Origin of the sequence: Microbacterium sp. MYb62 (genome assembly GCF_002979475.1) — a bacterium.
GTDB lineage: Bacteria > Actinomycetota > Actinomycetes > Actinomycetales > Microbacteriaceae > Microbacterium.
Window position 1 is genome coordinate 1 of record NZ_PCOY01000014.1, and the last position, 57004, is coordinate 57004.

Consider the following 57004-nt stretch of genomic DNA (forward strand, 5'->3'; position numbering starts at 1 on the left):
GGGGCGGTCTGGGGAGGGGCAGTACGGCGGCGTCAGCCGGAAGGCGGAGAAAGTAGGACGGCGGCGTCAGAGCGGGAGGACGATCGCGGCGATCAGGCCGCCGCCCTTGCGTGCGCGGAGGCGCACCTCACCCGCGTGGGTCTTCGCGACGCTCTGCACGATCGCGAGGCCCAGGCCGGTGCCGTCGGGGCCGGCCGACGTGCGACTCGCATCGCCGCGATAGAACGGCTCGGTGAGCAGCTCCAGGGTCGCGGGGGCGATCGGGGTCCCGGTGTTCTCGACCTCGACGATCGCGCGCCCGCGCTCGCGTCGACAGCGCACCCAGAGCTCGCCCTCCGGCACGTTGTGGCGGATGCCATTCTCGAGCAGGTTGCGCACCGCCCTAGACAGCAGGACCGTGTCGCCCTGCACGGTGAGTTCGCGGAGGTTCGTGTGCACCGCGATCTCCTGGGCGTCGAGGTCGTCGATCTCCTCCTGGATGAGTCCGCTCAGCTCGACGGGTTCGACCTCTTCCAGGCCGGTGCGGGCGCGAGCGAGGGCGAGCAGCGCCGTGATGAGACGTTCGCTCTGCTCCGTGGCGCGCAGGGCGCGCCGCATGTTGGCCTGCAGATCCGCCGGCACAGCACCCTGTTCGAGCGGGATCTCCAGGGCCGTGCGGGTGGTCGTCAGCGGGGTGCGCAGCTCGTGCGAGGCGTTCGCCACGAAGCGATCCTGCGCGGTGAACGCCGACTGCAGTCGGTCGAGCATCCCGTCGATCGTGTCGCCCAGCTCCTTGATCTCGTCGTCCGGACCCGGAAGATCGAGGCGGCGCCCGAGGTCGCGCTCCGAGATGTCGCGCGCCGCGGCCGTGACCTCTCCGATGCGGTCGAGTGAACGGCGCGCCAGCCAGAACGCGATCGCGCCGGCGACGCCGGTGAAGCCCACGAGCACGACGATCGACCACAGCAGCAGCCCGCCGCCGACTTCATCGGCGAGGAACGTCGACTGCTGCAGCACCGCACCCTCGACCGCATCCAGCGACGTCGTGTCCGTGGGGAGGCTGAACCAGATCTCGCTGATGTCGGCGGTCTCGGCGAAGTAGGTGCACCCGGTGCTCGTGGTCCCGTACAGGAGGCCGGGCTCTTCGGTGATGGGTGCGACATCCGTGATGTCGGGCGCGCTCGTCCCCCCGGCGATCTGGGTGTCCCAGAGCGCGGGCAGGCAACTCGCGGCGGTCGTGTCGATCGCGGAGGCGAACAGCTGCTGCACCACCAGGTACTGCACGGTGAGCAGCGCGGCACCCGCCGCGATGAACACCCCGGCGATGATGATCACCAGCCGGGTTCGGAAGCTCATGCGTCTCATGTCGTCCCCACTCGATAGCCGTGACCCGCCGCGGACTGGATGACCTCCGGCGACCCGAGTTTGCGGCGCAGCGTATGCACCACGATCTTGACCACGCCGCGAGTGCGCTCCAGCGGCTCGTCCCACACCTCGTCGAGCAGGTCGTCCGCGCTGACGTACCCGCCTTCCGCGGCGAGCAGCGTCTCGAGCACCCCGAACTCCTTGAGGGTGAGCCGGATCGGGGTGCCGTCACGCTCCACGATGCGCCGCACGATGTCCAGACGCACGCCCGCGTGCTCCAGGACCGCACTCGCCCGCGCCGAACCTCCACGACGGCCCAGGGCGCGGATGCGCGCTAGCAGCTCCACGTAGGCGAACGGTTTGGCGAGGTAGTCGTCGGCGCCCAGGTCGAGCCCTTCGACCCGGTCGTTGAGGGTCCCGGCAGCGGTGAGCATGAGGATGCGCGCCGGGTATTCCTGGGCGACGAGCGTGCGGCACACCGCGTCGCCGCTCAGCACCGGAAGGTCGCGATCGAGCACGATCACGTCCACATCGGCGGATGCGGCCGCGGACAGGGCATGGGCGCCGTCGCGCGCCACATCCACGAGGTATCCCTCGCGGCGCAGGCCGTCGGCCAGCGTGTCGGCCAGGTCGGCCTCGTCCTCCACCAGAAGCAGTCGCATGGCACCTCCCGTCTCCGAGGGTGCGCTCACCGCGGTTAGTTTCCGGTTAGGCGCCGTCATACCCACAGCAAACCATCGCATCCGTAGAACTGACTGCACGTCGTGGATGAGCTGCGACCGCGAGAAAGGGAAAGTCATGTTCGACTCGAAAGCACGCCGTTCACTGGCGGCGATGCCCGCTGTCGTGGCGCTCTTCGCGCTCGCCGCGTGCAGCGCCCCCTCCGGGGACGACAAGGCGAAGGACGGCGCGAACGATGCCGCCGCGGCGAGGTTCGTGACCTGTCTGACCGATGAGGGGCAGACGGCGAAGATCGTCGAAGACGGCCAGGTGGGTCTCCTGATGCCCGATGCGCCGGCGGACGGAGGGATCGGCACGCTGAGCGACAGTTCGGCGTCGCTCGGCGAGGGAGAGGAGATGCCGTTCTCGATGTTCATCACGGATGAGGACGGCACCTGGCTCGCATCGACAGCGGCCTCCGGCTACCCGGAGGAGGGTGGACAGCGAGCCGCGTGGGAGAAGTGCGAGGAGGATGTCCCCGAATTCACGCAGCCGGAGCCCGACATCTCGGACAGCGAAGGGTCGCAGACGCAGATGATCTCGCCCGAGGAGCTGGCCGAGTCGGGACTCGCGTTCGCCGCGTGTGCCCGGAAGAACGGCTTCACGGACTTCGCCGACCCCGATGCAGACGGCATGCTCGTGCTGCCCGTCGCGATCACCGAGGATGAGGCGCGAACCCTCCTCGACGCGTGCGCGGAGTCCGTCGGTGAAGGCATGCCGCCGATGTTCACCGCGGAGAGCATCGAAGCCGCCGACTTCGACTGGTACTCCGTGATGAGCGAGTACTTCGAGGGCGGCATGATGGCGGCGACCACCGTGCCGTCCGGGGGTGAAGAATGAGCCGCCGGCTGACCAAGGTGCTGCTGCCGGTCGGGGTGCTGCTCGTGGCCGCGGCGGTGACGTTGGCGGTGCTGCAGCCGTGGAGCTCGGTCGCCGAGACGCCGGACGACGGCGAGAAGCCGGTCACGGTGAAAGCCGAGCTCACCACGCTCACCTCCGACCTGCGGCTCAACGGCAACCTGAGCTACGGGGCATCCATCGCACTCCCCGGTCGCGGGGGAACCATCACGCGCCTGCCGACCGCCGGCGATGTGATCGGCGTGGGGCAGGCGCTCTACGAAGTCGACGGGAAGTCGGTGATCGCGATGCGCGGCGACCGACCCTTCTGGCGCGACCTGGGCATCGGCGTCGAGAACGGCCCCGATGTGCGTCAGCTGGAGCAGGCACTCGCCGACCTCGGGTTCGGCAAGAACATGACGGTGGACGACGAGTTCACGGCGGTCACCGAGACCAACGTCAAGGCGTGGCAGAAGTCGCTCGGTGTCACGAAGGACGGTGTCGTGAAACTGGGCGACGTCGTCGCGATCACGGCGGCGTCCGTGCGCGTCGAGTCGGTCAAGGCGCAGCTGGGCGACCCCGCAGGGGCGAGCCCGCTGACCTACACGAGCACCACTCTCCGTGTGGTCGCCAAGCTCACGGATGCCCAGGCGCGTGAGATCCTGCCGGGGACCCGCGTGACCGTCATCCTTCCGGACGGCACTGAGACGCCGGCGACGGTGACCGCGGTCGACCCCGGCGGTCAGCCGACCGACAAGGAGGGCGAGACCACTCCGGCCACGGCGAACGTCGAGTTCGACGACCCGGCCGTCGCCGAGGGCATCGGACTGCGCGCCGTGAAGGTCGTGTTCGCGACCTCGGAGGTCAAGGATGCGCTCGTCGTGCCGGTCACCGCCCTCGTGGCGACGACCGACGGCGGGTATGCGGTCGATGTGGTGCGCAAGGGCGGCGAGATCGAACGCGTGTCGGTGGAGGTCGGCCTGATCGCCGACACCAAGGTGCAGGTGGTCGGCGGAGACCTCGCCGCGGGCGACGAAGTGGTGGTGGCGCAATGACCCCCGACACGGTCGTCGAGCTCGTCGACGTGGTCAAGGAGTACCCCGGCAACCCGCCGCTGCAGGTGCTGCACGGCATGAGTCTCGCGATCGAGAGCGGCGAACTGGTCGCGGTCGTCGGCGCATCCGGATCGGGCAAGAGCACGATGCTCTCGATCATGGGCACGCTCGACGACCCCACCAGCGGCACCGTGCTGATCGACGGGACGGATGCCGCGGCACTCGCCGAACGGGAGCGGGCGGTTCTGCGCGCTCGCCGCATCGGGTTCGTGTTCCAGCAGTTCTTCCTGCTGCCGGCCCTGAGCGCGATCGACAACGTCGCGCTCGGGTTGCTCTATTCGGGCGTACCGGCGGCGGAGCGCACCGTGCGTGCCGCGGCAGCCCTGGAACGGGTGGGCCTGGGCTCCCGGATGAAGCATCGGCCGGGCCAGCTCTCGGGCGGCGAGCAGCAGCGGGTGGCGATCGCGCGGGCGATCGTCGGGAATCCGTCGGTGCTGTTCGCCGATGAGCCGACCGGAGCGCTCGACTCGACGACGGGCGAGCGCATCCTGGAACTGCTCACCTCGATCGCCGATTCGGGGACGGCGGTCGTGATCATCACGCACGACGCCCACATCGCCGAGCGCACCCAGCGACAGGTCAGCATCCACGACGGCCGGATCGTGAGCGACACCGGTCAGCGCGAGCGCGAGGAGGTCGCCGCATGAGGCGCCGGGGAGAGCGGATGCCGCGGCTCAGTGCCGCCGACAGCATCCGCACGGCTCTCATCGGCCCGCGGAGTCGCAAGATGCGCACGGCCCTGTCGGCGCTCGGTGTCGCTGTCGGCATCGCGGCGCTCACGTCCATCACCGGCATCGCCGCGTCGAACCAGGCCGAGCTGCTGGCGAAACTCGATGCTCTCGGGGCGAACATGGTCGTCGTGGAACCCGGCTACGGGCCCGACAACAAGCCGGTCGCCCTTCCGGAGACGGCGGCCGCGATGATCGAGCGGATCACGGGGGTCGAGCAGGTCGGCGTGCTGGAGAAGGTGCCGGAGGGAACCGGTGTGTACCGCAACGACCTCATGCCGAAGAGTCAGGGCAACGGGCTGACCGCGTTCGCGGCGAGTCCGGACTTCCTGTCGTCGGTCGAGGGATCGGTGGCGAAGGGGTCATGGTTCGACGAGGCCGATCGTTCGCTCCCGGTGACCGTGCTCGGGGCAGCTGCGGCGGCGCGGATGGGCATCACGGAGCCGGGGGTGCGCGTGTGGATCGGAGAGCAGTGGTACACGGTGATCGGGATCCTCGACTCGGCCGGTCTCGCCGAGTCGATCGACGCGAGTGCGTTCCTCGGCGATCGCTGGGCAGCCGAGCACGTATCGGCGAAGGGTGATGACACCATCGCGTCGATCTACGTGCGCATGGCCGACGGCGGCACGGGCGAGAAGGTCCGCGACGCGATCGCTCGTGCGGCGAACCCCTCGTCGCCGTATGTGCAGGTCACCGCGCTCGGCGAGCTCGCCGGGGCACGGGACACCGCCGACGACTCGCTGTCCGGCCTTGCGGTCGGGCTCGCGGCGATCGCTCTGCTGGTCGGAGGGATCGGCATCGCCAACACGATGGTGGTGGCGGTGCTGGAGCGTCGTGGCGAGATCGGGCTCAGGAGGGCCCTCGGTGCCCGTTCGGGGCAGATCGCGGGGCAGTTCGTGGCGGAGGCGATCGTGCTCGGCGGCCTGGGGGGCATCGCCGGCGTGATCTGCGGGGCGCTCGGGGTCGTCGCATACGCGTCGATCCAGGGGCAGGCGGTGACGATCCCCCTGGTGGTGCTCGTCGGCGGGCCCTTCGTGGCGCTGGTGGTCGGCGTGATCGCAGGGCTGTATCCCGCGGTCAGTGCCGCGCGGCTCTCCCCGACGGCGGCCCTCCGGACGGTCTGACGGCCGGGGGTGCTCCGTCTGCACGACCCGTCCGTTCGTTCGCCGACACGCCAGATGTCGGACGCATTCCCTGAGTGCGTCCGACATCTGGCGTGTCGGCCTGCATCACGGCGGGGCATGGCGACCGTGAGAGGGCGAACCCCTGCGGTGCGGACGAGCCCGGGCGTAGCCTGTGGCCGTGGACGGGTTCGCGGTGGTCGACTTCGGGTTCGCGCGCGAGGTGCTGCAGCGGGGCATCGCGGCGCTGTACCTCGTCGCGTTCGTGTCGAGCCTGAACCAGTTCCGACCTCTTCTCGGCGAACACGGGCTGCTTCCCGCCCCGGCCCTCCTCGAGTGGGTCGGGCAGAAGGCGGAGCGGCGGCGGATGCTGCATCCGACCCTGTTCTCGCGCGTCCGCTACACCGACCGCCGGCTCGTCGCGCTGTGTGTGGTCGGCATCGTGGTCGCGGCGCTTCTCGTCATCGGCATCCCGCAGTGGGGTCCGCCGTGGATGCCGATGCTCTGCTTCCTCGTGCTGTGGCTCGGATACATGTCGATCGTCAGCATCGGGCAGACCTTCTACTCGTTCGGCTGGGAGATGCTGCTGCTCGAATCGGGATTCCTCGCCGCATTCCTCGGGTCGAACGATCAGCCTCCGCCGACGATGGTGATCGTGCTGTTCTGGTGGCTGGTGTTCCGGTTGGAGTTCGGCGCGGGGATGATCAAGATCCGCGGCGGGCGCGAGTGGCGCGACCTGACGGCGATGACCTCCCACCACGAGACGCAGCCGATGCCGGGTCCGCTGAGCCGGCAGGCGCATCTGCTGCCGCGCTGGTTCCACCGGGGCGAGGTGGTGGGCAATCATTTCGCACAGCTCGTGGTGCCGTTCTTCCTCTTCGCGCCGCTGCTGTCGCTGTGGGTGGCGGGGCCGGTGCCGCAGATCGTCGGCGCGGTGGCGGCATCCATCGTGATCCTGACGCAGGCGTGGCTCGTGGTGACGGGGAACTTCGCGTGGTTGAACGGGGCGACGATGGTGATCGCGTTCTCGGCGATCGGATTGTCGGGGGTGGGGTCGCCCGAGGACGTGCCGCCGACCGACGCGCCCTGGATCCTCTTCGGCATCCCCCTGTACTGGGTGGTGGTCACCTCGGCCGTCGGTCTGCTCTACGTCGTGGTGAGCGTGCCGGCGATGCGCAATCTCTTCGCGCGGCGCCAGCTCATGAACGCGAGCTTCAACCGCTGGCAGCTCGCCAACGCGTACGGCGCCTTCGGCACGGTCACGAAGGAGCGCATCGAGATCGTCGTCGAAGGCTCGGCTGACGAGGAGGGCGCGGAGTGGCGCGAATACGAGTTCAAGGGCAAACCCGGAGACGTGCGCCGGATGCCGCGGCAGTTCGCTCCGTACCACCTGCGCCTCGACTGGCTGATGTGGTTCCTGCCGCTCGGGCACTCGTTCGACGACTGGTTCACGGCGTTCCTGGTGCGGCTGCTCGAAGCGGATGCTCCGACACTGCGGATGCTGCGCGCCGACCCGTTCGAGGGCCAGCAGCCCCGGTGGGTGCGCGCCGTGTCGTACCGCTACCGCTTCGCCACACGTGCGGAGAAGCGCGCCGACGGTGTGGTGTGGGTGCGGACCCGCCGCCGCGTGGTGCTCGGCCCGTTCGGGCTGCGGTGAGGCGGGTGCTTTCGGGAGGAGTCCTCCCCTTCGGGAGGAGCCTCGCGGCGAAAGCCTCCGCCCCGCGCGGAGAAGTCCGCCCGACGTGACCACGCACGCGGCAGTGTCAGGCCTCGGCGGTCACCAGAGGGTCGGGCTGCTGGCGGGAGACGACCCCGGCCGACTCGACCTCGAACCCGTTGCGGACCCAGTATTCGTACCCGCCGAGCAGCTCGCGCACATCGAGGCCGGCGGCGAGCAGCACGCGCGCGGTCGACGTCGCGCCGTTGCACCCCGGGCCCCAGCCGTAGACGATGAGCGTGCGGTCGCGGGGGAGCGTCTCGAGTCCGGATGCGACCTCGGTCTTGGGTAGATGCCGTGCACCGGCGATGTGGCCGTGCTGCCAGGACTCCAGGCGCCGCGTGTCGACCAGCACCGCCTCGCTCGCTGCCACGGCATCGTGCGCGGCGACCGCGTCGATCTCGTAGTCCAGGCGCGCGTCGACGTACGCGAGCCGCGCACCGAGACGGCTCATGGCCGAGGTGCGCCGAGGATCGCGGCGAGCTGCGGCAGCTGAGCGGGATCCTCGAGTGCCGAGCCGACGGCGACCACGTGGGCGCCGGCGTCGAGGTATTCGCCCGCGTTGGCCGCGTTCATGCCACCCGTGGTCACGAATCGCGCCTGGGGGAAGGGACCGTTCATCGCCGTGAGCCACTGCGGACCGAGCACCGAGGCGGGGAAGGCCTTGAGCCAGGTGAGTCCTGCCGTCAGGGCGGACTGCACCTCGCTCGCCGTGGCGACGCCGGGGAGGCTGAGCAGCCCGGCCTCCTGCGAGGCACGCACGACGTCGAGGTCGAGCCCGGGGCTGACCGTGAACGAGGCGCCGGCGGAGACCGCCTGGGTGACATGCTCGACCGACACGACGGTGCCGGCGCCGACGACCTTGCCGCGCTCGCGTCCGGCGGCGGCGACCACGCGCAGCGCCTCGACGTCGGCCGCGGTCTGGATGGGGAGTTCGACGACGTCGATCCCGAGGTCCCACGCGGTGGTCGACACCGCGAGACTCCGCTCCGCCCCCATGCCGCGCAGGATCGCCATCAGGCGCGTGCCGCCGAAGAGCTCGTCGAAGCCGGAGTTGTCCATCGTGATCCCTGTTCCCGTCATCGTTCTTCCGTCATCGTGTTCTGGTCATCGTGTTCTGGCCTCGTCGAGGTACGAATAGGCGGTCACCCGTGAGATGCCGAGCCGCTTCGCGATGGCCTCCACGGACTTGCGCATCTGCGTGGCTCCGCGCTGATCCAGCCGCTCCAGCACCGTGATCTTGTCGTCGCGCGACATGCTCGCAAGCGGCCGCCCGATCTCGCCGATGGCCTCGGTGATCATGGAATCCATCACCGACACGAGGTCGGCTCCGAAGTGCTCTTTCGGAGCGTCCGCGGGCACGGGCGAGGGCAGGAGCGCGTCGAGTGTCTTGCGGGCGAGCAGCAGGGGGCTGAGGTCGACGTTCACGCACAGCGACGCGATGATGTCGCCCGCGCCATTGTGGAAGTAGACCGAGGAGCAGCGGAGTTCCCGCCCGTCGCTGGTGTACCCGGTGTATCCGAAGGCGTCGTGGTTCCCCCGCCTGTCCTTCAGCACGTCCAGGCCGAGCGAGGTCGACGGTCCGCCGACGGCTCGCCCGGTGACGTGCCCGTTCTCGATGGCCATGATCGTGTGGCCGAGGTCGACGTCGGTGCCGTCGAGGTTGTGGAGCACGACCTCGACGGTGGGCCCCGCCGCCGTGGCGAGGGCGCGCAGCACCGGTCGATAGAGGCGGAGGATCTCTTCGGCACTCTCGTACGTCTCCCGCGCGAGGTCGTCGGCCAGGGCTGCGACCGCGTTCTCTGGTGTCGTCGATGTCGGCATTCTGTGACTCCCATCCGGGGGCAACGATACAGGCGTACAAAAAATACGGGGGATAGACAGATTGTCTATTTCGCTGTTAGTTTATCCACGCCCCGACGATCCGTCGAGGCCGACCGCAACGGATGCGGGCGCGCATCAACCGAGCAAGGAGCCCCGGATGGCCACTGTCGCCTCATCTGGTCTGACCCCGAAGCAGCGCAAGACGATCGCCGGTGGTGCGATCGGAACGCTCATCGAGTACTACGACTACTACCTGTACGGTCTCGCCGCAGCGGCGGTGTTCCCTGCGGTCTTCTTCTCCTCGAACGATCCCGTCATCGCGCAGTTGTCGTCGTTCGCGACGTTCGCCGTCGGGTTCTTCCTCCGTCCGGTCGGAGGGATCATCTGGGGCATCGTCGGAGACCGCAAGGGCCGCAAGGTCGTGCTGATGAGCACGGTCATCGGCATGGGACTCGCGACCACCGGCATCGGGCTCATCCCCTCCGACCAGATGATCGGGGTCGCCGCGCCGCTCCTGCTGCTGTTCTTTAGGCTCTGCCAGGGCTTCTTCGTCGGCGGTGAGATGGGCGGCGCGGCCACGATGGTCGTCGAAGCCGCCCCGACCGGCAAGCGCGGGCTCTACGGCGCGTTCCTCATCAGCGGCGCGGGCATCGCCAACGTGGTGTCGGGCGGCCTGATGGCGGGACTGGGGCTCACTCCCGAGTCCTGGTTCCTGCAGTGGGGCTGGCGCATCCCGTTCGTGTTCTCGATCGTGCTCGCGATCGCCGCGATCGTGCTCCGTCGGCAGCTCGAGGAGTCCGACGCCTTCACTGAGACCCAGACGCTGCTCCTGGCCACCACGGGCAAGAAGCCCAACCCACTCGTCGAGGCGTTCCGGCACCCGAAGAATGCGATCATGGGCATCCTGATCGGGCTGCCCCAGTCGATCGCCGGCTATGTCGTGCTCACCTACGGTCTCGCGTACATGCTGGCGGACAAGAACATCCCCGCGTGGATCGGCTTCGCCGGCACCATGCTCGTGGGGCTGCTGCAGATCGTCGTCGCCCCGCTGTGGGGAGCGATCTCCGACCGCATCGGGCGTCGAACGGTCTACATCATCGGCTGCCTCGGTTTCGCGGCCATGGTCTACCCGGCTTTCATGATGTTCGACACCGGCAACATGTGGCTGATCTGGCTCGGTCAGATCCTCGGATTCGTCGTGTTCGGCGTCGCGATGCAGGCGACGCTCTCGACGATGCTCGTGGAGATGTTCGACCCGGAGGCGCGCACCACCGGCGTCAACATCGGCTACCAGTTCTCCAACACCCTCGGTGGCGGCCTCGCTCCGCTCATCTGCACGGCGCTGGTGGCGGCCGCGGGAGGCGCCTTCTGGCCGGTCGTCATCTACGCGGCCGTCATCTCGGTGATCGGTGTGATCGCCACGCTGGTCGCGTCGATCCAACCCGATGTCGAAGGCGCCGGGCGTTTGCATGAGCTGCGCACGAATGCTCCGGTCGAGACGGGTGCCTCACGATGACGCAGATGGATGCCGAACTCCTCACCGCACGCGACAAGGGCCTGCCCATGCGCGCGGCGGGTCTGACCGCGGAGCAATTCCTCGCCTCGGAACCACGGCTCGACGGGTTCTGGACTCCGCTGATCATGCTCGATGACGCGGCGATGACGGCGAACGTCGCCACGATGGCGCAGTGGTGCGCCGAGCGAGGTCTCGACCTCATGCCGCACGGCAAGACCACCATGGCGCCCGCGCTGTGGAAGCGGCAGACGGAGGCCGGAGCGCTCGGCATCACGTTCGCGACCATGGGGCAGGTGCGCACCGCCCGCGATCTGGGCGTCGACTCGGTGATGCTCGCGAACGCCGCCGTCGATCGGCCTGCGCTCGCCTGGCTGGCGCAGGAGCTGGCGGATCCGGATTTCCGGTTCGTGAGCTGGGCCGACTCGATCGCGACGGTCGAGGCGATGGAGGAGGCTCTGCTCTCCACCGGGACTCCGCGTCCGGTCGATGTCTGCGTCGAGCTCGGCGGCGCGGGCGGTCGCACCGGTGCGCGGTCGATCGAGAAGGCCGTGCGCGTGGCTGAGCGCATCGCCGCATCGTCGGTGCTGCGCCTCGCCGGGGTGGCCGGATACGAGGGGAGCCTCGCGCACGATCGCTCCGCCGCAGCTCTCGCCGCCGTCCGCGCGTACCTGGAGTCGCAACTCGAACTGCACACCGCGATCGCACCGCTCTACGACGGGGGCGAACTCTTCGTGACCGCCGGGGGCAGCGCGTACTTCGACGTCGTCGCCGATGTCTGGGGAACGGCCGTGCGGGATGGCCGCACGCGTTTCGTCCTCCGCTCCGGCGCCTACATCGTGCACGACGACGGGTTCTACCGCGGCATCTCGCCTTTCGACGAGGGCGCCGCGCACCCGGAGGCCACCCCGCGTTTCGTGAACGCGATGCATGGGATCGCTCGCGTCGTGTCGGCGCCGGAGCCCGGACTGGCGCTCGTCGACGCCGGGAAGAGGGATCTGCCCTACGACGAAGGCCTCCCGATCCCGCGCTCCTGGTCCACCGGAGTCGCGGGCCCCTGGCAGCCGCTGCTCGGCGAGGTCTCGGCGATGAACGATCAGCACTCCTATCTGCGGTCGGAGCAGCCTCTCGCGATCGGCACGGTGGTGCGTCTCGGACTGTCGCATCCGTGCACCGCCTTCGACAAGTGGCGCGTGCTGCCGGTCGTCGAATCCGCCGACTCCGACGTGGTCATCGCCCTCGTCCGCACCTACTTCTGAGGGTGCCGTGAAGAACCGGGTAGTGCTGCGCGGCGGTTCCGTCGTCGATGCGACGGGGCTCGTGCGCGCCGACGTCGCGATCAAGGACGGGCTCGTCGCGGAGGTGGGCCATGTCGACGCCCGTCCCGGCGACGAGGTGCTCGACGTCTCCGACCGCCTGGTGCTTCCCGGTTTCATCGACGCGCACTCCCACACCGACGGCCTGCTGGGCGACCCGGATGTCGCGCTGACACTGCTGAGGCAGGGCGTCACCACCGTCATCGCCGGCCAGGATGGTGTGTCGTACGCGCCGGGCAACGGCGAGTACGCCTCCGAGTACTTCGCCGCCATCAACGGGACGCACCCCACCTATCGGGGCGGAGGTGTGGACGCCTATCTGGCATCCGTCGACGGAATCTCGGCCGTGAACGCGGGCTATCTCGTGCCGGCGGGCACCGTGCGCTTCGAGGTGTGCGGCCGGAAGGGCGGCCCCGCATCCGACGAGGAGCGCCGGCGCATGCAGGAGCTCGTCGCGCAGGGGATGGCCGACGGCGCCCTCGGCCTCTCGACCGGCCTGGACTACACGCCTGGCATCTTCCAGGACGCCGCCGAGATCGCCGCCCTCTGCGAGCCGGTCGCGGAAGCCGGAGGCGTGTACGTGACGCACATGCGCGGAGGGTACGAGGCGAACACCGCCGCCGGCACCGGGGAGATCGCTGAGATCGCCCGCCTGACCGCCCGAGGTGCGGGGGCGGCGCTGCCCGTCCACATCTCGCACTTCCACGCCGACGCCGACATCGTGCTGGATCAGCTCGATGCGCTGGATGCCGCCGGCGTGGATGCGACCTTCGACGCCTACCCCTACACCCGCGGCTGCACGCTGCTGGGCATGCCGCTGCTCCCAGCAGAGGTATCGGCGCTGCCCGAGGCGGAGGCGGTCGCGGTGATCGCGGATCCGTCACGCCGTGCCGAGCTGCGCGAGCTCTGCACCCTGCGGGCGGAACGCAGCGCCAGCCTCGGCCCGGAGTGGGCGGACATGATCACGCTCGCTCACCTCGCCGCGCCCGAGTGGGCGTGGGCGCACGGGCTCACGCTGCGCGAGGCGGCCGCCCGCGCCGGCGTCGCCCCGGTCGACTTCGCACTCGACGCGCTCGCCGCCTCCCGCCTGGAGTGCAGCGCGGTGATGGCGGTGCGCAGCCCTCGCTCGGGCGCGGTGCTCGCCCGCATCTTCGGTCATCCCGGGCACATGGGCGGCTCCGACGGCATCTTCATCGGCGCCCATCCGCATCCACGTGCCGCCGGCTCGTTCTCGCTGTTCCTCCGCGAATACGTGCGCGAGCGGGCGACCTGGACCTGGTCGGATGCAGTGCGCCACCTGTCGACGCTGCCCGCCCGGCGCTTCGGCCTCGGACGCCGCGGCGCCGTCATGGCCGGGGCGGTCGCCGACCTCGTGATCGTCGACCCGGCGACGGTCGCCGATACCGCCACCTACGAGAACCCGCGCGGGCGCGGTGTGGGCATCGACGACGTGTTCGTCGGCGGCATCCGCGTTCTCGCCGACGGCCGCCTGACCGGTGCCCTGCCGGGCCGCGGGCTCCGCCGCTCACCCCAGACCTGAATCGTCAACGAAAGGAAAGAAAGATGCCGAAGACCGGATTCTACGCAGACGGGGCGCCAACCCCCGCCGGCCCCTACAGCCACGGCGTGGTCGCGAACGGATTCCTGTACACGGCGGGTTTCGGCCCGCAGGACGCGGCGAACGACCATGCCGTTCCCGAGAGTGTCGGCGATCAGACCCGGCAGGTGCTCCGGAACATCCAGAAGGTGCTCGCGGTGCATGGGCTGACCACCGACGACGTCGTGAAGTCGACCGTGCACCTGCAGGATCTCGCCGACTTCGCCGAGTTCAACGAGGCCTATGAGGAGTTCTTCACCGCGCCGTACCCCGTGCGCACGACCGTGGGCTCTCAGCTGGCGAACATCCTGGTCGAGATCGACGTCGTCGCGGCGCTGCCGCAGGCCTGAGCTCGCCCATCCTTCGAATCGCGCAGATGGTTCCGAAAGCCGCACGAAGAGGACCATTTGCGCGATTCGGGTGGAGCGGTTCGGCCGACCGCCCGCCGAGCGCGGCGAAACGCCCCGGCCGGGTCGAATGACCCGGTCGGAGCGTCCCGTCTCGCTGGGCGAAGATCAGCTGACCTTCTTCCGGTAGGAGATGATCGCGAACACGTAGGCGACCACGAGGATGCCGACGCACCAGGCGAGAGCGACCCAGATGTCGTTGTCGACGGGCTTCTCGGCGAACAGCGCCTGGATGGTGTTGACGATCGAGGTGACCGGCTGGTTGTCGGCGAACCACTGCACCGGAGCCGGCATGGTGTCGGTCGGCACGAACGCCGAGCTGATGAACGGCAGGAAGATCAGCGGGTACGAGAACGCGCTCGCGCCGTCGACCGTCTTGGCGTTCAGGCCCGCGATGATCGCCAGCCAGGTGAGTGCCAGGGTGAACAGCATCAGGATGCCGATGACTCCGAGCCAGGCCCAGAAGCTCGCCCCGGTGCGGAAGCCCATCAGGAAGCCGACGCCGAAGATGATCGCCAGGGTGATGGCGTTCGCCGTCAGTGACGTGAGCACGTGGGCCCACAGCACGCTCGATCGGGCGATCGGCATGGAGTGGAACCGCTCGAAGATGCCGCTCTGCATGTCGGTGAACAGCCGGAACGCCGTGTAGGCGATGCCGGATGCGATCGCGATGAGCAGGATGCCGGGGAGCAGGTAGTTCACGTAGTTGTCGGTGCCGGTGCTCTGCTGGAGTGCACCACCGAAGACGTACACGAACAGGAGCATCAGCGCGATCGGGGTGACCGCCGTGGTGATGATCGTGTCGGGGCTGCGGAAGATGTGCCGCATGGAGCGGCCGGTGAGTGTCGCCGTGTCGGCGGCGAAGTGCGTGGTCATGCTGCGTCCTCCTTCTTTTCCGAGGCCCGGGGGCCGATGAGGGTGAGGAAGATCTCCTCGAGGGTGGGCTGCTTCTCGACGTACTCGACCTTCGCGGCCGGAAGCAGCTTCTTCAGGTCGGCGAGCGTGCCGTTGGCGATGATGCGGCCCTCGTGCAGGATCGCGATGCGGTCGGCCAGCTGCTCCGCCTCGTCGAGGTATTGAGTGGTCAGGAGCACGGTGGTGCCGGTGTTCGCGAGTTCCTTGACCACGTCCCACACCTCGATGCGGGCTTCGGGGTCAAGGCCAGTGGTCGGCTCGTCCAGGTAGATGACCTCGGGGTGTCCGACCAGGCTCATCGCGATGTCGAGCCGGCGACGCATGCCGCCGGAGTACGTGCCGACCTTGCGGCCACCGGCATCCGTCAGGCGGAAGGTCGCCAGCAGGTCGTCGGCGATCTTTCCGGCGTCTGGCAGGTGCCGCAGCTTCGCGACCAGCACGAGGTTCTCGCGTCCGGTGAGGATCTCGTCGACCGCGGCGAACTGCCCGGTGAGGCTGATCAGCTCGCGCACGCCGACCGGGTTCGCGGCGACATCCACACCCTGCACGGTCGCCGTGCCGGCGTCTGCCCTCAGCAGGGTGGAGAGGATGCGCACCATGGTGGTCTTGCCGGCGCCGTTCGAGCCGAGGAGGGCGAAGATGCTGCCCTTCTCGACCTCGAAGTCGACGCCGCGCAGCACGTGCAGATCTTTGTAGGACTTCTCGATGCCGCGCACCGAGATGGCGGGGTTCGTCATGACTCGTTCTCCTTCTTCTTCGCGTCGTCGAACGCCTTGATGAGGCGCGCGCGCTCCTTGTCGATCCACTGCCGTCCGCCGTACGCCGCTGCGTAGTTCTCGGCGAACTCGACGGGGTCGTCGCCGACGATCGCGCTGACCGGCGTGCCGTCGATGGCGGCGCGCTCCCACAGATCAGCGATGTCGAGGAACATCTGCACGATGGTGTCGCCGTCGGTGACGCCGCCGTAGTACATGTTGTAGCGCTGCTGCGCCTTCGCGACCTCGCGGTACGGCTCGGGCAGGGCGTTGATGCGGGCCTGGGCCTGCTTGTACTGCTTCTTCTCCTCGAGCGATCCGGTGATTGCTTCGATCCACTTTGCGGCCATGGTCAGTTCTCCTTGTTGTCCGTGTTGCGTGTGCTGTCGGTGTTGGTCTTGTTCAGCTGTGCGATGTGCTGCGCGAGGAAGTCCCAGGTCTTCCAGAACTCCTCGAGCTCCTGCCGGCCCTGCGCGTTGAGGGTGTACACCTTGCGGGGCGGCCCCTTCTCGCTCGGGACCTTCTCGACGTCGACGAGGTTCTTCTGCTCGATGCGCACGAGGAGTGCGTAGATCGTGCCCTCGGCGATGTCGGTGAACCCGTGGTCGCGGATGCGTGTGGTGATCTCGTACCCGTATGCCGGCTGCTCGGCGAGGAGGGCCAGAACGATGCCCTCCAGAGTGCCCTTGAGCATCTCGGTCATCTGCTTGCCCATCAGGTCCTCCTTTCGTTTCGGTTGGTACTCAGTGTTGCTGGGTACCGGTACAAAGTAACACTGAGTACCGGTACTTAGCAACACCGAATACCAAACTTTTTCCAGAAGGGTGCGAGACCCCTTGCGCGCACCTGAACCCACCGCCGCATGCGCCCGCCCGATGGGCCTCGGCGCGACCGAGGGGTCTCGCGGAAGAAGGGACTTCCCGGCGCGCGGGAATGACCGCCGACGGAGCGGCAGTGCGGGAGCGCGCTGTTACGGGAACATCCGGCGGAGCAGCGACAGGTCTTCGTTGCTCAAGGCCTGGGTGATGACGGCGGCCGTCTCCGGAGGCATGTCCTTCTCCAGACGCTGCCACAGCCACCGCGCGGCACCCAGGTCTGCGGTGGTGACGGCGGTCGAGAACGCCGCCACGCCGTCGTAGTAGGGGATGGTGGAGGAGCCGGGCTCAGCGTTGTACGGCGAGTACGGGTCGACGAACGGGATCGTCGGGTCCGGACGAAGGTAGAGGATGTCACCCGGGCTGATCGTCTCGGCACCGCGGACGTGGTTGAAGCTGCCGACGGTGACGTAGTCGACGCAGAAGCGCTCGCCGATGGCGATGAGGCTGTCACCGGGTGCGACTTCGTAGGAGAAGATCTCCCCCTCCGCATCGCGGGTCACGACACCGTTCGCCAACGCCGAGGCTCCCATCTCGACGAGATCGCCCCGGAGTGCCGCATGCATCACGGAGCCGTCATCGCTCCCGATCTCGATCCGCGCACTGCTGGTGCAGTCGCCAGGGCCGGAAGCGGGAACGATCGTGCGCTCCGCTGCATCGTCGTGCCCGGCAGCCGGAGGAGTCGCCTGCTCCGTGGGGGCGGACACCCGCGGCAGCGCGTCGATCATCGCCGGGGCAGCGAGTGCGACCACGCCGGCGACGACGACGGCGGCGACGGCGGCAGTGGTGATCTTTGCGGAGCGTTTCATCCAGGTCAGCTTGGCAGCATCCGGCGCCGCAGCACCAGTGCGGATGCCGGTCAGCTGCGCAGGTACGCGAGCACGGCGAGCACGCGCCGGTGCCCGCTGTCGCTGGAGGCGAGGCCGAGCTTGGCGAAGATGTTGCCGATGTGCTTGCTCACCGCGGTCTCGGTCACGAAGAGCCGCCCGGCGATGGTGCCGTTGTCGAGGCCTTCGGCCATCAGCCCGAGTACCTCGCGCTCGCGGGGCGTGAGGGTCTGCACCGGGTCGTCGGCACGACGGCGGCTCATCAGCTGCGAGATGACCTCGGGGTCCATCACCGTGCCGCCGGCGGCCACGCGGTGCAGGGCGTCGACGAACGAAGCGACCTTGCCGACGCGCTCCTTGAGCAGGTAGCCGAGTCCGTCGGCTCCGGCCGCCAGCAGCTCACCGGCATAGCGGTCCTCCACGTACGCCGACAGCACGAGCACGGGGAACCCGGGGCGGCGGGCACGCGCCTCGGCTGCGGCCTTGAGCCCTTCGCTCGTGAAGGTGGGCGGCATCCGCACATCGACGACCGCGGCATCGGCCTCGTCGAGCCGCGCGAGGAAACCCTCGGCGTTGTCGACGGCCGCCACCACGTCGAATCCCTCACTGCGCAGCAGCAGGGCCAGCCCTTCCCGAAGCAGGGTGTCGTCTTCGGCGATCACGATCCGCATGGCAGCTCCGCTCTCAGGATGGTGGGTCCGCCGACCGGGCTCGTCAGCTTCAGCACACCCTCGAAGACCTCGATGCGGCGGCGTATGCCGGCGACACCGCCGCCGGGGCGCTCGATCGCTCCACCCACGCCGTCGTCCTCGACCGTGATGAGGAGCACTTCGCCCTCGCGCGCGACCCGCACCGCGGCGCGCGTCGCCTCGCTGTACTTGCTGACGTTCGTCAGGGCCTCCGCCACGACGAAGTAGCCGGCCGACTCGACGGCCGCCGGCACCCGCCCGATCTCGCTCGCCTCGATCGTGCAGGGCACGCCGCTGCGCCCGGCCAGCGATGCCAGCGCCCCTTCCAGCCCGAGCTCGTCGAGGATCGGCGGATAGATGTCGTGCACCGTGCGGCGAAGCCCGGCGAGGGCATCGGTCGCGGCATCCTGCGCTCGCCGCAGCGGTTCGAGCACATCGCCGCCGGTCTCCTGGGCGCGCTCCGCGATCCCGAGCATCATCACGACGTTCACCAGGCGGTTCTGCGCGCCGTCGTGCAGGTCGCGCTCGATGCGGCGCAGCTCGGCCGCGTGGGCGTCGAGCGCGGCGGCACGGCTGAGGGTCAGGGCATCGACGCGTGCGGCCAGGCGTGATTTCTCGGGGGTGGCGAGCAGCTTCGCCGACACGAACGACACCAGGCGCGCGACGGCGGGGATGAGGAACACCGACAGGATCGCGTATCCGAGTGCGACCAGCGGCTGGGTCGCCGCGAGTTCCCACGATGTGACCGGATAGGGCGAGCCCACCGGGTCATCGGCCGGAACGAACTGCCAGTAGTAGGTGACCGCCAGCGTGTTGACCGCGGCGAGGGGGAGCGAGATCGTCAACAGGGAGACGAACAGCACGGGAAGACCCTGCACCGCCAGCCACAGCACGTCGCGGCCGGTGGCGCGCGAGAGCGCGAAGCGCCGGCGGGCGTCGATGGTCGAGGCCGACGGGAGCACCTGGCCGATCGGCGCCAGCACCTCACCCCGGTACGCGCCGACCCGGCGACGATTCACATCCGTCCACCGGTGCAGGCCCTGCACGACCTCGGGCATCAGCAGCACGCCGCCGGTGAGGATCATGAAGGGGAGCAGGACGATTCCCAGGCAGAGGAACACCACGGAGGCGATCGAGACTCCGGCCTCGACGGCCAGGTATCCCCACGCGCGCAGCCAGCGACGCCACCATCCGTCCTTCACTCTCACAGTCTGCCCGAGCGGTCGCGACGGCACGGTATAGCCAGCACCACCATCGATGCGGCAGGAGGCGGGATGGGAGGCCGAACGGCCCGTCCCTAGCGTCGAATCATGACCTCCACACCACTCGCCCCGGCCGTCGACGCACGGCCCTCCGAAGCGCTGCGGCTGCAGTCCGTCGTCAAGACCTACGGCTCCGGTGCCAGCCGCGTCACCGCTCTGCGGGGCGTGGATCTCGCCATCGCGAAGGGCACCTTCACCGCGATCATGGGCCCCTCCGGGTCGGGCAAGAGCACCCTGCTGCACAGTGCCGCTGGACTCGACCGGCCGAGCAGCGGGACCGTGCGCCTGGGCGGGACCGAGATCTCGAAGATGAAGGCGCGACAGCTCACAGCCTTCCGTCGCGACCATGTGGGCTTCGTGTTCCAGGCCTACAATCTGCTGCCGGCGCTGAACGTGGAGGACAACATCACTCTGCCGCTGCGTCTCGGCGGTCGACGGCTCGAGACGCAGTGGCTCGACTTCCTGTTGGACGCCGTGGGTCTCACCGAGTACCGTCACCGGCGCCCGTCCGAGCTCTCCGGCGGTCAGCAGCAGCGGGTGGCGATCGCGCGCGCTCTCGTCACCCGGCCGCACGTCGTGTTCGGCGACGAGCCGACCGGTGCCCTCGACTCGCGATCGGGCAAGCAGGTGCTCGACCTGCTCGCGCACACGGCGCGGGAGCTGAATCAGACGGTCGTGGTGGTGACGCACGACCCCGTGGTCGCCTCGCACGCCGATCGGGTGATCTTCCTCGCCGACGGGGCCTTCGCGGGATACCTCGACGGCGCCGACCCCGCACAGATCAACGACCGTATGAGCGCATTGGGGGAGTGGTGATGTCGGGGCCGCTCGGCCTGGGCCGAATCGTCGGGGCGGATCTCCGCCACCACCGCGGCAGCTTCGTCGGCGTGGCGGTCGCGGTGTTCGTCGCGAGCGCGCTGGTGACGGGCCTCGGAGTGCTCGTCGAATCCGGCATGCGCGGAGGGCTGGCGCCCGAGCGCTACGCCGCGGCCGATGTGGTCGTGGGTGCGCCGCAGCAGGTGGATGTGCCGGAGGACCTTCCGGTTCCGCTGCGGGAGAGGGTGCCGCTGCCTGCCACCGCTGTCCGCGACATCGCCGCCCTCCCCGGAGTCGACCGCGTCGTCGTCGACGTCACGGTTCCCCTCGCCCTGCACACGACGGATGCGGATGCCGGTGCCGACGCGGATGCCGGTGCCGTCGGTGCGGCCATGGTGGAGGCGCATCCCTGGGAGGCCACCGCGCTGACCGGGTTCGCGCTGCGTGACGGGAGGGATCCCGCGGCAACCGACGAAGTCGTCGTCACCGCAGGCAGCGGTCACGCCGTGGGCGACACGGTCGTCCTGGCGCACGGCGGCATCCCGTCGGAGTACCACGTGGTCGGTGAGGTCGCGGCGCCGGTGGCGCCGGAGCGAGCCACGCACGTGTTCCTCAGCGCGCAGCGCATCGAGCAGCTCGATCCGCGCGATGGCGCCGCGCAGGCTCTCGGAGTGTTCGCCTCCGGGGCGGACCCCGAGCAGACGGCGACCGCGATCCGCGAGGCCTTCCCGACCCTGACCGCCCGCACCGGCGACGCCCGCGGCGACGTCGAGTTCCTCGACTCGGGTGCGGCACGGTCCACGCTCGTGGCCATCGGCAGTGCGTTCGTCGGCACCTGCATCCTCGTGGCGATGTTCATCGTTTCCGGCACCCTGTCGTTGTCGGTGCAGTCGCGCCGTCGCGACTACGCGCTGCTGCGGGCCGTCGGGGCGAGTCCGTCCCAGGTGCATTCCCTCGTCGCCCGCGAGGTGCTGTGGGTCGCGGCGGTCGCGGTGCTGCTCGGCATCGTTCCCGGATACCTGTTGTCGACCGTGCTGCAGTCGGCCTTCGTCGCCGGGGGAGTGATCCCCGGCGACTTCGCCCTGGCCGTCGGGCCCCTCCCCGCGGTCGGAGCGGTGCTGCTCGTCCTCGCCTCCGCCTGGGGTGCGGCGCGCATCGCGGCCGCGCGGGTCGCCAAGCTCGACCCGATCGAGGCGCTGCGCGAGTCGGCGACGGGCACTCCGGCGATCGGTCTGCCGCGCATCATCACCGGCATCGTCCTCGCCGCCGCGGGGATCTCCGTCTCGACCGTGCCGCTCGTGGTGCGCGGGCAGATCGCCGCCGGTGCGGCGGCCGGAGCGGCGATGCTGCTGATCATCGCCCTCGCCGTCCTCGGCCCCTGGCTGGTGTCGCTGAGCGTCCGACTGCTCGGCGCGGTGCTGCGTCGGCTGTCTGCGGCGGGCTTCCTCGCCTCGGCGAACGGCGCGGCGAACAGCCGGCGCCTGGCATCGGCGATCCTGCCGATCGCTCTCGGGATCGGTCTGGGGCTCGTGCAGATCGGGGCGCCGTCGATCATCGCGGCGGAGGCGGCGACGCAGGCTCAGGCCGGCGTCATCGCCGAGCTGCGGGTGACGGCGCCGACCGGCCTCGCCACGGAAGCGCTCGACGCGATCCGCTCGACGCCGGGTGTGACCGAGGCTTCGGGGGTCGCGCTGAGCGCGGCCGTGCTCGATTCGCACGACCTCGAGGGCAAGATCGAGCGCACGGAGCATGTGCTCCAGGGCATCGATCCCGGCGCCGTCGCGCAGAGTCTCGACCTGCGTGTGCGCGAGGGCACGCTCGCAGACCTCGACGGTGTCAACACGGTCGCGGTGAGCACGGACGCCGCGCAGAGTCTCGGGGTGGGCATCGGCGGCACGGTCGTCGGGCGCCTCGGCGACGGCTCGCCTCTCGAGGCCACGGTGGTCGCGGTGTACGAGCGCGGTCTCGGCTTCGGCGACCTCACCATGGCCGCCGATGCGGTCAGGGCCCACACCACGGCCGGTCTCGACGCCTTCGCGCTCGTGGCGGTCGAGGAGGGCATGACGAACGAGGTCCGTGCGGCGTTGAGCGAACGCGGCCTGCTCGTGGGCGACGGATCCGGGCAGGAGGCCGCCGGCGCGGGTGCGCAGTCGCAGCAGGGGTGGGTGAACCTCGTCGCGCTGCTGGTGATCCTCGGCTACATCGCGATCGCCGTGGTGAACACGCTCGTGATGGCGACAGGCGAGCGCTCGCGCGAACTGGCGCTGCTGCAGCTGATCGGCTCGTCGCGCGGGCAGGTCCGGTCCATGATGCGGATCGAGGCCGCGCTCGTCGCGGTGATCGCCATGGTGTTCGGCGTCGTCGTGGCCATCCCTCCGCTCATCGGCGTCAGCATGGGCATCTCGGGACAGCCGCTTCCTGCGCTGCCGGTGGTCGGCTCGCTGGCGATCGTGGGGGCGATGGGTGCGCTGGCCCTGGTGGCGATGTGGGTCGGGACGACCGCGACGATGCGCACGCGTCCGATCGACGAGATCGGCTCGCGCCAGTAGGGCGATCGGGAAGGGGCGCACCGGAGCATCGGCGCGCCCCTTCTCGCAGGGGGTCAGGAGACTGGGGTCCCTGGGGTCGGGAGTCAGGGGGCCATGGGGTCATAGGTCAGGGGGGTATGGGGTGAAAAGTCGGGGTGATTTCTCCCCGATCGGCAGGATCGCGTCTCGGGGCCCGGGCAGGCTGGCGATGGCCCGGACCGAGTTCACCATGCCCGAATGGTGCTCGGCGGTCGCCTGAGGGGGCGGGGCTTCCGCGCGCGAATGCGCAGCGGTGAAGCGATGAATGGGGAGATAGTCATGGCGATTCGTGTTGCCCGCGAGGACCACACAGCCGATGGCCTTCCGCCGGAGCGGCGCAGCCGCTGGCGGGGGCGCGTGAGGAAGCTGATCGGGGGATCGGTCACCACGGCGCTCGTCGCCTCCTCGATGATCTTCGTCGGCGGCACGCTGACGGCGGCTCCGGCGGCAGCGGCGGAGCCGTTCCTCTGCACGCCGGGGGCGGTCTACGTGCAGAGCGCCACAGAGGTGCGCGAATTCTCCGTGACGGAGCAGGGCGGCACGCTCGGCACCACCACCATCGGCGTGAACCACTCCAACAACGGCCTCGGCATCTCCTCCAGCGGGCGATACGCCTACACGGTCACCAACGCCGCCGGCGCCAAGGTGCTGGCCAAGCACGATCGCTTCACCGATGCGACGACCCGCACGTCGTTCGACCTGCAATCCTCCGTGCTCCGCGGCGCCGTGCACCCCGACACGGGCGTCTACTACTTCGCCAGCGGCACGGCCAACGGTGGCATCAACCTGTACGCGTGGGACGAGAGCGTCACGCCGCAGAACTACGTGCAGGTCGGCACGCTCCGCCCGACGGCCGGCAGCAGCGCCTTCGGTGCCAACGGCGACATGGCCTTCAGTGCCTCGGGTCAGCTCGTCCTGGTCGCGGACCGGTTCATCTATTCCGCAGACCTGCCGACCACCCTGCAGCCGAGCGCGGCGACGATCGACGCCAAGCAGGTGCACGACATGGGCGCCGGGGTCGAGGGCAACGGCATCGCCTTCGGAAACCTCGGGCACATCTTCGTGTCGGTCGGCGGCGCCGATCCGCGGATCATCGAGGTCGATCTGCCGCGCGGGCAGACGGTCAACTCGACGAAGATCCCCGGCTTCGCGCCCACCGACATGTCGAGCTGCACGTTCCCGAACACGCTCACCCTGAAGAAGGACCTCCCCGAGGGCCGTCACGCCGCCACGGACCAGTTCGCACTGCGTGTCGAGTCACCCGCCGGCTACCAGGTCGCGCAGACCGACGCCACCACGCGGGGAGAGCGCACCGGGCTGCAGCCCGACTACGCCGGACCGGTGTTCACCAACCAGGGCGACACTTTCCAGCTGTCCGAGGCGGTGTCCGGCACGTCGGATCGCACGCGGTACGACGAATCGCTGGTCTGCGTGCAGATGAATCCCAACGGGACCACCACTCCGGTGGCCGTGACCGCCTCAGGAGAGGTGACACAGCCCGCAGGCCCGCATGGCACCGACGTCACGTGCACCTTCACGAACGTCCGCCTCGTACCCGGGCTCGCTCTGCGCAAGACCTCCGATCCCGCCGACGGCGTCGCCGTGCAGGCCGGCCAGCGCCTCACGTACACGATCGAGGCCGAGAACACCGGAAACACGATCCTCGACCCCGTCCGCGTGACCGACGACCTGTCCGGCGTGCTCGCTTTCGCCGAATATCAGGGAGACATCGCGACGAAGATCGACGGATCCCCCGTCACCTCCGGCGCCGCGACCGTCACGGGCGACGAACTCGTCTGGACCGGTGCGCTCGAGCCCGGTCAGGTACTCACCGTGACCTACTCGGTGATCGTCGACGACGGCGTCGAGGGTGAGCGGATCGCCAACAGCGTCACCGCCTCGGGCACCCCGCCCGGCACCCTCGCTCCGCCCGTTCCCCCGACCGTGACCACCGAGCACCCCGTCGCAGGCTTCACCGTCGCCAAGACCTCCACCCCCGCCGCGGGAACGGTCGTGGAGCCGGGCCAGACCATCGAGTACACGGTGACCGGGACCAACACGGGCGCCACCACGCTGAACCCCGCGTCGATCGCCGACGACCTGTCCGGTGTGCTCGCGCACGCCGCCTACAACTCCGATATCTCGACCTCGGTCGACGGCACGACCCTCACCACGGGCGCCGCGACCATCACCGGCGACGACCTCGCCTGGACCGGCGCACTCACACCCGGGCAGGCCGTGACGATCACGTATTCCGTGACCGTGGATGCGGAGGCCTCCGGGGAGATCCTGAAGAACTCCGTCACCGGTACCGCGACCCCGACCACCCCGAAGCCCGGGGACCCCGAGGGGCCGGAGGTGCCGGGCGAGCCGATCGTCCCGCCGACGGTCACCACCGAGCACCCGGTCATCGGTTCGGGCTTCACGATCAGCAAGTCCGCCGACCCGGCATCCGGCACGGCCGTCTCCGCCGGAGACACCGTCACCTACACGATCACCGGCACCAACACCGGCGACACCGACCTCGATCCGGCTCGGATCGTCGACGACCTGTCCGGTGTGCTCGACAGCGCCGACTACAACGACGACGTCACCGCCGACCGTGGCTCCGCCACCGTCTCCGGCAGCACGCTGACCTGGACGGGCGATGTGCCCCGCGGCGGGTCCGTCACCATCCGGTACACCGTGACGGTCGACGCCGGCGTCGAGCAGGCGCTACTGCACAACGTCGCCACCGGTACGGCCACGCCGCGCATCCCGGTGGACCCGGCCGATCCCGGTGGGCGCACGACCCCCGGAACGCCGATCGTCCCGCCCGCGGTGGAGACGAACCACCCGGTCGTGGACAGCGGCTTCGAGGTCTCGAAGTCCGCCGATCCCGCTTCCGGCACAGCCGTGCGCGCGGGCGACACCATCGCCTACACGATCTCGGGCGTCAACACCGGCAACACGACGCTCGACCCGGCGACGATCGTCGACGACCTGTCGGCCGTGCTCGCGCACGGGCGGCTCGGCGGCGTCGTGACCGCCTCGACCGGCGTGGTCTCCCTCACCGGCACCACGTTGACCTGGACGGGTGCGCTCGCTCCCGGCGCCCGCGTCGACATCACCTACACGGTGACGGTCGACGAGAACGCGACCGGCGTGCTGCTGCGCAACACCGCGACGGGAGAGGGTACGCCTCTCATCCCGGTCGACCCGACCGACCCGGACAGCCCGACGACTCCCGGCACCCCGCTGACGCCGCCGCCGTCCACGACGGAGCACCCGGTCGCCACCCCCGGCTTCACGGTGACGAAGTCGGCGGACCCGGAGTCGGGAACGCGCGTCGATCCCGGCAGCGTGATCACCTACACCGTGACCGGCACGAACACGGGTGACACCGTGCTCGACCCGGCCGCGATCGCGGACGACCTGCGCGCAGCGCTGGCCCACGCGTCGTACAACGACGACGTGTCGGCCACGCGCGGCGATGTCAGCGTCGCCGGCGGCGCGCTCGAATGGAGCGGGAAGCTGCTCCCGGGGCAGGACGTCGTCATCACCTACTCGGTGACCGTCGATGCGACGGCCGGCGGTGAGACGATCTCCAACACCGCGACCGGCTCGGCGACCCCGCTGATCCCGACGGACCCGAGCGACCCCGGCAGCCCGACCACGCCGGGCACGCCCATCACCCCGCCGCCGTCGACCACCGAGCACCCGGTCAACGAGCCCGGCTTCACGTTCGCCAAGTCGGTCGACCCGGCAGCGGGCACGGCCGTGGATCCCGGTGATGTGCTCACCTACACCCTGACGGCCGTCAACACCGGTCAGACCGTGCTCGACCCGGTCGTGATCGCGGACGACCTGTCCGGCGTGCTGCCGTACGCGTCGTACAACGACGATGCCGCCGCGGTGATCGCCGGGCTACCGGCCGGTGCGGTGGTGCTCGACGGCGCGAAGCTCAGCTGGGCCGGTGCACTCGCGGTCGGTCAGACCGTCACCGTCACGTACTCCGTGACGGTCGGGGCGGATGGCGCGGGTTCCGTGATCGAGAACAGCGCGAGCGCGACCGCGACCCCGCCCGGCGGCTCGATCATCACCCCGCCGCCCGGCACCACGACGAACGCCGTCAACCTGCCCGGATTCTCGGTGTCGAAGAGCGCCGACCCGGCGGCCGGTGAAGCGGTCGACCCCGGCAGCGTCATCACCTACACCGTGACCGGCGTGAACACCGGCGAGACGGCCCTCGATCCGGTCGTGATCTCGGACGATCTCTCCGGAGTCCTCGCGCACGCCGACTACAACGACGACGCGACCGCCACGGTCGGCACCACGGCGGCGACCGCCCCCGTGGTCACGGGCGACCGGCTGTCCTGGACGGGAAGACTCCAGGTCGGTGAGACCGTCACGGTCACCTATTCCGTGACCGTGCAGGCGGATGCCGGAGGCACGGTCCTCGAGAACTCGGCTTCGGGCTCGGCGACCCCGCCCGGCGGCGTGCCGCCGATCGAGACGCCTCCTGCCACGACCGAGCATCCTGTCAACGAGCCCGGCTTCGAACTCCGCAAGTCGGCCGATCCCGCCTCCGGGACCCGGATCGATCCCGGCAGCGTCATCACCTACACGGTGACCGGCGTGAACACGGGTGAGACGGCTCTCGCACCGGTGAGCATCAGCGACGATATGTCGGGGGTCCTCGCCCACGCCGCCTACAACGGCGACGCCACGGCGACCGTGATCGACGGCTCCGCTCCGGCGCCGCTCGTGGAGGGCGACGAACTCACCTGGGCCGGCGCACTCGCCGTGGGTCAGCGCGTCACGATCACCTACTCGGTGACAGTGGACGGCGACGCGGGCGGCGCGATGATCGCGAACACGGTGGCGGGCACCGCCACCCCGCCCGGTGGTGCGGTGGTCACGCCGCCTCCGGTGACGACCGAGCATCCGGTCGGCACCCCGGGCTTCACGTTCGCCAAGACGTCGGATCCCGGATCGGGGAGTTCGGTCGCCACCGGAAGCATCGTCACCTACACGCTCACCGGCACGAACACGGGCGAGACGGGTCTGGACGAGGTCGTCATCACGGATGATCTGACCGGAGTGCTGCGGCACGCCGACCTCAGGGCCGGTGCGACCGCCGTGGTCGCGGACCGCGCGGCGGCTGCGCCCGTGGTGGACGGGAACCAGCTGCGCTGGTCCGGAAGCCTCGCTGAGGGCGAGAGTGTCAGGATCACCTACTCGGTGACCGTGCACGCCGACGCGGCGGGCGCGACCCTGCGGAACGTCGCCGTGGCCGCGGCCACGCCTCCGGGCGGCGAGACGATCACTCCGCCGCCGAGCGCGACCGAGAACCCGGTGCTGACGCCGCTCGCTCTCACCGGCGGACTGCTGGCGCCGTGGGTGCTGGCCCTCGCGATCGCTCTGCTGCTCGGCGGTGCCGTGCTGCTGATCGTGCGTCGACGCCGGTCGCAGGCCTAGCGGTCTCGACGAAGGCCTCGTCCGTCGTGTGCGACGGACGAGGCCTTCTGCGTCTCACCGGCGCGACTGCTCACCGGGACGGTGCCTCACTCGGGCAGCAGTCCGTGGCGTGCCGCCTGCTCCATCGCCTCGGTGCGGTTGCGGGCGCTGAGCTTGCGGTAGAGGCTGCGGAGCTGGGTCTTGAGCGTGTTCTGCGACACGCTGAGCTCGGCGGCGATGGTCGGCAGAGGCGCTCCCGATGTCAGAGCCTGCAACACGACCTGCTCCCGGGATGACAACCGGGGTCGCGAGGCGAAGGACGGCAGCGCCGATCGCAGGGGGAGCGCCGCACGACCGGTCGGGTCGAGGTCGTCCCGCACGACGCCGAAGTCCTCGGCGCTCAGGAGTGCGAGCGGAGTCGTGAGCTCCCGGTCGATGAGCTGCAGGCCCAGCGTCTCCGTCGACGGCTGCGCCGCCGCAGGCGACACCTGGTGCAGGGCGGCGCTGTTCACCGCGGCGGCTTCGGCGCGTTCTCTGGCGGTCGCTGGTTGCAGGCGGGTGTGTGCCAGAAGGCGGACCACGTCGGCGGCTCTGCCGTCGACGAGGGCCAGGCGTGCCCGCTCGAGAAGAGTGCCGAAGCGATCGGGAGCCGCATCCCGTTGCACCGCGCTCCTCGCCGCGCTCAGGTCGCCGAGGGCGAGGTGCAGGAGTGCCCGCGGCCGGAAGAGCGCCTGACGCACATGGGTGGCGCCCGCCTCCTTGCCGCGGAGGCGCGCGAACGACTCGAGGCGCTCGAGCCCCGCAGCGGGTTCGCCGTCATGCAGGGCGACCCAGGCCTCCACGGTGGCCATCGTCGTCCAGTGCTCGCTCGTCGCCCGGTAGGGCTCGAAGAGGCGGACATGCCGCTTCGCCTCCGCCAGGTCACCTTCCTCGACCGCGAGCATGGCCTCCGCCACTCGGTAGAAGGATCCGCGATAGCTGTCGAGGAGCGCCGGGTCCCAGTCGCCGTCGCGGATGAGGGCGACATAGCGCCTGGCCTCGGGCAGGTCCCCGTGCAGGGCGTGGACTCCGCCGAGAAGGCAGAGGCCATGGAAGGCGTTCGCGTTCCCGTGCACCGCCGCGAGTGCCGTGGCCTGCTCCCAGAGGTGCACGGCCTCCTCGTGCTGTCCGGCGGCGTAGAGCGAGATGCCGAGGTGCGTGCACAGGAGGGGCATGTCTCCGGCGTACTGCTGCCACTGCGACTCGGGGATCTCGGCGAACAGCGCCACGGCGCGGGCAGCCACCTGCCCGGCGCGCTCCGGTCGCCCGATGACCCGCAGCGACGCGCTCTCGGCGGCCCAGATGAAGATCCGCTCCGTCGCCGAGAGGGTGGTCCGACGCGCGTTCGCGGCCGAGATCGCCATCCGCAGCAGCTGGAGCCCGCGCGCGCGTCGAAGCCGACTGGGTTTGAGGCACATGCCCAGCAGCATGGCGACGAGGGGCTCCTGCTTGAACCTGGCCACCGGGATGTCGCCGAGCAGCTCGACGACCGCGTGCCGATCACGGTGGAGCAGGTGGTTCCATCCCGACATCGTGACGTGTGTCGCCAGGCGCAGGTCGTCGTCCTCCACGGCGAGGCGCAGTCCCTCGAACGGGATGCCTCGGCGTACCGCTCCTTCCGCCGCGATCCGTCGCAGGGCGGAGACCTCGTCGGCGAAGGTCCGGCGGAGTTCGCGGCGCAGCATTCCTCGTGCCAGCGGCGCGAGCGCGAACGAGCTGCGTCCGTCGGTCGCCCAGCGCCCGAAGCCGAACATCTCGGCCTGGTCGAGGGTGTCCGCGATGTCGGGATCATCGGTGAGCGCCACGGCGAGTGGAAGGTCGACGGTGTCGGTGATGCTGATCCGCAGCAGCCCGTGCAGAGCTTGCGGGTCGAAGGCGCATTCGGCGAGCCGCGCTCGCAGGTAATCCTCGATCGCGGTGGTGGCGGCGTCGAGCGCCGAGGGGTCCACATCGGTGCCGCGGATCGCCAGGGCGCGGATGAGGGCAGGGAACCCGCCGGTCGCCTCCCGGACGACGGCGGCCGTCTCCGCGTCGGCGCCGAGCGCGCGGCGCACCTCGTCGGTGTCGAACATGAGGTCTTCGGGAGCCAGGATCGTCGTGTCGATCACGAGGTCGAGGCCCTCGCTGTCGAAGGGGCTGGGGCGGTTCGTGGCGACGATCAGACGGGCTCGCGGGGCGGTCGCGACGGCGCGACACAGGGCGAAGACACCTTCGCGGTCGACGGCGGCCGCGTCGTCGAGCACCACGACCAGCGCGCCCTCTGCGCTGCGTAGACGTGAGGTCGCGGCATCCCAGCCTTCGTTCCTGTCGGCGGGGTGCGGATGATCCCCCCGAGGCAGTGCCTGCAGCAGTGCATGGGCGAGAGCCTCACTCGTCGCGATGGCGGGCGTCACGGTGACCCACACGACTCGGGAAGCGGTCGTGGAGGCCCACTCGACGAGAGCCGTCGTCTTGCCCGAGCCGGAGGCCGAGCGCAGCAGCGTCAGGGGGATGTCGGTATCGAGTGCGGCGTTCAGCCGGGGTCGTCCTATGGCGTGCGCCGACACCCGCGGTATGTGTCCGTCCCCTTGCGCGCCAAAAGCCGACACCGTACCTCCCCAGGTCCCCACCCCTACGATATTCCGAAATCTCGCGGCCACAAGCCGCGACCGGCGAGCCGGGAAAGATGGGACGGAAGGGAGGGGGAGAAGTGCGGTGGATGTCGACGGGCGGTGCGCGTGCAGAGCAGTGCTCCTCCGATCCTCGAGAAGGAGACGGTGACGGAGGCGGAGTCAGGCGGGGGCGAAGGAACGGCCGGGCGACGTCTGCCCTGGGTGGGTCAGCGTGACCCCGTCCGCGGCCCGTGCTCGTCGTCTTCCCGCGTGACCGGGATCGCGATCGTGTGGGCGGTGCTCGCGGCCGCCGCAGCGAGATCCACCGCGGTCGGTGCGGCGATGCGGTGGCGTCCCATGAGCAGCGAGAGTGCGATCCCGAGGGCACACCAGATGCCCATCGAGATCGACGACCACGACAGGGCGGCCGCCAGCGCATCCGCGTCCGGCGCGCCGGCGGCCACGCGCTTCGCGTCGACCGAGGAATACACCGAGGCGACGATCGCCGTCATCACTGCCGCTCCGACGTAGCGGGCCATGTTCGAGATGCCCGAAGCGGCGCCGATCTGGTTGGCCGGGACGCTCGACGTGGAGATCGAGGATGCCGGTCCGTTCTGGAGGCTCATGCCCGCCGCGACGCCGACGAGTGGAAGCACGAAGAGCCCGTAGACCCACGAGGCGTTCACAGCTGCCAGCAGGGCGAAGGACGCGGTCATGATGATGAATCCGAGGGCGATGGTGACGCGCGCGCCGATGCGGGCCACGACTGGGGATCAGTGGGGCGAGCACGACCGCGGCGGCCGCGACCGGCAGAGTGGCGAGGCCGGCCTGCAGAGGCGAGAGGCCGAGAGCCACCGGGTCCTGGAAGTAGAGGCTGACCACGTACATGATCGCGTTGATCGTGCCCGAGCCGAGGAGGATCGCGATGGTCGCGCCGACGAGCACCGGATTGCGGAGCAGCTGCAGGTCGAGGAGCGGTGCCTTCACGCGCTGCTCCACGAGGACGAACGCCACGACAGCGGCGGCCGACAGGGCGAAGCATCCGATCGTCGCGAACGACGCCCAGCCCCAGGTCGAGCCGTTCGTGAGCGCGAAGATCACGGGAGCGAGGATCACGGCGATCAGCACGGTCCCGGCGAAGTCGATCGAGCGGGTGCGCGCCGGGTCTCTCGACTCCTTCACCGAGGCGAGCGTGAGGGGGATGCAGGCGGCGGCGATCGCGGCGTCGATCCAGAACAGGCCCTGCCACCCGGTCGTGGAGGCCAGCACGCCGCCGACGAGCGGACCCACGGCCGCGCCGATCGCCGAGGCTGCGCCCCACAGCGTGACGGCACGCAACTGGGCGGTCTTCGTATGGGCGGCGGCGATCAGACTCATCCCACAGGCGAGGATCGTGGCGCCGGAGGCCCCCTGGATGCAGCGTCCGGCGATGACCATCAGGCCGTCCTGTGCGAGCGCGATCATCACACACGAGGCGATGAACAGCGCCAGCCCGATGAGGAACAGCCGACGTCGGCCGAACACGTCTCCCAGTGCGCCCGAGGTCACGATCGTGGCCGCGCCGATCAGCGAGTACCCCGTCACCGCCCACTGCAGGGTGTCGACCGACATCCCGGTGTCGGCGGAGATCGCCGGAAGCAGGATGGTCACTGCCGACGTGTTCGCGTTGACGACGAGCGTCGAGATGCAGGTGACGAGCAGCACTCCGACGGCGAGGCGGGCACTCCCCTCTTTCGCCGTCGGAGTGCTCATGCCGCGCCCAGGCGACTCAGCAGGAGGGTCTGCACCGCGATCATCCGCGCGATCTCAGCCGGGTCCACCGACTCGTCGGCCGCGTGGATGTTCGCCTTCGCGGTGTCCTCCGCCCCCCAGAGGATGATCGCGGCCGAGGGCGCGACCTTCTGGATCGAGGCGACCAGAGGGATCGACCCGCCGGAGCCGATCGCCTCGACGTCGCCGCCGTATACGTCGGCGAGGGCCTGCTCGGCGGCGGTGACCACCGGGGCGTCCATGTCGACGGCGAACGAGTGGCCCGTCTTCACTTTCGTGACTTCGACGACGCAGTTCCACGGCGGGTCGGCGCGCAGGAAGTCACGCAGCGCGTCGAACTGCGCGTCGCCGTCGGCACCGGGGACGGTGCGCAGCGAGAGCTTCGCGGTGACCTCGGGCAGCAGCACGTTCGACGCCTCCGCGGTGTTCGGGATGTCGAGACCGAGGACCGTGACAGAAGGCTTCGCCCACAGACGGTCGGCGAGCGAGCCGGTGCCGAGGTAGTCGACGCCGTCGAGGATCGAAGAGGCGGCGTGATAGACGTCGGCGTCCATCGCCGCCCCCGGCCAGGCACCGCTGTCGATGCCGGGGATGTTCGTGTCGCCATCGTCGTCATGCAGCCGGTCCAGGAGGCGGATCATCGCCGTCATCGCATCGGGTGCGGCGCCTCCGAAGAGTCCGGAGTGCACCGCATTGCCGAGTGTGCGCACTGTGACGGTGCAGGCCACGTCACCGCGGAGGGCGGTCGTGAGGGTCGGACGTCCGACCGCCTGCGGACCCATGTCGGCGATCACCGCGACATCGCACGCGAACAGTTCGGGGTTGGCCTCGACGAACTCCTCCAGGTGCGAGATCGTCTCCTCCTCGCCTTCGATGAGGATCTTCACGCGGCACGGAGGATCGCCGGCGAGCAGCTTCAGGGTTCCGAAGTGGATCGCGAGACCGGACTTGTCGTCGGCCGAGCCACGGCCGTAGATCCGACCGTCCTGGCCGGTGGTCGGCACGAACGGGTCGGTGCTCCACTTCTGCTCCGGGGGCGCCGGCTGCACGTCGTAGTGCGCGTAGAGCAGGACCGTCGGAGTGCCTTCGGGGCCGGGGAGATCCGCGTACACGCACGGGTAGCCGCCCGGTACGTCGAGCAGCCGCGCGTCGGTGGCCCCGGCCTCGGTGAACAGGTCGACGACGGCCTGACCCATCGCATGCACCGGCTCGGGGTCGAAGCCCGGGAAAGCGATCGACGGGATGCGTACCAGGGCGGCGTGACGCTTCAGCACGGTGGGCATGATCTCGGCCGTCGCGGCGACGGCCTCCGCTGAATCTCTCATCGGATTCCTCTCTGCAGGTTCGCGGATGCGCGTGGTCTCCTCGACGCGCTCCGGGTCTTCGATGTGCTCACGGTCTTCGATGTCCTCAGGGGACGAGCAGCTGGATCACCAGACCCGCGGCCACGGTCCCCACCCAGGCGACGAGCATCGGGATCGTGAACGAGTGCCAGACGGGGATCTGCGACAGCTTGGTCGACCCTGTCAGATCGGTCTCGACCACCGCGATCTGAGAGCCGTTCGCGGGGAACAGCCAGACGCCGACGAGCGACGGCCACATCGCGGTGATGACGCCGGGTCCGAGGCCGGCGGCGAGGGCGATCGGGATGATCGTGTTCGTCGTGGCCGACTGGCTCGTGGTGAGGCCGGCGACGAGGAAGAGCACCACGGCGAGGAACAGCGGCGCCACATCGATGAACCCGCCGAGGGGCTCGATGATGGTCTTCTGGTTGGCGGAGATGAAGGTATCGGCCATCCAGGCGATGCCGAAGAGTGCGATGGCGGCGACGAAACCCGACTTCAGCAGCGACTGCTCCACGATCGCCGCGGGCTTGACCCGTCGGACGAGGATGATCACGAGTGCGGCCGTGAACATCAGCATCTCGATCACCGGCGACATGCCGATCGGCTCCATCGCGCCGTCCTCGCCGGTCGGGAACGACGGTCGCAGCACGGGGAAGAGCCCCATGAGCACCACCATGAACGTCGCGCTCAGGAAGATCCACGCGGCCGTCGCGCCACCCTTCGGAACGACGTGCTCGATGGCCGCGGGGCCCCCGGGCGGTGGAGCGGAGCCCGATGCGGAGCCCGATGTGTCAGAGGTCGTCGAGGCGCCCGAGTCTCCGGAGCTCGCGGCTGCTGTGGAACGGACGGCGATCCCCCGCGACGCCGCCTCGCCGGCGAGGGCGGCGGGGATCTCGACCCGGCCCTCTTCGACGCGCTTCAGGAACTCCGGGTCGTCCAGCAGCTCCTTGCCGAGGCGCTGCTGCACGAACGACGTCAGCAGGCAGGCGACGATCGCGGACGGCACCGTGATCGCGAGGATCTTCACGAGCGAGAAGCCACTCGGCTCGAGCAGCACGAGGTATGCCGCCATCGCCGCAGACACCGGGCTGGCGGTGATGCCCAGCGCGGAGGTGACGGTGGATGCTGCGAGGGCACGCTCCGGTCGCTGGCCGTTGCGATATGCGGTCTCGTAGATCACCGGGATCAGCGCGAAGTAGATGTTGCCCGTGCCGGCGAGGACGGTGAAAAGGAAGGAGACGAGCGGGGCGACGTACGTCAGCCGACGCGGATTGCGCTGGATGATCTTCGACGCGATGGCGACGAGATAGTCGATGCCGCCGGCCGCCTGCATCGCCGCCGAGGCGGTGATCACCGCGATGATGATGAAGAACGCATCCACGGGGGGCGATCCGGGCGGCAGGCGGAACGCGAACACGAGGACCAGGGTGCCGGCGACGCCCCAGAGTCCGAGACCCACGCCGCCGGTCCGCACACCCAGCACGATCGCTCCGATGACCACACACGCCTGAGCTATGACGAACAGCGCTTCCACCGCGACCTCCATGGGTATCGCCCACCGCTATCGGTGGTGCTGAGCATAGTGAGCAGGGTGCTCCGGCGGCAGTCCCAAAATCTCGCGCTGCGTGCGGGTTTCTCCATGGGAAGCATCGTCGCGGAGAGCCCCCGCCACGTCTCAGGGGGCGGCGGTGTCAGGCTGGATTCCGCGTGAACGGGTCGTCAGACGCCTGTTCGAGGGTCAGCCACTCCTCGTCGCGCACGTAGCCGAGCGGGTCGTTCGCCCGGATGATCGCCGCGTTCTCCGTTGATCCGCCAGTGCGGAACTGTGTGAACCCCTCGTCCCAGAGTGTGAGGTCGAGGTCGCCTTGACGGCGGCGCCGAGGCCGAACGCGCGCCACGAGCCGTGTACGACCGTGAAGTCGGTCTCCGCCTTCGGGCGGTCGCCGTCGAGGAAAGTCATCGCGACGAGAAGGCCGACGGCTCGAATGCCCCGAATGCACGTCGACGGTCAGTCGGTTCGGCCGTGCTCCGGACGAGGGGGGCGTGCTGCGTCGCGACGGAACCCGGGTAGTCCTGGATCGTTGTGCTGTCCAGCGTCAAGACCGCTTCGACGTCATCGGTCCCGAGCTCGCGCACCGATGCGCGGCCGTCGATCCGCCGCACGAGCCGAGTGAGACGGTTGCGGTCGATGAGAGCCGCGTCCAGTCGTGCCCCGAACGATCGAGCGATCACTCGCCAGCCGCGCGCCGAGAGCAGGTCACGCCGGGCGGATCCTGCCGGCAGCACGATCGTCGCCCTCATCGCCCCAGTCGGCCCCGTGCCCGGAAGCAGCTCTCCGTTCTGTGATGAACGGAGGGAGAGTGCGAGCGGAGGCCGGCGTGGGGCCCGCGCCGATTCCGACGCGGACCCCACGTCGACGATCACGCGCGGCGGCGGAGACCGATCAGCAGCAGCGTGCCGAGGGCGAGAAGCCCCGCACCACTCAGCGCCCAGAGTGGGGAGGCCTCAGCGCCCGTGCTGGCCAGCGACGTGCTGCCGCCCTTCTTCGGCTTCGTCGGCACATCCGGGGTCGGAGGGATCTCGGTGCTCGCGCACGACCGCGTCGCGTCATCGGCGCAGGGGTACTCGACCGTGGCCGGCGGGGTGCCCGGCGGCGGTGTCACGATGACACGGTTGGTGACGGTCCCCGCCGAGGCCGTCGCGTCGATGGTTGCGGTGATGTGCAGATCGACGCTGCTTCCCGCGGTGAGCGATGGGATGGTCCACGACACGACATCGTCGAGGCCGATTCCGCCGTTGTCCGCCGAGACGAACGTGACGCCATCGGGGAGAGCGTCGGTGACCGCGACGTTCGCGGCATCCGCGCCGCCGGTGTTCGCGACGCGGACCGTGTAGGTCAGGGTGTCGCCGATCGCCGCGGTGACACGATCGACCGTCTTCCCGAAGGTGATCGTCGGGGTCCCGGGGATCTCCGTGATCGCGCAGGAGCGGGTCGGGTCATCTTCGCAGGGGTGGTCGACCGCGGGCGGCGGGGTGCCGGGCGGAACCTCACCCGGGGGGTACTCGGTGCTCATCCGGTTGACGATGGTGTGGGGCTGCACGCCGGGATCGACCGTGACCTGGAACGTCATCGTGGCGGTCGCGCCGCGGGCGAGGGACGGGATCGTCCAGTCGATCGTCCCCGGTGCGGGGCCTGCGTAGGTTCCGGTGGGGACGCCGTCGAGGCGCGCGGTGCCGTCGACATAGGTCGCTCCAGCTCCCAGTGCGTCGTGCACGGGGACGTCGGTCAGATCCACGAGCCCCACGTTCTGCACGGTCAGGGTATAGGTGAGCACGCCGCCCGACATGGACTGGGCCTGGTCGACGACCTTGCCGAAGCGCAGCGCGGGCAGCGGTTGGATCGCACCGCACTGGGCAGCATCTCCGTTGCCGATCGGCCCGATGTTCGACACCAGGGTCGCGGCCAGCGGTTCGCCGCCGTCGACGGCGGCCGTGCGATTGATCGCGTACACGTCGCCGGTGCCTATCCGGACGGCGTAGATGTTGGCGTTGGCATCGGCGTACATGCCGATGTACTGCGCGACGGGCAGATTCGCGACCACGCCGTAGCCGGTCACCACGCCGGACCTGTTGATCGCGACCAGGTGACTGCCAGGAGCGTCGGTGACGCTCCAGAAGGAGTCGGTACCAGGGATGTAGGTGAAGTCGCTCTCGCCGACGTCCTGCTGCGGGTCGATCATCGAGACGACGACACCGGTCGGTCGGGTGGTGGCGGTGCCGGGAGTGATGGCGATCTCGTACAGCGGACCCGTGTGCGTGCCGCCGTCGGAGGTGCGTGCCGCGACCCAGTAGTGGCCGTCTTCGTCGAAGTCGCCGATGGGGTAGCTCGGTGCGTTGAGGAACGGGAGCGAGCCGAGGTTGTTGTTCGCCGGTGTCGGTGCCACCACCCCGGGCCCGGACAGCTCGACCTGCTCGTAGGTGCCGTCGGCGGCGATCCGCCAGATCGTCCCGTTCGTAGCGGCCGGCGCGGGGCCGGCGCCCGGTCCACCCGTCTCCATGCGATAGGTGCCGTAGAGGTGACCGTCCTCGGGGTTGTAGCCGGCGGAGTTGAAGGCGTACCCGTTGGCGGTCGGCGTGTTCGGGCTCTGCGCGCCGGCTGCGAGATCGAGGGAGATGATGCCTCGATCCGCGGGAGCCTGCTCCTTCATGAGGAGGGCCCGGCCGTTGCAGGCCGAGCCGTCGGCGTTCAGGAAAGGCGCGCCCTCACTGGCGGATGCCGGTGCGGGGAACAGTACTGCGGCCACCGCGAGGAGCAGAGCGGCGGCTGTCGTGGCGGTGGCGCCTCGGGCGGAAGTGCGTCGGGCGGAGGTGCGTGAGCGGTTGTCTCGCGCTGACGAGATCCTCGTGGGTGGTGCGGCTTCTTGTGGCATGCGGAGTCCCTTCGTCGGACGTGTCGGATCGGATGCGTGCGAACTTCGATGCGGCGGTACCGGAGACGAGGTTCGTATGGCAGAAGCTGCATGTCCTGACCATCGACTTCGTTCTTACGTGTAACACACTACTCATGTGGATGCGAATCCGGGCAAGTCGTGCAGATCCACGCGGGTGGTACCGTGTCGCCATGATCGTGAGCCTCGACGGAGCGCCCGTCCCTCTCCGGTGGCTCCGATGATGCTCACGGATGCGGTGGCGCGAGGTGTGGCGAGCGGCTCGGTGACACTCGCCTTCCGCCGCTGGAGCCGTGCGCGCGTCCGGCCGGGGGACCGTTTCCTCTCCTCGGCCGGCATCATCGAGATCGTCTCGATCGCCGAGACGGCGGCGGCGCGCATCACCGAAGACGATGCGCGCGCGGCCGGTGTGCGGACGACGGCGTCCCTGCTGTCGACGTTCCGCGGACAGGCCACGGATCCCGTCTTCCGCATCGGACTCGCCTGGGTCGGCCCGGATCCCCGGATCGCGCTCGCCGAAGACGCCGAACTCGCCGATGCCGATCGTGAGGAGATCGATGCCCGCTTGGCCGGACTGGATCGCTCGAGCGCCGTAGGCGCGTGGACCCGCGGCGCGCTGGAATCGATACGCGATCACCCGGGCGTCCCCGCGGAAGCACTCCGCGGGGACCTGCCCAAAGACGTCTTCAAGCGCAGCATCCGAAAGCTGAAGGAGCTCGGACTCACCCGGAGCCTGACGATCGGCTACGAGCTGTCCCCGCGCGGACACGCGTATCTGCGCGGTCCGGGCGCTGCGGGCGATGCGGGCTGAGCCCGCGATCAGTCGATCTGATTGACCCGGATGAGGTTCCCGGCCGGGTCGCGGAACGCGCAGTCGCGCACGCCGTAATCCTGATCCGTGGGCTCCTGGACGATGTCCGCCCCTCCCGCCTCCATGCGCTCGAAAAGGGCGTCGAGGTCGTCGGACCCGAGGGTGACGCCGCCGTAGACGCCCTTCGCGATCAAGGTGAGGATCGTCTCGCGCTCCTCGTCGGTGATGCCGGGGTCGACGGCGGGCGGCTGGAGCACGATCGAGGTGCCCGGCTGGCCGACAGGACCGACCGTGATCCAGCGCATGTCCTCGTATCCGACATCCTTGCGGACCTCGAAGCCGAGCAGATCGCGGTAGAAGCCGAGGGCGGCCTCGGCGTCGGTGTGCGGAAGGAAGGCGTAGTGGATTGTGACGTTCATGCCGCCCACGCTAGACGGATCGGGCGACGCGTACTTCTTGATTCCTGACCGGTCTGGTCACATGCTTCGCGAGGCACGGCGGGATGCCGTCGAGGGACCGCGAGGGGTCGTCGCGATATGTGCGGGGGGAGACGCCCACGAGCTCCGAGAACCGGGTGCTGAAGGTGCCGAGCGATGAGAACCCCACGGTGAAGCAGACGTCGGTGATCGAGAGATCGCCGCGACGCAGCAGGGTCATCGCCCGTTCGATGCGCCGGGTCATCAGATACGAGTACGGCGATTCGCCGTAGATCCGGCGGAACTCCCGACTCAGATACCCGGGGGACAGGTGCACGGCCCTGGCCAGATCCTCCACGTTCAGCGGAGACGCGTACTCCCGATCCATCCGGTCGCGCACGCGGCGGATCACGACGATCGCGCGTCGATCGGTCGTCGCGGTACCGGGGGACTCCATGCGTCCATCCTGACAGCCATCGCGCGGCGACGGCGGGAAGAGGTACGGAATCGAGAAGTCCTGAACCGTCTTCGCTCTTAGCCTGGGCAGCATCCCATTCAGATCAGGAGGTGGAACCGATGTCGGAGAAAGACGTCAACACCGGATTCTCGGCCGAGGAGCGCGCCGCGATGAAGGACAGGGCGACCGAGCTCAAGGCGGAGGCGCGACGCGCGAAGGGCGCGGAGAAGGCGGCCGCAGAGGAAGCGGATGTGCAGGCGAAGATCGCTCAGATGCCCGACGGCGACCGTGAGATGGCGGAGCGTGTGCACGCGATCGTATCGACGGTGGCCCCCGACCTCGCCCCGAAGCTGTACTACTCGCAGCCCGGCTACGCGCGCGACGGCAAGGTGGTGTGCTTCTTCCGCAGCGGGCAGATGGACAAGGAGCGGTACTCGACCTTCGGGTTCAGCGTCCACGCCGATCTCGACACGGATGACGGGCTCTGGCCGACGGCCTACGCGCTGCAGGATCCCTCCGAGCAGGCGTGGGAGCGCCTCGGCGAAGTCGTGCGTCACGCGACGCGTGCCGCCGCGGGGGGCTGAGGGGTGGCCGGCATGAGTTCCGCACTCCACTCGATCACGATCGTCGGCGATCAGGTGCAGGAAGCCGCAGAATTCTATGGGCGAACCTTCTCGGCACCGACGGTGCAGGACGGGGCGTCGGTGGACGTGGACCTGCACGGGGTCGGTCGACTCCGGCTGGAACCCGGCGCCGGTGCGGCGGAGGGATTCCCCGGGTTCGTCGTCACCTACATCCTCGCCCAACCGGGTGAGGTGCGCGCGGTCATGGAGGCCGCCGCGCGGCACGGGGCGGAGATCCTCAAGCCCGCCAAGAAGGCGCTGTTCGGTTCGTTCGCCGGCAGCTTCCGCAGCCCGGACGGTGTGATCTGGAAGCTCGCCTCGCAGTCGAACAAGGACACGACCGCGCCTTCGCCGTCGCCGAAGCCGCTGGAGACGACGGTCATCCTCGGGGTCTCCGATCCGAAGAAGTCGGTGCCGTTCTACGTCGCCCTCGGGATGACGAAGGATCGCGACTACGGCAGCAAGTACATCGACTTCCTGCCGGAGGAGGGGTCCGTGCGCCTCTGCCTGATGCAGAGTCCCGTGCTCGCGAAGGATGTGGGCCATCGGGGGAGACGCGTCGACACTCCGCCGCTCACCCTCGTCCGGCGATCGACGGTGACCGACGGCGGCGCCGCGACCCCGGTCGACGGAGACGCCGAGACCGTGACCGACCCGGACGGCTTCCGATGGGCGGCGTCCGACGAACAGCCTGCGCGCTGACTCGATGTCGGTCGTTCTGACCGTGCGTCATCGATCGGCACCGCGGCGCCAGGGCGCCGTGAGCCGTGACCACAGCGTCGGTGCCGAGGAGGAGTCGTCGGCGGCAGGGAGCGCGACCGCGAACTGCACGATCTCCTCGGCGCCGTGGTGGGCGACGCGGTAGAGGGCGGTGCCGATGAGCACGCCGAGAGCGATCGACATGACCGAGATCAGGGCGGCGGTGAAATCCGAGAGGCCTCCGTCGGTCGCGACGGCCTCGGTGAGGCCGACCAGTCCGGCGGCACCGGGGACCAGCAGCCAGAACGCCGGGAGGAAGGTGAGCTGCGAGGGGGCTCCGTGTCGGAGGGTCGCGATCCAGAGCACCACGGGGGTCATGGCGACGGCGCCGACGAAGCCGCCCACCGTGGTGCCGACGAACTCCGTCCCCGCCCACTGGCCGGCGTAGGCCACGACGAGCGCGAGCAGCACCCACCCGAAGGTCGACGGCGGCGCGGAGAAGTGCAGGTAGTTGCCGAGTGCGAACACGAGGATCCCGATGAACGCCACCCACCACGGCAGCGGCGCACCCGCATCCAGGGGCTCGTACCGCGACGAGTCGACGCCGACGACGGTGCCGGCGGCGAGGATTCCGAATGCGAGCAGGGCCAACTGGACGAAGCCGTAGACCAAGCGAGAGGCCCCCGAGATCATCTGGCCCGCGGCGAGTTCGACGGTGGCACTCGTGAGCACACCCCCGGGCAGGAACGTGACCAGCGGCGCGATGAGCAACCGGATCGGATCGCCGATCTCGATCACCTCTGCCAGGAGGAAGACGGCGGTCGCGCACACGAAAGCTGCGGCCACCGGCATGATCAGCTGCAGCGTCGGCGAACGGACCAGCTTGAGCAGTCCGATCCCCGCGCCGAGCACGAAGGCGACGATGACGCCCTGCCAGGTCGGCGCCAGAAGCAGGGCGAGTCCGGTCGTCAGCACCGCGTGTCCCAGCGTCCGAGTGACCCAGCCGAGCCTCGGCCGCATCGCGCCGATCTCGTTCAGGCGTCGGATCCCGTCCAACGGCGGGATCGACCCGGTCTTCGCCTGCGCGATGAGTTCGTACAGCGCGGCGATCTGATCGAAGCGGAACGAGGCGTTGGTAGCCGAACGGATCGCGACGCGCGACTCCTCGGACTCTCCGCTCTCGATGAGGATGATGGTCGGCAGCACGACGAAGTCCGCATCGTCGCCGCCGTACGCCGCCGCCACCTCGGTCATGATGTCGCGGATGCGATCGACCGACTCGGCTGAGGCGTTCATCCCCTGCGCCAGCCCCAGCAGGAACTGCCGGAGTGTCGCCCGATCGACGCTGTCCGTCATGTCGAGGACCGCCGGTCAGCTCAGGTGAACAGGAACGAGAGCGGAACCCCGACGACGATCGCGACGCCGATGTAGATGAGGTTCGGCAGCTGGAACGAGTGGTCGAAGACGAACTTTCCCATCTTCGTCGTGCCCGTCTGGTCGAAGGCCACCGTCGCGACCTGGCTGCCGTTGGCCGGCAGCGTGTAGATGCCCATCGCCGCGGGCCACAGTCCGACCAGGAGCGAGGCGGGCAGTCCGATCGTGATGCCGATCGGGACGATCGCATTCGTCGCGCTCGACTGACTCGTGGTGAGCATCGCGACGGCGAACAGCGCCAGCGCGAAGAGCAGCGCGCCCAGGAACGCCGACGATCCGGAGACCACCGACCCCAGCCCGTCGACGATCAGCGTCTGGTTCGCGGCGACGAACGTGTTGGCGAGCCAGGCGATGCCGAAGAGCGCGATCGCACCGACGATTCCGGCGGGGAACGTGGGCTGCTTGGGGACGTCGGCGGCCTTGACCTTGCAGAACACGAAGATCAGGGCGGCGATGATGCCCATGACGACCTCGATGATGACCGTGACGCTGAGGCGCACCGGGTCTCCGGCGTCGTCGGTCCCGATGACCGGACGCAGCCCTTCGAAGAGGCCGAAGAGCACGATCACGCCGACACCGGCGAGGAACAGCGAGGCCGAGAGCACGGCGGTCGGAGACAGCTTCTTCTCGTGGGCGTCGGTCTCCGGCGGCTTGATCAGGTGCTCGGACAGACGGCGCTGGAACTCCGGGTCGTCTTCGAGGTCCTTGCCGTGTCGCATCATGACCAGGGCCGCGACGAAGAGTCCGATGATGGATGCCGGCCACATGATGAGCAGCAGTCCGCCGAGGTCGACCCCCTGCGGCGCGAGCAGCACGACCATCGAGGCCGTCGCGGCGGACACGGGCGAGCAGAGGATGCCGACCTGCGAGGCGACGGCCGAGACCGAGAGCGCCCGCTCCGGACGGATCTTCTGCTGGTACGAGACGTCGTAGATGACGGGCAGCAGGGGATAGAAGATGTTGCCCGTTCCGGCGCCGACCGTGAAGAGGAACGACATCGCCGGGGCGAGGAACACCACGGATCTCGGGCGTCGCCTGATCACCTTCGCGGCGACGGACACCATCCAGTCGATGCCGCCTGCCGCCTGCATGGTCGAGGCCGCGGTGATCACCGTGATCACGATGAAGACCGCGTCGACCGGGGCGTTGCCCGGCGCCTCGCCGAAGACGAAGATGAGCACGGCGACGCCGACCAGGCCCCAGACCCCGAGGCCGATCCCGCTCGTGCGGGTGCCCATGTAGATCGCGCCGATGACGATGATCAGCTGCGCGAGGAGGATCCACACGTTGTCGTTCATGACGACGGTCCCTTCGTGATCGGTGCGGATCCCGTGAGGACCTTGGTCGGTAGTGCGGTCTCGACGATCTTCCCGTCGATGGCTTCGACCCGCAGAGCCAGGGCGTCTTCGACCGGGCTGATCGCGGTGACGAAATCGGAGTTCTCGAAATGCAGCGACTGCAGGTTGCCGACCGCGTATCCGGTCGAGAGCTCCCCGCTCAGAAGGGAGGCGTGGAAGAGCGGACGGCGCTGGTCCTCGGCGTCGTAGTGCGGGCAGAAGCTTCCGTGCAGGAAGCCGAGTCCCTCGGGCAGCACCTGGAGCGTCGGACCGTAGCTGTCGGTGGTGCCGCCCTCGAACCAGCAGATGCCGCCGGCGCTGCCCCCGGTGAACACGACGTTCGATGCGGGGTCCTCCCACATCTCGCGCATGATCTCGTCGAGGCCCTGCCGCTTCCAGACATCCAGCATGTTCGCGGTGTTGCCGCCTCCGACGTGGATCACGTCGAACCCCTTCACGAAGCCGGCGAGGTCGTCGACCGCACGATGGAACAGCGGGAGATGGTGCGGCGCGCAGCGGTCGGAGTCATAGGTGGAGTAGAAGCTCAGGATGTAGGCGGCATCGTCGCCGGTGGCCGTGCCGACGAAGAGGACCCGCGGCCGCTCCCTGCCGGTGAGCTCGAGGATGTAGTCGTGCGTCGGATCGTTCCGACGTTCCATCATGGCCTTCCCGGCCCCGGTTGCGACGACGTGCGACATGCCCCCACCTCTCGACGACTGCGAATGCGCTCAACCTACTGGTGCGTCGAGCCCACCGTCCAGGGGATCTTCGTCCTGAAAGGGTGAGGGGTGATCCGCCGCTGTCAGGGGTTCAGCCGGCTGTTCGCGACCAGACCCTCGAGCAGGGGGAACGTGCGGGCACGCGGGCCTGCGGGGCGGATGCCGAGGGCGTTCGCGAGTTCGACCGCCAGGGCGGCGTGGCCCACCGTGTTCGGGTGGAACGGGTCGTTCATGAGGCCCCACGGCACCCCGCCGGCGCCGAGCTCGGCGAAGCGCGCGTACTGGTCGACGAGGATCACGTCCTCGCTCGCGGCGACCTGGCGCACGGCCTCCGCGAACTCTCCGATCCGCGCACGCTCCGGGGCGTTGCACACGTCGACCGCCGGCGGCGTCTGCAGCACCGGCACGGCGCCGAGCGCGCGCACGCGCGTCACGAACTCCCGCAGCGAGGCGGCGTACTCGGTCGACGTGATGACAGGCCGCGGGCCGCCGTCGGAGGCATCGTTCGTGCCGATCATCAGGGTGACGACGTCGGGGTTCCACGAGGCGACCCGACGGTCCCAGTCGTCGAGGAGGTCGACGATGCGGTTGCCGCTGACCGCGGTGTTGAGCACGACGTCGCGGACGCGCTCCAGCTCGCCGCGGATCAACTCGTGCAGATGCTCCGGGTAACTGCGCCCGCCCTGCGTGTGCACCAGACCGTGGGTGATCGAGTCTCCCGTGATGACCCAGTTCATCGGAGCGGAATCGGTCAACGCGGCGGCGAGGCGGCGGAGATCGGAAGCGGCGGATGCGGGAGCGGAGGATTCGGCGTTCGGCACGGATCCGAGCCTATCGGCGACCGCCCGAGACGACGCCACGGTTTTCGTCCTCGCTTCTCGCACGTCCACGGGTGACCACGTATCATTTCACCCATGTGGACATCCCGATGGTACTTTCTCATGGCCGCGGTGATGCTCTTCGCCCTGAGCATGGTCATCTCCACCTGGCCCGAGAAGGTGGAGTGGTACTCCGTCTTCACCGTCGTCGTGGTCTCCTTGGCGCTCGTCCTCGCACTGGTGCGGGGCTTCGGCGAGTGGCGCAAAGAGAAGGAACGCGCGAAGGTCCCCGAACAGGACTGACCGGGAGGACAGGCCGGTCCCTGTTGTGCGTGGGATACGGTGAACGGGTGAGCCCTGAGTCGGACAGACCGTAGATCGCGGGTCGAGTGCACGTCGTGCGCTCCCCGCATCCTCGTCGACCGTTCCCCTCTGCCGCGTGACGCGCCTCTGAGCGCGCGCGGCTCCGTCCGTCTGGATGCTCCATGCCTTTTCTCATCCCTGTCCTCGCCCTGGCGATCTTCGCCCAGGGCACCAGCGAGTTCATGCTCGCCGGCCTCCTTCTCCCGATCTCCTCCGACCTGGGCGTCGACGCGTCCACGGCGGCGCTCCTGACCCCCGCCTTCGCGATCGGCATGGTCATCGGGGCCCCGATCATGGCCGTGTTCGCCAGTCGCTGGCGTCCGCGTCGCACGCTGGTGCTGCTGCTCGTGATCTTCCTCGCGGCACACGTGTTCGGCGCCCTCGTGTCGTCGTTCTGGCTGCTCCTGCTCAGCCGGATCCTCGCCGCGCTCGCGAACGCCGGGTTCCTCGCGATCGCCCTGGCGACCGTGCGGGGCATCGTCACGCCGATGCAGACGACCCGCGCCGTCGCGATCCTTCTCGCCGGGACCACCCTGGCCACGATCGTCGGCGTCCCCGCCGGTGCTCTGCTGGCGGAGGCCTTCGGCTGGCGCTCCACGTTCTGGGCCGTGGTGCTGCTGTGCGTTCCCGCCGTCGTCGCGCTGCTCCTGGACCGGACTCTCAGCGCCGTCCCGCGCTCGCCGCAGATCCGACTGCGCGGGGAACTCGCAGAGCTGCGTCGCCGCCCGGTGCTCGCGGCCGTGGTGCTCGCCGTGCTCGTGAACGCCGCGACCTTCGGGGTCTTCACGTTCCTCGCCGTCATCGGTGTGGATGCCGGAATCACATCGTCGGGGATCCCGTTGCTGTTGGCCGCTTTCGGCATCGGCGCCTTCCTGGGCGTGACGGCCACCGGGCGCTGGGCGGCTCGCTCCGCTCACGCGTGGGTCGTCGTCGGCGGTTCGGTCACGACCGTGGCCTGGCTGGTGTTCGGTCTGTGCGTCAGCTCCGTGCCGGTGGTGTTCGGCGGGGCGCTGATCGGTGGGCTGCTGTCGTTCGCCGTCGGCTCGGCGCTCATCGCCCGCATCGTCGGCCAGGCATCGGAGGCTCCGGTGCTCGGCGGTGCGTACGCCACGGCAGCGCTGAACCTCGGTGCGGTCGGCGGACCCGTCCTCGCCGGCATCGCCTACTCCGCGATCGGTGCGTCTGGAATCCTGTTCGTCGCGGCGATCCTCACGGCGGCGGCTGTGGCTTGCACTCCCCTGCTCCGTGGACGATGACCGCCCGGTCGTCCGCTCGATGCGAAAGACTGGACGTATGACTTCGCCTGCGCTCGACACCCTCCTGGCCCGCATCGTCGAGAGCGGGTTGCTCGAAGACCCGGTCGCAGAGAACGGTCTCGTGTACGGGCGGGCGAGCATCGATGCGGCGGGCACCGTCGTGAACGTGAACGTCGATCCGGAACTCGAGGACGATGACGAGCACGACGACGACGTCGACCACGGGGCTCTGATCGCGGCGGTCTCGCGCATCTTGTCGGTGGGGGAATCACGCTGGCGGGCGGTGATCGACGAGGTCGCCACCGACATCGACGATGCCGTCGACGACGAGCCCGTCATCGAGCAGATCGACCTGCGTGATGATCTCGAGGCCACATCTGTCGTCGTCTTCGCCGATGCCGTGCTGCTCGCGTTCCTCGCGCCCAAGCAGTTCCCCGAATCGCGGATCCTCGTGCAGCTGGATGAGGATCTCGAGGTCGACGGTGTCGAGGTGCGCGAGCTCGACGGCACGGAGAGCGTCGACCTGGAGGACCTGGAGGACCTGCTCGACGAGATCACCGGACGGGACGAGGGCTGAGCGGCGGCGGCAGCCCGGTCGCCTCGTGGCCCTGAGTTCTCCGTCCGGCCCGGCGACGACACGTCGCCGGGCGAATCCGAGCGCACTGCTGTCCGTGCTCGGATCCGCAGCGGTCGGCTGCGTCGTGACCTGGTGGATCACGGTCGCCCAGCGGGTCCCCGTGCAGTCCGACGCCGATCTCGCGTCCGTCCGATTCGGCTTCCCGTTTCCGTGGGTGACGCAGGACCATTCGTCGAACCCGTTCATCGAGTACCCGAACGACGTGGTCCTGCGGCTGACCGGTCGCACGGGGATCAGCTATCCGACCGGCTACGAATGGCTGCCGTTCGTCGGTGATGCCGCGATCTGGGGCGGCGTGTTCTGGGCCGTCGGAATGGTCGGGATCCCCGCGATCTTCCGATCCATCCGGAGCAAGCGGAGGGGTTCCGTCCCGCCCCCGCCGCTCACAACCACTTCTTGAACTTGAAGACGCCGAACAGGCCGACCGCGAAGGCCGCCATGGCACCGATGGCCATCGGGTAGCCGAAGGCCCAGTGCAGTTCGGGCATGACGTCGAAGTTCATCCCGTACACGGTGCCGACCAGTGTCGGGGCGAAGATGATCGCCGCCCAGGAGGAGATCTTCTTGATCTCGTCGTTCTGCGCGAGCCCGGCCTCGGTCTGACGACGGGCGACCAGTGCGGAGTGCACGGTCAGTGCGTTCTCGAGGATCGCCCGGAACGAGTCGACCCGCTCGTTGACGCGGATCGTGTGGTCGAGCACATCGCGCAGCGACCGCTGCAGCTCTTCGTCGATGCGGTACTTCTCCGACCCCCGACGCAGCCACTCCAGCATCCCGCTCAGGGGGTGCACGGCCCGCTGAAAGTTTATGACCTCGCGGGACAGCTCGTAGATGCGACGGGAGAGCGCGCTGTCGTCGTCGCCATCGCCGAAGAGCTGGTCCTCGATCTCGTCGATGTCGTTCAGCAGACCGGCCACGATCGGCTCATAGCCGTCGACGACCTCGTCGAGGATCGCATAGAGCACGGCCTCCGGGCCCATCGAGAGAAGCTCGGGGTGGGCCTCCATCCGCATCCGCACGGCGGCGAGGTTCGGCGACTCGGCGTGCCGGATCGTCACCACGAAGTCGGGGCCGACGAACAGGTGCAGCTCGCCGAACTCGATCGACTCCTGCTCGTCGCGGTAGCGGGCGGGCCGCAGCACCGCGAACAGGGTGTCGCCGTAGCGCTCGACCTTCGAGCGCTGGTGGCCGGAGAGCGCATCCTCGACGGCGAGTGGATGCAGGTCGAACTCGCGAGCGACGGACGCCACTTCCTCGGGGCTGGGCCGGTACAGGCCGATCCAGGCGATCCCGCCGGCGGCATCCAGCATCCGGTAGGTCTCGTCCAGGTTCTTCGGGGTCTCCACGCGACGTCCGTGGACGTACACGCCGTTGTCGATGAGCGCCATGATGCGGCTCCGTTCTCGCAGGTGCACGGCAGCAGAGAGCTCCGTGCGCGGATTCGTCAGGGGGCGGATGACGCCGCCGACGGCTGCGGGAAGGACGTGCGAAAGCGGACCCGAAGGTCAACGCGCTAGCGCAGGGAGTCGCGACGCAGCGAAGGCGGCGTCGTAACTATCATCGGACATCGCCATCACCGCCTTTCGGGACTCTTCGGGGTCGGACGACCCAACGCGCCAGCATACTCCTGCCGGCTGGGCGCGGAGTACAGGATGACGCGGGCGAAAACGGAGATGATCTGCTGTGCGGGCGGCGGGGCGTGGCTCGACACGCGGAGCTGAACCCCTTTCGTCCGGGTTTCGGACGACGCTCAGGTCACGATCGCGGCGGCGTTCCCGGACGTGATCGCCTGCAGCGCCTCGACCGGGAGCGTGGATGCCGCGAGTTGCAACGCCGTCGCCTCGGCAGTCTGCACGGGGAACGCACTCCCGAAGACCCAGCGCTCCGGGTCGTCGCCGAAGCGGTCGGCGACGTGCGTCGGCCCGTTGACGTGCCAGAGATCGAGCCGCAGCCACTCCGGCGCGGCATCGCCGAGATGGCGGTTCAGCTCGATCCAGTCCGCGCGATTCAGCCCGCTCAGCAGCAGCGGATGCGCGGGGCTCTCCCGCACGAGGTCGGCGATGCGATGCACGTCGAGGTCGATCGCGGGGGAGAGCGGATGCCGCACCCTGGCGTCGTCGAGCCGGGCGATCAGCTGCAGTGGCAGACCCCGCTCGACGCACGCGTCGAGCACCGGACGCACGCTCGCGACCTCGTACCGGTGGAAGCCGGGAGCGACGCGGACGCCCTCAGCCCCGGCATCCACGGCGTCGTCGAGGTCGTCGAGCCAGGCTGCGTCGCGTGGGTCGATCGTCGCGAACACCCGGAACAGCGGGTCGCCCGCGCACGCGGCGAGCACGGCCTCGTTGCCCGAGCGGGTGTCGAAGCCGAAAAGCGATGCGAGGTGCGAGACCCAGAGCGAGCGCAGTCCGAGGCCGTCGGCGTAGGCGCGCAGGGCCGGGGCATCCGCGGCGGCCGACAGCCGGTACGGCCACTGTCCGAGGAAGCACGTGGTGTCGGTCGCGCCGAGGTCGGCGAAGGCGCGCAGCATCCGATGTGCGTGCGCGGTCATGCCGCCACCTCCGCGAGCCAGCGGGCGACGGTGCCGCCGAACACGCGCTCCTCCGTGTCGGCGTCGAGCCCTGCACCGAGAACCTTGCCCACGTTGGCCGCGAGGTCGATGTGGTGCAGGTCGGAGCCGAAGACCACCCGATCGGGTCCGAGGCGCTCGACGGCCAGTGCCACCTCGCCCGCGCCGATGATCGTGCCCGAGGTGTCGACCGCGACGTTGGGGACGGAGCGGACGGTGTTCACCGCCGACTCCGGCTGTCCTCCGAGGTGCGCCATCAGGAAGCGCACCTCGGGGTGGCGGCGGGCGGCGGCCGCGATGTGGTCTGCCGTGGACTCGTAGGGGAAGCGGCCGACGGTCTTGCGCCACGCGTGCGCCAGCACGATCAGGCGGTGCTCCGCGGCATACTCGAGGATCGGATCCGCGAGCGGGTCGTCGGCGAGGGTGGCGATCCAGAGCTTGATGCCGATCATCCCGCGGTCCTCCACATTGCGCCGCAGATCGTCGAGACTCTCGCGTCCGAAGCGCGGGTTGACGTAGCAGTACCCTCGCAGCCGGTCGGGGTGGCGTCGCAGTTCTCCGGCCAGCACGGCGTTCATGTCCCGCACTTCACCGAGGCTCGGGTGCGGCTGGAAGGCCCCGATGTTGCTGCACAGGAACAGATCGACGCCGAGCCGCTCGCCGACCTCGAACACGTGCGGGTCGAAACGCCCCTCGTCGAGGTGCGTGTGGGCGTCGATGCCGATCATGGCGCTGCCGTCTCCCGGAGGGCGTCGGCGACCCGACGCAGGGTCTCGTCGATGTCGTCGTCGGTGTGCGCAGCGTTGACGTAGACGACCCGGTAGAAGGAGAGGCCGTGGCGGAATGCCGCGCGCAGGAAGCCGTGGAGCTCGGCGTCGGATCCCACGAACTGCGGGCAGGCCGGATGACCGACGAGCCGGATGCCGGAGCCCGCCTCGACGAACAGCGCGTTCATGCCTTCCTGCAGTCGTGTTCCGGATGCGTGGAGTCGGGCGATGACATCGCGGTCGCGGATCGCGGTCATCGTCGCGGTCGCGGCCGCGAGCGACAGGGTCTCGCCGCCGTACGTCGACGTCACGACCACCTCTCCGCGATCGAGCACGCCGAGGACCTCGCGCCGCCCGCAGTAGATCGCCAGCGGCATTCCATTCGCGATCCCCTTGCCGAACACCGACAGGTCGGGGAGCACGCCGGTGGCCTCTGCCATTCCGCCGAGGGCCACGCGGAACCCGGTGACCATCTCGTCGTAGGCGAGCAGGGCACCGTGGCGATCGGCGAGCTCGCGCAGATAGCGATAGAACGTCGTCGCCTCGGGAATCGCGGGATAGTCGGCGGCGACGAGGACGACCGCGATCTCCGAGCCTCGGGTGAGGAACAGGCGGTCCAGCGCCGCACGGTCCTCCCACTCGACCGCATGGTGCAGGGCGGCGAGAGCGGCCGGAACCCCGGGAACCGCATCCGACGTCGCGCCCGGGAGAACCCTGGCACCTGCCGCGAGGGAGTTGAGCCAGCCGTTGTAGCCGATCTGCACGACGCGGTCGCGCCCGGTGTGCGCGCGGGCGATGCGGATCACGGCGGCCAGCGCCTCTCCGCCCGTCTTCAGGAATCGTGCGGCCTCCGCGCCCGGCACGAGCGTGCAGAACAACTCGGCCGTCGTCGTCTCGAGCGGGTGCGGGTGACCGAACAGGATGCCGTCGTCGAGCTGCGCGCGGATCGCGGCGTCGACCGTCGGGTCGGCGTACCCGAGCGTCACCGGGCCGAGCGCGCATCGGTAGTCGATGAACTCGCGGCCGCGATCGTCCCAGACCCGGCACCCCCGCCCGCGGACGATGACCTCGGGCTCCTCCGGCAGAAGTGCGGGTGCCTTGGAGTTCGTGCTCGACCCGACCGGCATCACGGCCAGAGCGCGCTCTCGCCATCCGGTGGTCGTCTCGGGGGTGTGCATGCCTGGCCTCTCTGCCGTGGTGAACCGCGTTCGAATCGCGCGACCGGTGCCGTTTCAGCCGGAACCGCAGCCGATCGAGCGATTCGAAAGCGGGGTCATGTGAGCGCGACGACCTCGCCGCCGCGAGCCGCCGACGCCTGGGCGGCCTTGGCGATCTCGACCGTGCGGATGCCGACGGCGGCGTCGGGCTGCGGCTGCCTGCCCTCGCGCACGGCGAGGACGAACTCGTCGAGCAGCAGCGCGTCGAGGTCGGCGCCGACCGGGCTCCACGTCTCGCCGTGCGCGTCGTGGCCGGCGACGCCCTTGGCGAAGGGGCTGACCGTGAGGGTGCCGCGCTCGGCGACGATCTGCAGCGTGACCCCGCCCCAGGTGGCCGAGCTCATCGGCCAGCTCCAGGAGCAGTCGATCGTGGCGATGACCCCGCTCGGATACCGGATGGTGACGAGTCCCCCGGTCTCGACCGAGAGCTCGCGCTGCGCGTGCAGGATGCGGTTGGACACGGCACGCACGGACTGCGCTCGCTCGCCCAGCAGCTCGTCGAGGATGTCGGCGCAGTGCACGACGTGGTCGACCAGCGCGCCACCCCCCGCGAGCTCGGGGTCGGTGAACCAGGCACGATCCTGGGGGAGCTTGCCGTTGTTGATGCCGGTGACGCCGAGGACCTTGCCGAGACGGCCGCTGCGCAGCTCGGCGACCGCCTCGCGCACGCTCGGCGCGAAGCGCACCGGGTAGGCCACCATGAGCATCACACCGGCGCGTTCACACGCCTCGTGCATCGCGATCGCGTCTTCGACCGTGGTGGCCAGCGGCTTCTCGCAGAGCACGTGCACCCCGGCGGCGGCCGCGCGCTCGACGAGGGCGCGATGCCGGGAGTTCTCCGCGGCGATGACGACGGCGTCCGGCTGCCAGGCGAAGGCTTCTTCGTAGGTCTCGACGTAGGCGACACCGAGCTCGGCGGCCAGGTCGGCACCGCGAGGAGCGTCGTCGGGAGCCGTGGCACCGTCGGGGTCGGCGGCGATCAGCTCGATGCCCGGCATCGCCTGCAAGGCGTGCACATAGCTCAGCGCATGGGTGTGCGCGAACGACAGGACCGCGATCCGCAGCGGGGTGGGAGCGGTCATCGGGCGGCCTCCTCAGCGTCGACGGCGGGTTGTGCGGGATCCGGGAGGAAGACAGGGGCTCCGGTGGCGATCGAGGCGTATGCGGCTTCGGCCACGGCGACGGCCTCGATGCCGTCGGCAGGGCTGACCCTGGCGTCGCGACCTTCACGCAGAGCCGCGACGAAGTCGGCGATCTCGGCGTAGTACGGGCTCTCCTCCGGCGACATCGGCGGCAGGTAGTCGGTCGCTCCGGCGTCGAGCACGGCATCCGTGCGCAGGGCGTTGTCCTCCGCGCTGTCGTAGCGCAGACGTCCTTCGGACCCGGCGACCTCGACACTCGTGCGGAACGGCATCCCCGGGGCGACCCAGCTGCCGTGGATGTGGCTGATGACGCCGCTGCGGTGCGTCAGCACGACGTGGGACGTGACCGGAGCGGGCACGCGGTCGTCGACGGTCGGCGGGTTCTGCACCGCGTAGACCGCGGCGACGGGCCCGGCGAACCACACAGCCTGGTCGATGTCGTGGATCATCAGGTCGCGGATGACGCCGCCGCCGGCGCGCTCCGAGAAGAACCAGGGGGTCTGCGGTGCGGAGCCGGCACGGCTGAAGCGCTGCACCGCGAGCGTGCCGATGCGACCGGCGTCGATGCCTGCTTTGATCTGCGCGTACTCGCCCATGTAGCGCACGACGTGAGCCGGGAAGAGCCGCACGTCGGCCGCCTCGGCTGCCCGCGCGACGGTGGCCGCGGCTTCGGCGGTCGCCGCGAGCGGCTTCTCGCAGATCACGTCGCGCCCGCGGGCGATGGCCCGCAGCGCGAAGTCGGCGTGGGTGCTGCTGGGGGTCACGATGTCGACGATGTCGACCAGTGCGATCAGGGTGTCGACGTCGGACACGAGCTCGAACCCGTACTCCTCGGCGATCTCCTCGGCTCCGACGAGCGAGGTGACGTATCCCTCGGCGCCGAGCGCCCGCCAGGCGTCGGCGTGCACGCGGGAGATCCCGCCGGCGCCGATGAGTCCGACCTTCAACGTGCTCACTGCTTCTCCTCGGTGTTCTCGACGACGGTGTCTTCGGTCCCGGCCGACTCGAGCGGCAGGGGGGTGATCGGCGGGGCCGGCATGTCTTCGATGCCGTAGATCTGGGCGGCGTGGCGCTGGAACGCATGCACGACCGCGCCGTGCGCGGCGGCTTCCGCTCCCAGGCGGGCCTCGGCGATCGGCACCTGGAAAGGCAGCCCGAGGTGGCCGGGCAGTGCGGCACGCAGGGGGTCGAGCAGCTGTTCGTGCGCGGCGGAGAGTCCGCCGCCGATCACGATCATCGCCGGGTCGACCGTCATGGTCAGGGTGGCGATGCCGTGGGCGAGCTCGTCGATGAAGCCGTCGAGCTCCTGCTGGGCGGTCTGGTCTCCGCCGCGTGCCAGGGCGAACACCTCGGCGGCTGTCGGTGCGGTGCGCCACGAGATCTGACCGGTCTCGGTGTTCAGCCCACGGAAGGCGAGGCGGCCGATGTCGCCGGCGGCGTTGTGGATGCCGCGACGGGGGCGACCGCCGAGGATGAGGCCCATCGCGATGCGGTTGCCGACCGAGAGGTAGATGACGTCGTCCACGAGCTGCGCGACACCGAGGTGGTGTTCCGCGACGGCGGCCAGCCGCACGCCGTTGTCGACGGCGACGGGGCAGCCGAACGCCTGCCGCAGCTGCGATCCGAGGTCGATGCCCGACCACTCCGGAATCACGACCGAGGTCGTGACGCGACCGGAGTCGTCGACGATGCCGGGGAGGGAGACCCCGACCGCACGCACCTTGGATGCGGGGATCGAGACGGCGGCGAGGGTGCGGCGCACGTCGGCGATGACGGCGGCCAGTTTCGATGCGCCGTCGGGCTGGGCGGCGACGCCCGAGTAGCTGCGCTGCGCGATCACGTGTCCGGCCAGGTCTGCCAGCACGACGCGGACGCTCGCGACACCGATGTCGACGCCGACCACGGTTCCGGCGGCGGCGTGGAAGGAGTAGCGGCGCGCGGGCCGTCCGGCCCCGCCGCCGTTCTGCACCGGGGCGTCGACGATCAGCCCGGAGTCGCTCAGCACGGTCACGGCGTTCTCGACGGAGGTGCGCGAGATCTCGAGGGATCGGGAGAGGTCGTTGACGGTCGCGGGGCCGGCATCGCGCAGCTGCAGCACGGATCGCGCCACGATCGAGAGCGGACTCGTCACGGCCATGTGCGTTCCCTTCTTCTTCTCCGTCGTCGGGTGCGATCAAATTAGCACACCGAATTCTCAGATCGAGCTTTGACCTTCTCAAGCCGGAAACACTGCGGAAACATGCCTCTGAGAACTTGTACTTGACGAATTATCCCATTGCAGTGTCATAATGAACCGTACTCAGCACGGTATAAGCAAAGGAGCACCATGCGCGTCAGCAAGATCACCGGCGTCGTCGCGGGAATCGCGGCCGCCACCCTGTTGGCCGGATGTTCGGCCGGCGGAGGCAACACCGCAGAGGGCGAGCAGGACATCACCGTCTGGCTCTACCCGGTCATCGCCGACGAGGCGGTGCACAAGGACTTCTGGGACTCGACGATCGCCGACTTCGAGAAGAAGAACGAGAACATCAACGTCACCTACGAGATCTTCCCGTGGGCGAACCGCGACGAAGCTCTCCAGACCGCGATCGCTGCGGGCAAGGGACCTGACGTCGTCTACCTGATCCCCGACCAGCTCGCGGCGTACCAGAAGTCGATCGCCCCGCTCAACGATCTGCTCAGCGAGGAGCGCCAGAGCGAGCTGCTGCCGAACGTGAAGACGTCGGTCACCCTCGACGGCGACATCCTCGGTGCACCGATCCTCACCAGCGCGATGCCGCTCATCTGCAACGCCGCCGCCTTCGAGGCCGCCGGCGTCACCGAGTACCCCGAGACCTGGGACGACATCACCGCGATGGCGCCGAAGTTCACGGAGAAGGGCATGTACGCCCTGAACTACCCGGCTTCCGCGGAGAACACCCTCAACCTGACCTACTACCCCCTGCTGTGGCAGGCCGGCGGCGAGGTCTACACGAAGGACGGCGACGTCGGGTTCGACAGCAAGGAGGGCGTGCAGGCGCTCACCTTCCTCACCGACCTGGCCGGGGAGGGGGCTCTCGACCCCGAGGCGCTGACCACCAACGTCCCGCTCGAGCAGACCGCCGTCGCCCAGGGCAAGGTCGGCTGCACCTGGAACAACGCGGTCACCGAGGTCGCGCCGT

General features: G+C 69.5%; 51 protein-coding genes (1 of these 51 cut by a window edge). 20 read left to right on the plus strand and 31 right to left on the minus strand.

Annotated features, from left to right (window positions below):
- Nucleotides 1–66: 66 nt before the first annotated feature.
- Nucleotides 67–1335, minus strand: coding sequence for a cell wall metabolism sensor histidine kinase WalK (locus CQ042_RS13665; protein ID WP_181157573.1), 1269 nt, complete (start codon nucleotides 1333–1335; stop codon nucleotides 67–69).
- Between the two features lie 5 nt (nucleotides 1336–1340).
- The gene (locus CQ042_RS13670) at nucleotides 1341–2006 is read right to left on the minus strand and encodes a response regulator transcription factor (RefSeq protein WP_105671005.1); all 666 of its coding nucleotides are present in this window, start codon (nucleotides 2004–2006) and stop codon (nucleotides 1341–1343) included.
- Nucleotides 2007–2142: 136 nt separating this feature from the next.
- Between CQ042_RS13670 and CQ042_RS13675 the strand changes: the two genes are divergently transcribed.
- The 5 genes from CQ042_RS13675 (at nucleotide 2143) to CQ042_RS13695 (ending at nucleotide 7522) form a co-directional block, all read left to right on the plus strand.
- A complete protein-coding gene (locus tag CQ042_RS13675; protein WP_105671006.1) occupies nucleotides 2143–2904 on the plus strand; it encodes a hypothetical protein in 762 nt (253 codons plus the stop codon).
- Nucleotides 2901–3956 (plus strand): peptidoglycan-binding protein, encoded by a 1056-nt coding sequence (locus tag CQ042_RS13680; RefSeq protein ID WP_105671007.1) that lies wholly within the window; start codon nucleotides 2901–2903, stop codon nucleotides 3954–3956. The genes CQ042_RS13675 and CQ042_RS13680 overlap by 4 nt, the downstream gene beginning before the upstream one ends.
- Nucleotides 3953–4663: an ABC transporter ATP-binding protein gene (locus tag CQ042_RS13685; RefSeq protein WP_105671008.1), complete on the plus strand. Its 711-nt coding sequence runs from the start codon at nucleotides 3953–3955 to the stop codon at nucleotides 4661–4663. The genes CQ042_RS13680 and CQ042_RS13685 overlap by 4 nt, the downstream gene beginning before the upstream one ends.
- Nucleotides 4660–5868: an ABC transporter permease gene (locus CQ042_RS13690; protein WP_105671009.1), complete on the plus strand. Its 1209-nt coding sequence runs from the start codon at nucleotides 4660–4662 to the stop codon at nucleotides 5866–5868. The genes CQ042_RS13685 and CQ042_RS13690 overlap by 4 nt, the downstream gene beginning before the upstream one ends.
- Before the next feature lie 178 nt (nucleotides 5869–6046).
- Nucleotides 6047–7522, plus strand: coding sequence for a lipase maturation factor family protein (locus CQ042_RS13695; protein ID WP_105671073.1), 1476 nt, complete (start codon nucleotides 6047–6049; stop codon nucleotides 7520–7522).
- A 106-nt stretch (nucleotides 7523–7628) separates the two neighbouring features.
- Here the strand turns inward: CQ042_RS13695 and CQ042_RS13700 are convergent, their stop codons facing one another.
- The 3 genes from CQ042_RS13700 to CQ042_RS13710 are packed head-to-tail and all read right to left on the minus strand — an operon-like array spanning nucleotide 7629 to nucleotide 9406.
- Nucleotides 7629–8036: a rhodanese-like domain-containing protein gene (locus CQ042_RS13700; protein WP_105671010.1), complete on the minus strand. Its 408-nt coding sequence runs from the start codon at nucleotides 8034–8036 to the stop codon at nucleotides 7629–7631.
- Nucleotides 8033–8665 carry a bifunctional 4-hydroxy-2-oxoglutarate aldolase/2-dehydro-3-deoxy-phosphogluconate aldolase gene (locus tag CQ042_RS13705; RefSeq protein ID WP_258132252.1) on the minus strand — a complete coding sequence of 211 codons (633 nt, stop codon included), beginning with the start codon at nucleotides 8663–8665 and terminating at the stop codon, nucleotides 8033–8035. Before CQ042_RS13705 ends, CQ042_RS13700 begins: the two co-directional genes overlap by 4 nt.
- A gap of 24 nt (nucleotides 8666–8689) precedes the next feature.
- Nucleotides 8690–9406 (minus strand): transcriptional regulator, encoded by a 717-nt coding sequence (locus tag CQ042_RS13710; protein ID WP_105671011.1) that lies wholly within the window; start codon nucleotides 9404–9406, stop codon nucleotides 8690–8692.
- A gap of 157 nt (nucleotides 9407–9563) precedes the next feature.
- On the opposite strand from CQ042_RS13710, the gene CQ042_RS13715 reads away from it, so the two are divergent.
- The 4 genes from CQ042_RS13715 to CQ042_RS13730 are packed head-to-tail and all read left to right on the plus strand — an operon-like array spanning nucleotide 9564 to nucleotide 14182.
- Nucleotides 9564–10922, plus strand: a complete 1359-nt coding sequence (locus CQ042_RS13715; protein ID WP_105671012.1) for an MFS transporter — start codon at nucleotides 9564–9566, stop codon at nucleotides 10920–10922.
- 5 nt (nucleotides 10923–10927) lie between these two features.
- Nucleotides 10928–12178: an alanine racemase gene (locus CQ042_RS13720; RefSeq protein ID WP_105671075.1), complete on the plus strand. Its 1251-nt coding sequence runs from the start codon at nucleotides 10928–10930 to the stop codon at nucleotides 12176–12178.
- Nucleotides 12179–12185: 7 nt separating this feature from the next.
- A complete protein-coding gene (locus CQ042_RS13725; protein WP_105671013.1) occupies nucleotides 12186–13775 on the plus strand; it encodes an amidohydrolase family protein in 1590 nt (529 codons plus the stop codon).
- A 23-nt stretch (nucleotides 13776–13798) separates the two neighbouring features.
- The gene (locus CQ042_RS13730) at nucleotides 13799–14182 is read left to right on the plus strand and encodes a RidA family protein (protein WP_105527066.1); all 384 of its coding nucleotides are present in this window, start codon (nucleotides 13799–13801) and stop codon (nucleotides 14180–14182) included.
- Nucleotides 14183–14347: 165 nt separating this feature from the next.
- On the opposite strand, the gene CQ042_RS13735 is transcribed toward CQ042_RS13730, so the two are convergent.
- From CQ042_RS13735 to CQ042_RS13765, 7 genes are all read right to left on the minus strand, one after another.
- The gene (locus CQ042_RS13735) at nucleotides 14348–15115 is read right to left on the minus strand and encodes an ABC transporter permease (RefSeq protein ID WP_105671014.1); all 768 of its coding nucleotides are present in this window, start codon (nucleotides 15113–15115) and stop codon (nucleotides 14348–14350) included.
- Nucleotides 15112–15891, minus strand: a complete 780-nt coding sequence (locus CQ042_RS13740) for an ABC transporter ATP-binding protein (protein ID WP_105671015.1) — start codon at nucleotides 15889–15891, stop codon at nucleotides 15112–15114. The genes CQ042_RS13735 and CQ042_RS13740 overlap by 4 nt, the downstream gene beginning before the upstream one ends.
- Complete coding sequence (locus tag CQ042_RS13745) at nucleotides 15888–16259, minus strand: DUF1048 domain-containing protein (protein ID WP_105671016.1); 372 nt, start codon at nucleotides 16257–16259, stop codon at nucleotides 15888–15890. Before CQ042_RS13745 ends, CQ042_RS13740 begins: the two co-directional genes overlap by 4 nt.
- Before the next feature lie 2 nt (nucleotides 16260–16261).
- Nucleotides 16262–16624: a PadR family transcriptional regulator gene (locus CQ042_RS13750; RefSeq protein ID WP_105671017.1), complete on the minus strand. Its 363-nt coding sequence runs from the start codon at nucleotides 16622–16624 to the stop codon at nucleotides 16262–16264.
- A 255-nt stretch (nucleotides 16625–16879) separates the two neighbouring features.
- Nucleotides 16880–17593, minus strand: a complete 714-nt coding sequence (locus CQ042_RS13755; protein ID WP_105671018.1) for a LysM domain-containing protein — start codon at nucleotides 17591–17593, stop codon at nucleotides 16880–16882.
- Between the two features lie 50 nt (nucleotides 17594–17643).
- Nucleotides 17644–18282, minus strand: a complete 639-nt coding sequence (locus tag CQ042_RS13760; protein ID WP_105671019.1) for a response regulator transcription factor — start codon at nucleotides 18280–18282, stop codon at nucleotides 17644–17646.
- Nucleotides 18270–19502 carry a sensor histidine kinase gene (locus tag CQ042_RS13765; RefSeq protein ID WP_105671020.1) on the minus strand — a complete coding sequence of 411 codons (1233 nt, stop codon included), beginning with the start codon at nucleotides 19500–19502 and terminating at the stop codon, nucleotides 18270–18272. The genes CQ042_RS13760 and CQ042_RS13765 overlap by 13 nt, the downstream gene beginning before the upstream one ends.
- A gap of 108 nt (nucleotides 19503–19610) precedes the next feature.
- Between CQ042_RS13765 and CQ042_RS13770 the strand changes: the two genes are divergently transcribed.
- The 3 genes from CQ042_RS13770 to CQ042_RS13780 all read left to right on the plus strand — a co-directional run bounded on the left by CQ042_RS13770 (nucleotide 19611) and on the right by CQ042_RS13780 (nucleotide 28405).
- The gene (locus tag CQ042_RS13770; protein ID WP_105671021.1) at nucleotides 19611–20378 is read left to right on the plus strand and encodes an ABC transporter ATP-binding protein; all 768 of its coding nucleotides are present in this window, start codon (nucleotides 19611–19613) and stop codon (nucleotides 20376–20378) included.
- Nucleotides 20378–22927, plus strand: a complete 2550-nt coding sequence (locus CQ042_RS13775; RefSeq protein ID WP_105671022.1) for an ABC transporter permease — start codon at nucleotides 20378–20380, stop codon at nucleotides 22925–22927. The genes CQ042_RS13770 and CQ042_RS13775 overlap by 1 nt, the downstream gene beginning before the upstream one ends.
- A gap of 297 nt (nucleotides 22928–23224) precedes the next feature.
- Complete coding sequence (locus CQ042_RS13780; protein WP_105671023.1) at nucleotides 23225–28405, plus strand: isopeptide-forming domain-containing fimbrial protein; 5181 nt, start codon at nucleotides 23225–23227, stop codon at nucleotides 28403–28405.
- Nucleotides 28406–28491: 86 nt separating this feature from the next.
- On the opposite strand, the gene CQ042_RS13785 is transcribed toward CQ042_RS13780, so the two are convergent.
- From CQ042_RS13785 to CQ042_RS13810, 6 genes are all read right to left on the minus strand, one after another.
- Entirely contained in the window at nucleotides 28492–30969 is a 2478-nt protein-coding gene (locus CQ042_RS13785) for a LuxR C-terminal-related transcriptional regulator (protein ID WP_105671024.1), read from the minus strand.
- Nucleotides 30970–31194: 225 nt separating this feature from the next.
- The gene (locus tag CQ042_RS13790) at nucleotides 31195–32766 is read right to left on the minus strand and encodes an MFS transporter (protein WP_258132253.1); all 1572 of its coding nucleotides are present in this window, start codon (nucleotides 32764–32766) and stop codon (nucleotides 31195–31197) included.
- A complete protein-coding gene (locus CQ042_RS13795) occupies nucleotides 32763–34109 on the minus strand; it encodes a M20/M25/M40 family metallo-hydrolase (protein ID WP_105671025.1) in 1347 nt (448 codons plus the stop codon). Before CQ042_RS13795 ends, CQ042_RS13790 begins: the two co-directional genes overlap by 4 nt.
- 85 nt (nucleotides 34110–34194) lie before the next feature.
- Complete coding sequence (locus tag CQ042_RS13800; protein WP_258132254.1) at nucleotides 34195–35676, minus strand: anaerobic C4-dicarboxylate transporter family protein; 1482 nt, start codon at nucleotides 35674–35676, stop codon at nucleotides 34195–34197.
- Nucleotides 35677–36086: 410 nt separating this feature from the next.
- Nucleotides 36087–36431, minus strand: coding sequence for a hypothetical protein (locus CQ042_RS20720; RefSeq protein ID WP_258132255.1), 345 nt, complete (start codon nucleotides 36429–36431; stop codon nucleotides 36087–36089).
- Nucleotides 36432–36550: 119 nt separating this feature from the next.
- Nucleotides 36551–38434: a DUF11 domain-containing protein gene (locus CQ042_RS13810; protein WP_181157574.1), complete on the minus strand. Its 1884-nt coding sequence runs from the start codon at nucleotides 38432–38434 to the stop codon at nucleotides 36551–36553.
- A gap of 364 nt (nucleotides 38435–38798) precedes the next feature.
- On the opposite strand from CQ042_RS13810, the gene CQ042_RS13815 reads away from it, so the two are divergent.
- Nucleotides 38799–39389 carry a hypothetical protein gene (locus CQ042_RS13815; RefSeq protein WP_105671027.1) on the plus strand — a complete coding sequence of 197 codons (591 nt, stop codon included), beginning with the start codon at nucleotides 38799–38801 and terminating at the stop codon, nucleotides 39387–39389.
- 8 nt (nucleotides 39390–39397) lie between these two features.
- On the opposite strand, the gene CQ042_RS13820 is transcribed toward CQ042_RS13815, so the two are convergent.
- Nucleotides 39398–39808 (minus strand): VOC family protein, encoded by a 411-nt coding sequence (locus tag CQ042_RS13820; protein WP_105671077.1) that lies wholly within the window; start codon nucleotides 39806–39808, stop codon nucleotides 39398–39400.
- Nucleotides 39809–39818: 10 nt separating this feature from the next.
- Nucleotides 39819–40262 (minus strand): helix-turn-helix transcriptional regulator, encoded by a 444-nt coding sequence (locus CQ042_RS13825; RefSeq protein WP_105671028.1) that lies wholly within the window; start codon nucleotides 40260–40262, stop codon nucleotides 39819–39821.
- A 119-nt stretch (nucleotides 40263–40381) separates the two neighbouring features.
- Between CQ042_RS13825 and CQ042_RS13830 the strand changes: the two genes are divergently transcribed.
- Nucleotides 40382–40846, plus strand: coding sequence for a DUF1801 domain-containing protein (locus CQ042_RS13830; protein ID WP_105671029.1), 465 nt, complete (start codon nucleotides 40382–40384; stop codon nucleotides 40844–40846).
- A 12-nt stretch (nucleotides 40847–40858) separates the two neighbouring features.
- The gene (locus tag CQ042_RS13835) at nucleotides 40859–41587 is read left to right on the plus strand and encodes a VOC family protein (protein WP_146115401.1); all 729 of its coding nucleotides are present in this window, start codon (nucleotides 40859–40861) and stop codon (nucleotides 41585–41587) included.
- Between the two features lie 27 nt (nucleotides 41588–41614).
- On the opposite strand, the gene CQ042_RS13840 is transcribed toward CQ042_RS13835, so the two are convergent.
- From CQ042_RS13840 to CQ042_RS13855, 4 genes are all read right to left on the minus strand, one after another.
- Nucleotides 41615–42940: a threonine/serine exporter ThrE family protein gene (locus CQ042_RS13840; protein ID WP_105671031.1), complete on the minus strand. Its 1326-nt coding sequence runs from the start codon at nucleotides 42938–42940 to the stop codon at nucleotides 41615–41617.
- 20 nt (nucleotides 42941–42960) lie between these two features.
- Nucleotides 42961–44316, minus strand: a complete 1356-nt coding sequence (locus CQ042_RS13845) for an anaerobic C4-dicarboxylate transporter family protein (RefSeq protein WP_105671032.1) — start codon at nucleotides 44314–44316, stop codon at nucleotides 42961–42963.
- Nucleotides 44313–45053, minus strand: coding sequence for a peptidase E (locus tag CQ042_RS13850; RefSeq protein ID WP_105671033.1), 741 nt, complete (start codon nucleotides 45051–45053; stop codon nucleotides 44313–44315). The genes CQ042_RS13845 and CQ042_RS13850 overlap by 4 nt, the downstream gene beginning before the upstream one ends.
- Before the next feature lie 104 nt (nucleotides 45054–45157).
- Nucleotides 45158–45895, minus strand: a complete 738-nt coding sequence (locus tag CQ042_RS13855) for an SGNH/GDSL hydrolase family protein (protein ID WP_105671078.1) — start codon at nucleotides 45893–45895, stop codon at nucleotides 45158–45160.
- A 93-nt stretch (nucleotides 45896–45988) separates the two neighbouring features.
- Here CQ042_RS13855 and CQ042_RS13860 point away from each other — a divergent pair, with 93 nt between their 5' ends.
- From CQ042_RS13860 to CQ042_RS13875, 4 genes are all read left to right on the plus strand, one after another.
- A complete protein-coding gene (locus CQ042_RS13860) occupies nucleotides 45989–46195 on the plus strand; it encodes a hypothetical protein (protein ID WP_146115402.1) in 207 nt (68 codons plus the stop codon).
- A 182-nt stretch (nucleotides 46196–46377) separates the two neighbouring features.
- Entirely contained in the window at nucleotides 46378–47511 is a 1134-nt protein-coding gene (locus tag CQ042_RS13865) for an MFS transporter (RefSeq protein ID WP_105671035.1), read from the plus strand.
- Between the two features lie 37 nt (nucleotides 47512–47548).
- Nucleotides 47549–48088, plus strand: coding sequence for a cytochrome C5 (locus CQ042_RS13870; RefSeq protein WP_105671036.1), 540 nt, complete (start codon nucleotides 47549–47551; stop codon nucleotides 48086–48088).
- A 25-nt stretch (nucleotides 48089–48113) separates the two neighbouring features.
- Nucleotides 48114–48548 (plus strand): hypothetical protein, encoded by a 435-nt coding sequence (locus tag CQ042_RS13875; protein ID WP_105671037.1) that lies wholly within the window; start codon nucleotides 48114–48116, stop codon nucleotides 48546–48548.
- Here the strand turns inward: CQ042_RS13875 and CQ042_RS13880 are convergent.
- From CQ042_RS13880 to CQ042_RS13910, 7 genes are all read right to left on the minus strand, one after another.
- Nucleotides 48532–49536, minus strand: coding sequence for a magnesium and cobalt transport protein CorA (locus CQ042_RS13880; protein WP_105671038.1), 1005 nt, complete (start codon nucleotides 49534–49536; stop codon nucleotides 48532–48534). The two genes, CQ042_RS13875 and CQ042_RS13880, sit on opposite strands and share 17 nt — an antisense overlap.
- A 362-nt stretch (nucleotides 49537–49898) precedes the next feature.
- Nucleotides 49899–50699 carry an amidohydrolase family protein gene (locus CQ042_RS13885; protein ID WP_105671039.1) on the minus strand — a complete coding sequence of 267 codons (801 nt, stop codon included), beginning with the start codon at nucleotides 50697–50699 and terminating at the stop codon, nucleotides 49899–49901.
- Nucleotides 50696–51445: an amidohydrolase family protein gene (locus CQ042_RS13890; RefSeq protein WP_105671040.1), complete on the minus strand. Its 750-nt coding sequence runs from the start codon at nucleotides 51443–51445 to the stop codon at nucleotides 50696–50698. Before CQ042_RS13890 ends, CQ042_RS13885 begins: the two co-directional genes overlap by 4 nt.
- On the minus strand, nucleotides 51442–52662 hold the full coding sequence (locus CQ042_RS13895) for an aminotransferase class III-fold pyridoxal phosphate-dependent enzyme (protein ID WP_105671041.1): 1221 nt from the start codon (nucleotides 52660–52662) through the stop codon (nucleotides 51442–51444). Before CQ042_RS13895 ends, CQ042_RS13890 begins: the two co-directional genes overlap by 4 nt.
- Nucleotides 52663–52757: 95 nt before the next feature.
- Entirely contained in the window at nucleotides 52758–53783 is a 1026-nt protein-coding gene (locus CQ042_RS13900; protein WP_105671042.1) for a Gfo/Idh/MocA family protein, read from the minus strand.
- Nucleotides 53780–54799, minus strand: a complete 1020-nt coding sequence (locus CQ042_RS13905; RefSeq protein WP_105671043.1) for a Gfo/Idh/MocA family protein — start codon at nucleotides 54797–54799, stop codon at nucleotides 53780–53782. Before CQ042_RS13905 ends, CQ042_RS13900 begins: the two co-directional genes overlap by 4 nt.
- Nucleotides 54796–55980, minus strand: coding sequence for an ROK family protein (locus CQ042_RS13910; RefSeq protein ID WP_105671044.1), 1185 nt, complete (start codon nucleotides 55978–55980; stop codon nucleotides 54796–54798). The genes CQ042_RS13905 and CQ042_RS13910 overlap by 4 nt, the downstream gene beginning before the upstream one ends.
- A 189-nt stretch (nucleotides 55981–56169) precedes the next feature.
- Here CQ042_RS13910 and CQ042_RS13915 point away from each other — a divergent pair, with 189 nt between their 5' ends.
- Nucleotides 56170–57004 carry the 5' portion of an ABC transporter substrate-binding protein gene (locus CQ042_RS13915; protein WP_105671045.1) on the plus strand. It continues 407 nt past the right edge of the window, so only the first 835 of its 1242 coding nucleotides appear in the window; its start codon is at nucleotides 56170–56172; the stop codon falls past the right edge of the window.

Coding starts and splice junctions, on each gene's coding strand:
- CQ042_RS13755 (WP_105671018.1), bottom strand. CDS start 17,593: ATGAAACGCTCCGCAAAGATCACCACTGCCGCCGTCGCCGCCGTCGTC.
- CQ042_RS13835 (WP_146115401.1), top strand. CDS start 40,859: ATGAGTTCCGCACTCCACTCGATCACGATCGTCGGCGATCAGGTGCAG.
- CQ042_RS13710 (WP_105671011.1), bottom strand. CDS start 9,406: ATGCCGACATCGACGACACCAGAGAACGCGGTCGCAGCCCTGGCCGAC.
- CQ042_RS13870 (WP_105671036.1), top strand. CDS start 47,549: ATGACTTCGCCTGCGCTCGACACCCTCCTGGCCCGCATCGTCGAGAGC.
- CQ042_RS13840 (WP_105671031.1), bottom strand. CDS start 42,940: ATGACGGACAGCGTCGATCGGGCGACACTCCGGCAGTTCCTGCTGGGG.
- CQ042_RS13715 (WP_105671012.1), top strand. CDS start 9,564: ATGGCCACTGTCGCCTCATCTGGTCTGACCCCGAAGCAGCGCAAGACG.
- CQ042_RS13880 (WP_105671038.1), bottom strand. CDS start 49,536: ATGGCGCTCATCGACAACGGCGTGTACGTCCACGGACGTCGCGTGGAG.
- CQ042_RS13775 (WP_105671022.1), top strand. CDS start 20,378: ATGTCGGGGCCGCTCGGCCTGGGCCGAATCGTCGGGGCGGATCTCCGC.
- CQ042_RS13865 (WP_105671035.1), top strand. CDS start 46,378: ATGCCTTTTCTCATCCCTGTCCTCGCCCTGGCGATCTTCGCCCAGGGC.
- CQ042_RS13845 (WP_105671032.1), bottom strand. CDS start 44,316: ATGAACGACAACGTGTGGATCCTCCTCGCGCAGCTGATCATCGTCATC.
- CQ042_RS13825 (WP_105671028.1), bottom strand. CDS start 40,262: ATGGAGTCCCCCGGTACCGCGACGACCGATCGACGCGCGATCGTCGTG.
- CQ042_RS13860 (WP_146115402.1), top strand. CDS start 45,989: ATGTGGACATCCCGATGGTACTTTCTCATGGCCGCGGTGATGCTCTTC.
- CQ042_RS13700 (WP_105671010.1), bottom strand. CDS start 8,036: ATGAGCCGTCTCGGTGCGCGGCTCGCGTACGTCGACGCGCGCCTGGAC.
- CQ042_RS13720 (WP_105671075.1), top strand. CDS start 10,928: ATGGATGCCGAACTCCTCACCGCACGCGACAAGGGCCTGCCCATGCGC.
- CQ042_RS13735 (WP_105671014.1), bottom strand. CDS start 15,115: ATGACCACGCACTTCGCCGCCGACACGGCGACACTCACCGGCCGCTCC.
- CQ042_RS13780 (WP_105671023.1), top strand. CDS start 23,225: ATGGCGATTCGTGTTGCCCGCGAGGACCACACAGCCGATGGCCTTCCG.
- CQ042_RS13815 (WP_105671027.1), top strand. CDS start 38,799: ATGATGCTCACGGATGCGGTGGCGCGAGGTGTGGCGAGCGGCTCGGTG.
- CQ042_RS20720 (WP_258132255.1), bottom strand. CDS start 36,431: ATGAGGGCGACGATCGTGCTGCCGGCAGGATCCGCCCGGCGTGACCTG.
- CQ042_RS13760 (WP_105671019.1), bottom strand. CDS start 18,282: ATGCGGATCGTGATCGCCGAAGACGACACCCTGCTTCGGGAAGGGCTG.
- CQ042_RS13705 (WP_258132252.1), bottom strand. CDS start 8,665: ATGACGGGAACAGGGATCACGATGGACAACTCCGGCTTCGACGAGCTC.
- CQ042_RS13790 (WP_258132253.1), bottom strand. CDS start 32,766: ATGAGCACTCCGACGGCGAAAGAGGGGAGTGCCCGCCTCGCCGTCGGA.
- CQ042_RS13900 (WP_105671042.1), bottom strand. CDS start 53,783: ATGACCGCTCCCACCCCGCTGCGGATCGCGGTCCTGTCGTTCGCGCAC.
- CQ042_RS13795 (WP_105671025.1), bottom strand. CDS start 34,109: ATGAGAGATTCAGCGGAGGCCGTCGCCGCGACGGCCGAGATCATGCCC.
- CQ042_RS13670 (WP_105671005.1), bottom strand. CDS start 2,006: ATGCGACTGCTTCTGGTGGAGGACGAGGCCGACCTGGCCGACACGCTG.
- CQ042_RS13895 (WP_105671041.1), bottom strand. CDS start 52,662: ATGCACACCCCCGAGACGACCACCGGATGGCGAGAGCGCGCTCTGGCC.
- CQ042_RS13745 (WP_105671016.1), bottom strand. CDS start 16,259: ATGGCCGCAAAGTGGATCGAAGCAATCACCGGATCGCTCGAGGAGAAG.
- CQ042_RS13740 (WP_105671015.1), bottom strand. CDS start 15,891: ATGACGAACCCCGCCATCTCGGTGCGCGGCATCGAGAAGTCCTACAAA.
- CQ042_RS13750 (WP_105671017.1), bottom strand. CDS start 16,624: ATGGGCAAGCAGATGACCGAGATGCTCAAGGGCACTCTGGAGGGCATC.
- CQ042_RS13770 (WP_105671021.1), top strand. CDS start 19,611: ATGACCTCCACACCACTCGCCCCGGCCGTCGACGCACGGCCCTCCGAA.
- CQ042_RS13680 (WP_105671007.1), top strand. CDS start 2,901: ATGAGCCGCCGGCTGACCAAGGTGCTGCTGCCGGTCGGGGTGCTGCTC.
- CQ042_RS13910 (WP_105671044.1), bottom strand. CDS start 55,980: ATGGCCGTGACGAGTCCGCTCTCGATCGTGGCGCGATCCGTGCTGCAG.
- CQ042_RS13820 (WP_105671077.1), bottom strand. CDS start 39,808: ATGAACGTCACAATCCACTACGCCTTCCTTCCGCACACCGACGCCGAG.
- CQ042_RS13730 (WP_105527066.1), top strand. CDS start 13,799: ATGCCGAAGACCGGATTCTACGCAGACGGGGCGCCAACCCCCGCCGGC.
- CQ042_RS13665 (WP_181157573.1), bottom strand. CDS start 1,335: ATGAGCTTCCGAACCCGGCTGGTGATCATCATCGCCGGGGTGTTCATC.
- CQ042_RS13800 (WP_258132254.1), bottom strand. CDS start 35,676: ATGGAGGTCGCGGTGGAAGCGCTGTTCGTCATAGCTCAGGCGTGTGTG.
- CQ042_RS13685 (WP_105671008.1), top strand. CDS start 3,953: ATGACCCCCGACACGGTCGTCGAGCTCGTCGACGTGGTCAAGGAGTAC.
- CQ042_RS13885 (WP_105671039.1), bottom strand. CDS start 50,699: ATGACCGCGCACGCACATCGGATGCTGCGCGCCTTCGCCGACCTCGGC.
- CQ042_RS13690 (WP_105671009.1), top strand. CDS start 4,660: ATGAGGCGCCGGGGAGAGCGGATGCCGCGGCTCAGTGCCGCCGACAGC.
- CQ042_RS13890 (WP_105671040.1), bottom strand. CDS start 51,445: ATGATCGGCATCGACGCCCACACGCACCTCGACGAGGGGCGTTTCGAC.
- CQ042_RS13830 (WP_105671029.1), top strand. CDS start 40,382: ATGTCGGAGAAAGACGTCAACACCGGATTCTCGGCCGAGGAGCGCGCC.
- CQ042_RS13675 (WP_105671006.1), top strand. CDS start 2,143: ATGTTCGACTCGAAAGCACGCCGTTCACTGGCGGCGATGCCCGCTGTC.
- CQ042_RS13850 (WP_105671033.1), bottom strand. CDS start 45,053: ATGTCGCACGTCGTCGCAACCGGGGCCGGGAAGGCCATGATGGAACGT.